The following is a 50188-nucleotide window of genomic DNA, read 5'->3' as shown; positions in this document are numbered from 1 at the left end:
TTGGAACGGGGCATTCGTTGCATGACGTCGTCAGCCTGCAGCTTTTTTCCTCGCATCTGAACCAATCTGAGCCCCATTCGAATCATGTAAATAGAAGAAAGACCAGAACGTCGGCGCCAAACTGTCTCCCTTCGGTCGTTGGCGCCGAATTGATTTTTCGATAACACGGTCCGTAAGCCGAATCGCTTCGACAGTGTCTTGCGATTAACGGTTTTGGCCCATCGAAAAATGTTCCTCGCTACCGCTCGTATGGAGACGTCGGACAAAAAACGCCCTCCTCATCCACCACCAAAAGGACTTGCCTTCTGCTTTGCAGAATCAAGTGGCTTTTGGTCCCCCGCCTTGGCAAGGCGGAACGGCTTTCGCCGTCTCTAAGGCAAAAGACCGTAACGTGAGCCCTGAACCGAACGTAGACACGAATTCGGTTCAGGGCTTTTTGAGCGTGGGAGGTATTGTATGCTCTTGGTAAATGAGCTGTTGTTTGCGTATTTCTCAATCGGGCCTAGCTCAAAATTCAATCTGTAGGATTATTGCTATGATGATATTCAGCAGCGCATTCCTTATTCTCACCACTACCTGCCTTCGTGTTTTGCCTCTGAGCTCGATTTCTCCGAAATCGATCCGCCCCGCCAGGGCGGGGGACCGAAAGCCGCATGTTGCCTCATTCTAATGAGGCAAGCGTGCCCTTTCGGTGGTGGATGAGGACGCGAAGCGGACGTTTCCTTGCGAGCGGCTAGCGAGGCATATTCGCCCGGAGTTTCGAAGGACGCTTTTGAAGCGGAGCGGAAGTCCGAGAAACATGTTTGAGGGCGAATTAAGTTCGGACCCGTTCCCCCGCAGGGGGCGGTTTGGGTCCGGCGTTACAGCTGCCTATGAAATCCTTAAAAGACCAAAGGGAAACCTCTGAACGCCGGCGCCAAACCGTCTCCTTATCGGTCGTGGGCGCCGAATTGATTTTTCGATAACACGGTCCTGCAACCGAATCGCTTCGACGGTGTCTTGCGATTAGCGGTTTTGGCCCATCGAAAAATGTTCCTCGCTACCGCTCGTATGGAGACGTCGGACAAAAAACGCCCTCCTCATCCACCACCAAAAGGACTTGCCTTCTGCTTTGCAGAATCAAGTGGCTTTTGGTCCCCCGCCTTGGTAAGGCGGAACGGCATTCGCCGTCTCTAAGGCGAAACACGAAGGCAAAAGACTGTACACCTGAAACACAAAATCCTTGGCAGCAGAAAATAGTTTTGTCCTTAAAAGCTAAAACAAGCAATCTGCGAGGAGAGGCGACGCGCCCGGTCTTTTATCTCTGAGCTCGATTTCTCCGAAATCGATCCGCCCCGCCAGGGCGGGGGACCGAAAGCCGCATGTTGCCTCATTCTAATGAGGCAAGCGTGCCCTTTCGGTGGTGGATGAGGACGCGAAGCGGACGTTTCCTTGTGAGCGGCTAGCGAGGCATATTCGCCCGGAGTTTCGAAGGACGCTTTTGAAGCGGAGCGGAAGTCCGAGAAACATGTTTGAGGGCGAATTAAGTTCGGACCCGTTCCCCCGCAGGGGGCGGTTTGGGTCCGGCGTTACAGCTGCCTATGAATTCCTTAAAAGACCAAAGGGAAACCTCTGAGAACGCACGGCGCCAAACCGTCTCCTTATCGGTCGTGGGCGCCGAATTGATTTTTCGATAACACGGTCCGTAAGCCGAATCGCTTCGACGGTGTCTTGCGATTAACGGTTTTGGCCCATCGAAAAATGTTCCTCGCTACCGCTCGTATGGAGACGTCGGACAAAAAACGCCCTCCTCATCCACCACCAAAAGGACTTGCCTTCTGCTTTGCAGAATCAAGTGGCTTTTGGTCCCCCGCCCCGCCTTGGCAAGGCGGAACGGCTTTCGCCGTCTCTAAGGCGAAACACGAAGGCAAAAGACTGTACACCTGAAGCACAAAATCCTTGGCAGCAGAAAATAGTTTTGTCCTTAAAAGTCGAAACGAGCAATCTTCGAGGAGAGGCACCCTGTCCGGTCTTTTATCTCTGAGCTCGATTTCTCCAAAATCGATCCGCCCCGCCAGGGCGGAACGGCTTTCGCCGTCTCTGAGGCGAAACACGAAGGCAAAGACCGTAAGGCAAAGACTCGACCTGTTAACGCCGTGCGTCACGTTCTTTTGCTTGACAGCCAGATCCGCAGGATCGAGACAGCCATTCGGCCCACAGGATGGATATAATAGCTCGACAACCTTCTCTCCGATCAAAAGAGCTGTAGAACAACCAACGCACTAGACCGAATAGACAGCTTGACAGCCCTTTCCCCTACCCTCAACCGTGAGGCTTTCCGTCCTACAATACGCTATGAGCCCATTGCTTCGGAGTTATCTTTCCGAAAGCAATGGGCTCACGTGTTACATCAAATCGAAGCAATGGCTGCTCCGACTAAAATATGAACTTAATCTCTCAGCATCCCGCCGAACTTATCCTGGACGTTGGCAACGATCTGTTTGATGACGTCGTCGACGTCTTTATCCTGGAGGGTGCGGGTAACATCCTGGAAGGTGAGGTTAAAGGCGACAGATTTATAGCCAGATTTAACCTGTTTGCCCGTATAGACATCGAAGATGCGGACGTCTACGAGGAGGGCACCGCCTTCTTTGCGGATTTCGGCTTCAAGGTCGCTTGCGGAGACACCCGCTTTTACAACGACGGCGATATCACGGGAAACGCTCGGGAATTGCGGGACGTGTTCGAACTGTGGAATCTGTTCAGCACTCTTGACGAAAGGTGCAATCTCCACTTCGAGAACGTAGGTTTCCGCACTGAGGCCAAAGCGGTCCTGAACGGTCGGATGGATGGCTCCCATGAAGCCGATGACTTTCCCTTCATAGCTGATGGCGCAGCTCTTTCCAGGATGGAGGAAAACTTCCTTCGTCGGTCCATAGGAGAGGCCTTTCACTTGGAGGCTGTCCATGACTTCTTCAAGGGCGCCTTTGATGTCATAGAAGTCGATGGCGTCTTTAGCCGTATTCCAAGAAAGGGGGTTGCGTTTGCCGCTCATGGCAATGGCAAGGACCATCTTTTCTTCTGGGAAGTCCGTAAGCGGCAGGGTTTTCGGAATGAAGACGCGGCCCACTTCAAAGATGGCTGTCCGTTCGCTCTGACGGGCCTGGTTATACGCAACGGTGGAAAGCAGGCACGGCGTCAGTGTGGTCCGGATGGTGCGGAAATCATCACTGATGGGGTTGATGATCTGTAGGGCCTTGCGGCGGCTGTCATCAGCCGGAAGTCCGAGATTATCAAAGACCTGGGCGTTATAGAAGCTGTAGGTCATGACTTCATCAAGGCCAATGCCGGTCAGGGTGTCGCGGATCATGTCCTTCACATCTTCAATGGGGGCCTGACCGCCACGGGCCATAATGAGTTCCGGCGTCTTCGATTCAATCTTGTCATAGCCATACATACGGGCCACTTCTTCACTGAGATCGGCACTGCAGTCGCAGTCCTTGCGCCAGGTCGGTACGGTGACAACCCAGCTGTCCTCGCCTTTTTCCTCGACAGTAAAGTCTAGGTTTTCGAGGATGGCTTTCATGGTTGCCGCGTCGATGTCGCAGCCAATGCGGGCGGCCAGTTTCGTCGGAGCCGCTTTGATTTCCACCGGTTTTTCCGGTACGGGGTAACATTCAGCCACACCGGGAACGGCTTTGCCGGCGCCAATTTCTTCAAGGAGATAGATGGCGCGGTTCAGGGCGTTATGGTTCAAGATGGTATCGACACCGCGTTCAAAGCGCTGGGACGCTTCGCTGCGAAGGCCCAGGGCTTTTGAGGTCCGGCGGATGGTCGGGCCGTTAAAGGTGGCCGCTTCGAGCATGACCGTCTTTGTGGCGCCCGTTACTTCCGTTTCAAAGCCGCCCATGATGCCGCCAAGGCCAATGCCTTTTTCATCATCACCAATGACGATCATTTCCGGCGAAAGGGCGCGGTCCTGACCATCAAGGGTCTTTAGGTGTTCGCCTTCATGAGCGCGGCGGACGACCCAATGATGGCCGGCCACTTTGTCATAGTCGTAAGCGTGCATAGGCTGGCCCAGTTCCATCATGACGTAGTTTGTGACGTCGACAACGTTATTGATGGGGCGGATATTGACAGCGCGGAGAAGCTTTTGCATCCATTCAGGCGATTCCTTGATTTCAAGGTTTTCAATCATGCGCAGGCCAAAGCGGCTGCATACGTCGGTGGCGACAATATCGACGGTGGCACGGTCACTCGCAGGGGTTCCTTCCCCACTTTCCGGTGCATAGTCCGGTAAATTCAGTTTCGTTCCGAGGACGGCGGCACATTCGCGGGCAAGACCCAGCATGTTGAAGCAGTCACCGCGGTTTGCCGTAAGGTCAATATCAAGGACGACATCATCAAGACCAAGGACGGCTTTGATATCGGCCCCAATAGGTGTATCAGCAGGGAGAATAAAGATGCCGTCGCGCTGCTCGGGAAGAAGCAGTTTGGCGTCGATGCCCAGTTCTCCCGCGCTGCAGAGCATGCCGTTGGAATCAAGGCCGCGCATCTTCACGGGTTTGAGTTCCATGCCGTTCGGCAAATGGGAACCGACCTGAGCTACAGGGACTACATCCCCTTGATGGACGTTCTGGGCACCTGTCAGGATCTGAACCGTATCTCCTTTTCCGAGGTCCATTTGGCAAACCCAAAGATGATCGGAATCAGGATGACGCTCAATAGTCACGACTTTGCCCGTAATGACGCCTTCGATGCCTTCACCCAGGTAAAGGACCTGCTCCACTTCGAGCCCGACGCGGGTAAGTTTATCAGCAAGAACTTCCGGCGTAACCGGAATCTCTACATATTTTTTCAGCCAATTGATTGAAGCTAACATAACAAGCGGCCCCCTTATTTAAACTGACGAATGAAACGCAGGTCATTTTCAAAGAACAGGCGCAGGTCATCGATACCATAACGGAGCATGGCAATTCGTTCGACGCCCATCCCGAAAGCAAACCCGCTGACCTTTTCAGGGTCATAGCCGCTCATGCGCAGGACGTTGGGATGCACCATACCGGCTCCGAGGATTTCGAGCCAGCCGGAGTTCTTGCAGACGCGGCAGCCTTTGCCGCCGCAGATGACGCAGCTGATGTCGACTTCGGCGGACGGTTCCGTAAAGGGGAAGAAGCTCGGACGGAGACGAATCTTGACGGAAGAGCCAAACATTTCTTTGCAGAAGAGTTCCAGCGTCCCTTTGAGGTCGGCCAGGCTGATATTTTTATCGACGACAAGGCCTTCGACCTGGTGGAACATGGGGGAATGGGTTGCGTCATAGTCATTGCGGTACACCGTGCCCGGGCAGATCATGCGGATGGGGCTGTTGGGCGTACGGGACTGCATGGTACGAGCCTGTACAGGAGAGGTCTGGGTCCGCATGAGGAATTCATCGGTCAGATAGAACGTGTCCTGCATGTCGCGGGCCGGATGATCCTTAGGCAGGTTCAGTGCCTCAAAGTTAAAATAGTCATTTTCAATTTCAGGACCTTCGGCGACTTCAAACCCCATGCGCATGAAGACCTTTTTGATCTCACGCAGGGTGAGCGTCACAGGATGCAGATGCCCTTCGGCTGCCTTGCGGCCCGGCAAGGTCACGTCAATCTTTTCAGACGCCATTTTTTCTTCAAGCTGGCGGGCTTCAAGCAGTTTCATTTGGTCAGCAATGCGGGCTTCTACCTTGCTGCGCACTTCATTCACCATTTTGCCCACTTTTGGACGTTCTTCGGCGGCTACACTGCCGAGACCGCGCAGGATTTCGGTCAGGGCGCCTTTTTTGCCCAAATACTGCACACGGATGTTCTTCAAGTCATCCACACATTTGACTTCGCCTAAGTCCTTGCGGATCTTTTCCCGCAGTTCCTCCAGTTTGTCGTACATACCAACGCCTCCTAAAAAAAATGACCTCCACCCCGGAAAAGGGGCGAAGGTTCGCGGTACCACCCTAATTTGTACTTCATTGCGGCCGTAACGCAGCCTGCGCCATCCCTACTCTGTTCAGGACGGATGCTCCCAAGTGAACTTCCCTCTCGCTTCTGTGCGCAGCTCCCACCTTGCCTGCGCTCTCTGGGACACCAGCCAAAAGGTACTCTCTTGTTCATCACATAAGTATGGAATTAATAGAAATATTATAGCATTATGGGAGGAGGAAGGCAAGGGGCGGCCAGCTATGAAGAACCTCGGTGCACAAATCGTGCCGATTATCCAGAGCAACGTGCCTCCATTGCTTGCTTCTTATGATTATGAATGCAATGGCAGCATGACGATTCATACGAAGCTGCGTACCACACTCTCATTTCACTGTCGCCAAAAAAATATCACCGTCTTTCTGAGTAAATTCGTGCAGCGAACTTACTCATAGGGCAGCGACGATAGGAGCAGTCAGAGTTTCCTCTGCCGGCAAAGCCGGTGCTCCAAGGTGAAACCGCAGAGTGCGAGTCGGATTATCCCTTACATCCGCCTAAGTTAGAATCTGGCGGATGCAAAAGTAACGGAACGGCTTTTGTGTACGATGATGTTGCAAACAGTCTTTCTTAGCAGGATTGTATCCAGCGAGCTTGCTTGCGGGAGTGGGTAGTGGATGAAAAGAGGCGTTTTTCCCCCGACGTCTCCGCATAAGCAGTAGCGGGGAACACTTTTCGCTAGTTCGAGGCTGCCTGTAAGCACAGTCTGCTGTGCTTAGCAGTCCGTAGAACCGTGTTATCGAAAAATTTATTCAGTCCCCGCCCGAAGGGCGGTTTGGGGCGCGCCTTATTATCGGTATTAAATGCGGATTTTATAATCTCACATCATCGTGTACCATTACAAATAAGGAATCATAACGAAAAAGACATGCCGCTATGCAGCATGTCTTTCAAAATTCTCTGGCAGGAGTACTAGGATTCGAACCCAGATCCACGGTTTTGGAGACCGTTGCTCTACCATTGAACTATACTCCTATGGAGCGGAAAACGAGATTCGAACTCGCGACCCCCACCTTGGCAAGGTGATGCTCTACCACTGAGCTACTTCCGCATTGGCGACCCAGGACGGACTCGAACCGACGATCTCCGCCGTGACAGGGCGGCATTCTAACCAACTGAACTACTGGGCCAATCAGTCACCTGACAGATATAGATGATACCATAGTTTTTAATACTTGGCAAGCACCTTTTTAAAAAACTTTTCGCATCAGGCATGGAAACCTTTCAGCCTTTCTCCTCTATTTCAAACGGAAATAATAGGTCTTTGCCGTCATGTTCTTCGGGTTGCTTGTTGAATGGATTTCAAAGATATTAAGGGAACGGATGAAGTCAAGGAATTTCTTATATCCATAAACACGCACGTCAAAGTCCGGATATTGGCGAATGACGAGATTACCCAAATAACTTGAACTGATCCAACCATTATCATTGGAATTCTCATCGGTAAGTTTGATCAGGGCACTGCGGATGGCCCGCACTTTTTTATTACCTTCCTGGACCGCTTTGCTGGGTTTTACATGATTTTTTTGCCCAGCAGGTTCTTCCTGGAGCGCTGTTTGTTCGGATTCAGGCATATCTTCCCGTTTTGATTCCGCATAAAGGACGTCAAGATACAGGAATCGATTGCAAGCGGAGATAAAGGAGCGCGGTGTCTTGCTCTCCCCCATCCCTAAGACGTACTTATCCGATTCACGCAGGCGGGATGCCAGGCGCGTAAAGTCGCTGTCTGATGAGACAATGCAGAATCCATCAAGTTGGGTCCGGTAAAGCAGATCCATCGTATCAATGATGAGGGCCGAATCACTTGAATTTTTGCCGCTTGTGTTGCTGTATTGCTGTACTGGCTGGATTGCGTTATCGAGAATGGTCGACTTCCAGCTCCCCATCTGCGGACTTGTCCAGTTACCATAAATGCGTTTATAGATGACATTCCCCAGATTGTTTGCTTCTGAAAGGATGATATCGATATATTGCGGAGAAATATTTTCTGCATCAATGAGCAGTGCAAATTTTTTATCTTGTTCCATAGTAAAAAGCTCCTTATGTGGATGGTTCGTTGTGGATAGTCTTATTATACAGGATTTATAGGAGATAAGAAAGGGAGAGGGAGTGTTTAGGTAGATGCTCAGCGCCCAAATCGTATCATAGACTAAATAAGTGGGAGACCACAGCTGAAAGGAGACAATCTAATCTGGCCTGGATGGAAGTTGAATTAAATTTCCAAAGTGCAGCCAATTTTTACTTTTTCTTCATTAAGTTTTCATACATTTCTCAAAAAGAACAACCCCGCAGCTGCGGGGAATACAGGAGTTCGCTGCTAAGTCTAGGTTTAGTACAAGGGACACCCCTGCATGCGCGGGGAATACGTTGATCCGGCTGCGATTGTTGCTCGGACGAAGGGGTCATCCCCGCATGCGCGGAGAATGCTTATGGAGTAGTTAGCTTGTAAGCAGCCTACCTTCGTAATTCACGCCAGCCGTTGACGTTTAGAACGATAAAAAAGAGTGTGGTAAAAAGAAGTGTTGCTTGTAAGAAGTATTCTGAACGGAAAATCACAAGACAAACGAGTGTGATGCCAATTCCAGATACGCCCGTCCAAAAAAGTGTGATGGGAAGTGCCATCAACAAACCAAGTAAAGCCGTAATTTTTGAATTAGACCCCATGATGATCACCTCTTTAGGTTCATCCCCGCATGCGCGTGGAATGCCCATACGCCGCCTGAAATTCGACGCTGGTGGCGGGTTCATCCCCGCGTGCGCGGGGAATACTCGCAACGCTGATAATACTTGCACGGAATTCCTTTGAATATAACGTCATTGGGTTTTGGGTCATCATACATATCAGTGTATATCTCGCAAGTACATTTTTGGTATTCCTCTATCGTCGTAAAAATACAGTCTTTGCATTGCTCGCAATTTTTGGAGTTGTCGCTCCATACTTCGCTATCATAACGGCTGAGATTCTCTTTCTTCATAGACGTCCTCCCTTATTTTTGGCTATCAGCAACTTCAAGGTCAATGTATATCTTGCTTGAATTTGTATCTTTTTCAACCTTCGTTATCAAAAACACCGTCCCGCTTTCAAGATAATATCAACCGTTCACATTACTTCAATCCACGCCCCACGTGCATGGGGCGACTTTTGGACTGACGGGATTATGCGGAGCAGGGGCGACTTCAATCCACGCCCCACATGCGTGGGGCGACCGTCAACTACCGAGTGCCAGTTGATTGTGGTTGGACTTCAATCCACGCCCCACATGCGTGGGGCGACCGCCGTCTGTTCCCGGTTAGCTTATATACAGACCCACTTCAATCCACGCCCCCCATGCGTGGGGCGACGCGAGCCAATGGAGACGACCGTTATCCCTGAGCAGACTTCAATCCACGCCCCATATGCGTGGGGCGACCTTTTGTTGTCTATATCATATCATAGAGTTTCTTCCTTCAATCCACGCCCCACATGCGTGGGGCGACGTCTGAGATTATCCGTCCGGCACTTGCTGACCGGCCTTCAATCCACGCCCCACATGCGTGGGGCGACAGTCTATACCACGGAGGTTGGCGGAGCATAGACAAACTTCAATCCACGCCCCACATGCGTGGGGCGACGGTACATTGCCTGATATACCGTCCGCTCCGCTGCGCCTTCAATCCACGCCCCACATGCGTGGGGCGACTGTGTGTTGTTCATGTTCAGTCCTCCATCGCTTTACTTCAATCCACGCCCCACATGCGTGGGGCGACCGTTTTTCTTCAGATAAGCAAAGAGAGGAATCTATTACTTCAATCCACGCCCCACATGCGTGGGGCGACGTGGCACTCAGGAGCGTAAGGCCAGGCGCAAAAAACTTCAATCCACGCCCCACATGCGTGGGGCGACTGTCTACACGGGAGACACTTTGTGGTCAGTCTGTACTTCAATCCACGCCCCACATGCGTGGGGCGACCGTTAAAGCCGCAATCAGCGACCGGAAACGTGCTACTTCAATCCACGTCCCACATGCGTGGGGCGACTGCAATCAGCCAGATGGCTTCCTGGCTTTTTGCACTTCAATCCACGCCCCACATGCGTGGGGCGACGCCATGAAAATTATTGATAACGCTTTAAAAAATTGACTTCAATCCACGCCCCACATGCGTGGGGCGACCAGTTTCTGGCGCGCCTACGCCGCTAAGCACTAAACTTCAATCCACGCCCCACATGCGTGGGGCGACACCCAGCCCGATATCACTTAGGGCCGGGCACGCTACTTCAATCCACGCCCCACATGCGTGGGGCGACCTTTGATATTTTCAGCCCGGCAAAGGCAACCGATACTTCAATCCACGCCCCACATGCGTGGGGCGACACTATTCCAATTCACCATCGCATCCGCCCTCTAATCACTTCAATCCACGCCCCACATGCGTGGGGCGACCGCAATGCAATATATCTTGAAAATGACGTTAAAACTTCAATCCACGCCCCACATGCGTGGGGCGACACCCAGCCCGATATCACTTAGGGCCGGGCACGCTACTTCAATCCACGCCCCACATGCGTGGGGCGACTAGCGTGCCAGCAAAATATCAACCGACCAGCAAAACTTCAATCCACGCCCCACATGCGTGGGGCGACTATGGATATTTAATTTCAGCCATCATATCATCCGACTTCAATCCACGCCCCACATGCGTGGGGCGACTATCTCCGTAAAAATATTGATTTTGATAGAGCGGCGACTTCAATCCACGCCCCACATGCGTGGGGCGACCTTTTGGGCGGTTTTATGGGAAAAAACTATACCGACTTCAATCCACGCCCCACATGCGTGGGGCGACTCGGGACTTTCATGGCAACGCCCATGACAGCTAACTTCAATCCACGCCCCACATGCGTGGGGCGACGAAAACTTAGTTCTCGGGAACGAGTCGTGAAAATACTTCAATCCACGCCCCACATGCGTGGGGCGACGACTATTGTTGCAACGAGGACGCCAACGTCGCAAACTTCAATCCACGCCCCACATGCGTGGGGCGACCTCAAGCTGTCTAAGTAGCTCAAGCGCATCCCCATACTTCAATCCACGCCCCACATGCGTGGGGCGACCAAGGCTCAGGCCGATATCGTAGTAGTCGACGTGACTTCAATCCACGCCCCACATGCGTGGGGCGACGCCACCATCACCATGATGGCCAAGGAACGAGGCTGACTTCAATCCACGCCCCACATGCGTGGGGCGACCGCAAACTGCGGCAATGTTCGCTTCCATTTGTAACTTCAATCCACGCCCCACATGCGTGGGGCGACGTGACCGGGAGGCGCTGCAGTACTTTGGCAGCCTGACTTCAATCCACGCCCCACATGCGTGGGGCGACATATAAACGATGACTGGACTATTTTGGGGGACGAACTTCAATCCACGCCCCACATGCGTGGGGCGACCCCGCTCAGCCCCCAGTCGTTCCACAGGCCTCAGCACTTCAATCCACGCCCCACATGCGTGGGGCGACGGGGCCGTCCTTGATGAGTATGGGCAAATGCGGACTTCAATCCACGCCCCACATGCGTGGGGCGACCTTTCTCTACAAACTTGCAGTCAAGGCCATCCTACTTCAATCCACGCCCCACATGCGTGGGGCGACAGCAGGTTGTCTTCACGGACTATCTCCCGGCTTTGACTTCAATCCACGCCCCACATGCGTGGGGCGACCAAAATGGGTACATTTGTTTTGGTTCGTTTTTTGACTTCAATCCACGCCCCACATGCGTGGGGCGACGGATAGCGCTTCAAGAGATTTTCGCACATCACGCACTTCAATCCACGCCCCACATGCGTGGGGCGACAGCTACATATTGTGTAATTTTCACAATATCCAGCACTTCTTATCATTTTACCTTATAAAATCGATTATTTCCATAAGCAATATTTTATATGATAAGAAATCTAAAGTGCGAAACCGTTAGTAGAATTCAAATTACCGGAGATTCGCATCATTTTACTGGTGCACATTAAATGATGATTGCACCGTCTATATCATACCCATTGTTGACACCCATCGTTTCTATTTTACTTTTATAATTCTTACTAAGTCTATAGAAACGAATGCTATCCTTCTCAGCATCCAGGATACTTCGTAGTTCATTTTTTAAAAGCACAAGCTCCGCTTCATCCAATTTGCATTCAAAGACTGAATTCTGCACTCTTTGGCCTTTATTGACACAAGCTTTTGCCACCCGCCTCAAGCGCCGTTTCCCCGCTTCTGTCTCTGTAGAGATATCGTAGGTAATTAAAACATACACAACACACGCTCCTTTTTATTTCCAAAAAAAGGGTGGATAAGCATCTAGGTCTCCCCGCAAATACCGAGCCAATAAATTAGCCTGCACATAAGGCACAAGTCCCCAGGCAATCTTCTCATTAAGGAAAGGATGCGTAATTACTTCATTTTTTCGCTCACGCCACTTTATCAAAGTCTTCTTTCTTCCCATTTCGGTCAGCACGACTGCACCACTGGATTCAATAACAAAATCTTTGGCATTGACTATCCGTTGGTTGATCAAGGACAAAACAAATCGATCTACAACACAGCCTCTGAACTCCTCCAGCATATCTAAAGCAAGGGAAATCCTTCCTGGTCGATCGACATGCATGAACCCTGCATAAGAATCAAGTCCGACAGTTTCTAGCGCACTGGCAAGATCATTTCCCATTACACTGTAATAAAATGACAGCAAAGCATTCACCCGTGTCATGGGAGGTCGTCTAGAACGAGTTCCAAAAATGAACTCCTTCTTTTGATTTAAAATCATTTCATCAAAACAAGAAAAATATCTTTCTTGGGCAATGCCTTCAATTCCTCGCAGTTCATCCAAGCTACGACATTCTTTAACTCTTGAAAGAAATACACCAAGCTGTTTTGATTCAATTTCCAGATGCTTCGTATCTATGCGTGATTCGTATTGCCGGATATACCGTTCCATTATCCACTTCTGATTATAAATCTTAGCAAGAATCATGTTTCTGGCGATATTGCACGATGCTTCTGGGTCATCAGAGATACGATACTGAACACGTCTCAGCAGTATATTGCCCTTACTCGATCCCTGAAAGCGACCAATTAGCCTACCATTTGGAGTGAGATAAGCAACACTCACCCCCATACCATGACATTCTTCGAGAAGTGCCGGGCTCATTCCAACATAGTTAAAAAGAACAACATTTTCAAGATTATGAAGCGGGACACGACCTAATATGGCCTTGTCTTTCTTTACAACAATTGTTTCACCCTGCTTTCCAACATATACATCAGGCGAAGTGACATACAATGTATTTTTGAGCACCTTCACTCTTCTATCACTTCCCGTATATAATCTATCGCTGACCGTGATACACCAATTTCTGGCATGCAGATATCATGAAGAGAACAAGCTTTACATTTGCTAGTTTTTCGCACCCGCGGGACATACGCCTGTTGATAATATCGGTTCATCTCTAAAACAATTTCTTTTACACGCATCTTTACTTCTTCAGTTATGGGAACAAGAAGTCTATGACGAGTCTCAAAATAGTAAACATACCCTTGGGTAATCTTCACACCCATCATTTCTTCCAAGCATATGCTCTGGGCTGCCAACTGCATGATATCGCTCTCATCTTCTTTTTCTTTACCCCTTTTATATTCAACGGGTTGAACGCGATAATTTGCATCATACTTACTGAAATAATCTCCTTCAGGATTTTCGATAAGTTCTACAACATCACATTTCCCTTGAATTCGAAGTTGATGAGAGACGATATGGAGCGATCTCAGCACTCGCTTTCTCCCAATTTTCTCATCAATTGGGCCACAATCTACCTTGTCATGTTTAACTTTTCCATCTGCCGTAAAGTAATTCTCAGACCACTGCTGTTCAAGATGAATAAGTCCCCATTGACGTCTGCAATAGATGAAGTGCTGAATACCTGCTAGTTGCAGGTATTCAGTTTCATTCACTATCTTTAATGAGGATTTCATTTTCCTTCAAGGATTTCCAACTGTAATCCTTTAGCCTTATACGATGCCATCCTATCTGCATCAACCGATACTATATAATCAGTGAAGCTCCTTGCTTCTCCTTCAACACGCTTCTTGGACTTAACTAAATCGTGTATTTTAGCCGAAGATGCGACACCAAGCTTGTCAGGATGGGTAAACCAATAAATCTTTTCAACATTCATACTGCCTTCAGGACGGGCACTTGAAAGATCATTTTCAAATAAGGAGAGGAGCGCTTCCTTAATGGCATTGGCATCTTCATCATTAAAACCTGTTTTCTCGGAGAAGTAGCAATTCATACTGCCGCACACTTTATATACGCCAAACTTGATGAGGTTTTTAGACCCCATTGTATCGCTGGATCTTCCGCCTTCTTTGGTTGCCCGCATTCCGTTGGTACTCCTCGTGATTTGCATTGTTACAGCTGTTACTGGATCCAGGCTCCGTCCCAAGCTAATAGATACAGGTCCCCGGATGCCAATAGACCGTTTTTGATAGGTAATCACCTGACCAAAGCTGCGAATGTCAATCCATTTTTGACAAGCTTGTTCCCTGATTTCTTCAGCCGTATTTTTAGTCGTAAACTGATGGTTGAATCGCTCTTCCAACGATTTAAATCCATCTTGGTTACGATCATTTGCCTGGACAAAAATTTCATATCCCGCATCTTGAAGTCTATTCCGAACTTTTCTCTTGATGCATACATCAGAAACCTCTCCGAATCCTTCATAGTCCGTTCTCGGCATATTTTCAAGAAGTGGATCCACATTCGGATTGGCATTTTTTACAGAGAAAAATAGAACGAAATCGATTTTTTTGCTTAAAGTTTCCATCATAATGACTCCTTTTCCATTAGTTTTCTTGATTCTCTACTTTATCATCTTCACTTTGCAAAACTTTTTTTGCAAAGAATTGTTGTTTTTGATAATAAAAACCTAAAATAAAATCTTCATTAACAGGCCGATTTAAATTATCTTTTTCATCTGTCAGCTCAGTAAGTTTACTAAACAGTTCTGAAAGAACTTGTTCCATGTGAATAACAAAGCCTTTGTGCGATTTCAAAAGGAATGCACGAGCATATTCAGTTCGCTTTTGTAGTTCCATCGATGTCTTTTGAGGACTTTGAATCATTGAAGTCCACAGTCTATTTGCGTTGGTAGGACGGGCAGAAGATTCTCCATTACCTCCTTTTTTCTTTACCGTCATGGCATAGCTTTCCAGCTGATCAAAAACAGCAAGAATTCGACCGTACGTAAAACTGCGATTATCCATTACAAAGATTTCTCCTTTCTTGTCAACAACAGGGATTTTTAAATCTGTCTTATATTTTTTTATTAAGCTACATGTCGTGCGATGAGCAATTGATTGATGAAATCTGAAAGTAGCTGTGTTTTTCACGCGCTTAAAACTCAATTGCATCAAGTCTCTCGGGAATATTTTTCCTTCGAGCATACACTCCATTAAACGCTCAATCAAATTGACCCGAACGCTCTCTTTTTTTACTGAAATACCCTTTTCAGAATCGTCCCCAATAAGGATATTCGTTATCGTATATAAGGAAGGAGCTGAAGATTTCATTCTTCCATCTTTCATGGAGTATACAGGCCACTCTAAACCATTGAACCAGTATTCAACGCGTTTTTTCAAATCTGAATTATGGAAACTCCTAAAATATTTTATTGCTATGCGCCCATTATTAACTTTTTCCACCATAAGTACGCAGAAATAACTATCAACCTCAGCGTTCACCATCGTTTTGAGACCCGAAAGAAATTCATTAATCGTTTTGCTGCGATTAGCGCCTAAGATAATTTCTGGGGAAGAAGTTTCAAGTTCCACATTTTCGTCTTCATCGTTTTCCTCATCTTCAGGCTCTACCTGACTCGCAGCAATTGGCATCCCACCCATTAGCAGGTCATGCGACATCCAGGAAATTACATAGGAGCTGCCCCCTATATATTGACTAAAGGATTTTGAGTCCATTAAAAACTTTAGCATGTTGTGAACCTTTTGAGATGTTCTATAGCCAACATGCACAATTTCTTCTCCCGTTTCAAATCGTCCACGATAAGCCTCAATATGATTGCTTATACCAATTACTTTAGCGTTTCCAATAATGCCCCTATGAGTAAAGACACAATACTGCTTCTCCCCAGAAATATCACAGAAATCAACGTTATCTGTTTTTGTTTCAATCTGATGCTCCACGTAATCGACATAATATTGATGAAGATTCGTTGCTAGTTGACTTCTAGTTATTATTCCCGGTATCTCCACATGAATGGTAACGAATATCTTGTCCAAAGCAAGATCAAAGCGCTTTATTTTTCCCTTCTCTTCTTTATCCCAATAGATTTTATCTTCATCGATAATACCATTTTCTTCCGAATGACCGATTGAATAATGCTCTCCATCTGTCGTTTTCTTAATAACATCAAGAACATCTTTTTTCACATCACCATTTTTTACATAAGTAAAGATGGCATGAAGAATGGGGTTAGGATGCTCCTTCTCATACTCAATAAATGGTTCCAAATTCTCTAAGTAATCTTCATGCTTATCTCTATCCTTATTTCGCTTCTTTGGAGATGTAACAAAAGTTCCCGCAACATACTCAAAATTGTCGAAAAGCGGATGAGGGCAAGAATTTGCAGTGCGAACAGCAGATTCTTCAGTTACAGGAAATACAATATATTCGTCCTTATCTAAAAATCTTCCGTCAACGTATTTCCCATCTTTAGATATTGTTAGTTCGACAATATCAAGCTTGCCTGCACTTTTGCGATTGGAGTGATATAAAGGCATAATGGTTGGAATCTTAGGGTCTATTAACCTATCAACTAAATTTTCCGATTCAGCATATTCATACGTCTTGAGAAGCATTTGGAATAGATTCATTATCTATATCACCTACCTTATTATATTCTTCCCATTCTTTTTCGACAGATTTGATGTCTTTTTTCATAAATTGCTTGACTTTGTATTCATTCAATCTATGCTGGATAGCACACTCTTCCGGTCTCTTAAAACGGATTGTTCCATCTTGCATAACAATCGAATCAAATTGGGAATAAAGCGTTCCTTCTCCCTTCTTATTCAGCGCATAATCTTGGTAGGAAAAGGAATGAAACATAATCCCTAAAGACACAGTGCCATGAATTGGCGATGATAATTTTTCATATTCACCTTTTCGGAGTCTTGAAACTGTACCAATACATTCCCTTGTTCCAAGAAAGATATCATGGCGTCCCCCTCTTGCCATAGAGCGAAGCAGAATTTGTTCATGCTTGATTTCATTTTGATCTTGCTGCAGTTCCGGTCGGTTTTCAGCCCATTCAAAATGGAATTTGATTGCATAAGACACGTCCCTCAAATAAGTAAAATGACTCAGGTCCTTGCTTCCATTATTCATAGGAAGAAGGATTCCTTTTGTCTCTGTTTGAATCGGTTTCAGTACTTTTACTTCGTCAATCAAGTAGTACAGTGTGGGTTTCCAATAAACGGCCTCCACGATACCCTTTAGGGCCTGCATGGTAGGCACTATATAGCTTACTTTTTCTCCTAGCCCTTTGTTCAAAGGATCAGTAAAAAGAGCATAAGGTCCATCAATTTTCATATAGAATGGATTTGATGCAAACAAGATAGTCACTCCTTTAAAATATTTCATCTCCAGAATTTGCTTTTATAAGGCCCAACTCATTGTCATAACACTCTTTATTGAGGATGCAAATCCCAAATTCATTCAGAATATTTTCTTCATCCAAAGCGTCTTGATATGCCTTCTTATTTCTGATATTCACGGTATACCTCTGTAATTTTTTTATGAGTCCCTTGAATTGCCCAAAATCTTTTTCTTCGACTGCCTCATATAAAGAATCTATAAGTGCCTTATTCTTATATTGAACAATGACTGTACTTCCGCTCTCATTAATCAATGCGTAATTCTTTGACGCAGTCTTAAAGTTCTGTCGCAACAAAAATTCTGTCATATTCTTTGTTTTAGCAGATAATAAGCGTTCGGGATGATGAACTTCATTGTATCCAACCACAGCATATTCATTTTTTCCCAATAAAGATACCAATGTGTCATGGTTGTTTTTTAATTCAAGCGGATAGGATAATGTGTATACTCCTGCATTGGCGTAAAGGTTCTCATAATAAGATGGTAAATAGGGTGCAAGATCAAATGTTTCATCTGAAGCAAAGCCTTCATTAAATTCACTACGCAGCATTTTGGACGCGGATTCTCTCTCATCCTCCATTTCTTTTAAATTCTGCAGCGATTCTTGAGCATAACGAATTAAATATAGGTTTCCCTTGTTTTTCATTAGCCCTTCTCGATTACAGCGGCCAGAAGCCTGCATTACGCCATCAATACTTGTCACCGAATCTATAACAACATCAAAATCTACATTGACTCCTGCAGAAATCAAATTAGTTGAGACGCAGATTAACGGTTTTTCTCTCTGTCCCTTTCTCAATGCTCTTAACGCACGTTTAAGGTTGTCAATCCGTTCCAATCGATGAGCAGCGCATAAATTTGTCGTGAGGTAATATAAATCCGCTGTGTCGCTATATTCTTCTTGTAATGCCTTGTATAAAGTCCCAACAGCACTTTTTGTATTTAAGATAATGAGAAAACTTTTGTAGAAACTCAGTTGATTACGCAAGAACAATAGAATTTCTGAAGTATCTACACTATCTGAAAAATGCTTGCCTAACAAAGAATGAAAATTGACTCGAGAAAATACCGAATGTTGACTCCATTCTTTACTGACCAGTTTAGCCTCCGCATGCTTCGTACCATATAAGCAAGGAAATAGAAGAACGTTTTTGTTATCAAGCGATGGCAAGGTTGCTGTACAATGGATAACAGTAACATTCATGAACCGCGTCAAGAAATTGGTCATTAAATTCATTAAATAGACTGTTTTTATCGGAAGAGACTGTATTTCATCAATAATGATGACACTGTTGGCAAATTTGCAAAAGCGCCGCAAATTAGATGACTTTCCCTTGAAAAGCGTATTTGTAAACTGTACAAGGGTTGTTAGGACGACAGGACTTTCCCAACTATCTCTCAGATAACTTTTCAAGGAATATTCTTCTTCTGACATTTCTTGCGTATCTTCCACTACATTGGAATGATGCTCCAGGACATGTTCTTCTCCTATGACATCCTGGATTTCACGCGCATTTTGCTCCAATACCGAAAGATAGGCTGTTACATAAAAAATTCTTTGATTTCCATGGATACGCGCATGTTCTACGGCATACCTCAGACTACTCATTGTCTTTCCAGCGCCTACTGGTAAATCAAGCACATAACATCCATAGGGAGTCCTCTTAGCGGATTGAAGGACTTCATTTGCCAGTTCAGAACGCACCTTGTTGATGGTTGAATCACCAGCATGAGAGGCATACCCTTCATACAACTTTTCTATACGAGAATGCATTTTCTCCCAAATCATGTCAACCTGGGATTTTTTCAAAATTGGATTAACATCATGACGATTCCAGTTCGATGAATTATAAATATCTGCTTCTTTAAGGATTGACAGAAGCAGCCGTACGGTTGCCCCCATAAAAAAATCCGTGCAACTTTTCTTACGTTGTGGAGAAGTTTCTGCAGCAATGTCTTTTATTCGTTGGTTCCAAACTTTATATTCATTGTAACCAAGCAAAAACAATTGACTTAGATTTTTCCCCCACGCTTTCTTGGATAGTTGATTTAATCCATCCAAACATTCTTCCAAATTAAGCCCATCAACTTGTTTTTCCAGCTGCAATTTTACATGCCTAATCCGGGATTCAGTCCTGTAACAATTATTGTCCAAAATATCATAAAGACCATGATGTGCAAGGATAGGATACGTCAACAAATCGCAATAATCTTCCAATCCTTTGACATCTTTAAACTGGGCTGACTGTACCAAACGATCCTTGATTGTCAATAAACAGTATCCGCCATAGGACGAATGATCCCCACCAGAATCTCTTTTTCCCTGTATATATTCCTGAAATTCACTCAGACTCTTCCCCGCGTCGTGAAGCAGTCCAATAAGGGCACAAATATTTCCCACACCTAATTCTTTTCCCCTACTTTCGGCATATAGGGCCGTATCAACAAGATGTTCCGCTAAATATTGTGATACCTCTCTATCTTCATCTTTGCTGATATGAGCAAGCAGAGAAAAAAAATCTCCAGTCAAAAAACCGCCTCCCTCCATATAAAAAGAATTGCATTTCTTGATTATAAATTTTAAAATCGCACTGACTTTTGCCCGTATTCATTTCTAATCACTATTATACGCCTCCAATTATTTTAATCAAGCTTTTTAAGTCCATTAAAACGGACACAAATTACCTTTAATTTCAGGAATAATTATTAATTATAAACCAAATCATGAAAAACGTCATTTTATTTCATTAACTTGTAAAGCACGTGTTAATTCAAGATGTTGGTTTTGTGTGACGATAAAGGATAATAAGAAGAAAGACCCGAACACGCCGCCCCAAACCTTCCTATCGGTCGTGGGCGCCGAATTGATTTTTCGATAACACGGTCCTTTGGACTGCCTAGCACAGCAAGCTGTGCTAGGCAGTCTTGAACCATCGAAAATGTTCCTCACTACCGTTCGTTTGGAGACGTCGGGACAAAAAACGTCCCTCCTCATCCGCCACCCACCAAGCCGGCTTGGTGGATACTCCCGCCTTGGTATGGCGGATTGATGCTACGCATCGAGTTCTGTGGCAAAAGATCCGATCAAAAGCGAATCATTTTAGCGCCCGGTCACGATTTTTTGCTTCTCTATTGCTAAGGCACAGGGAGCTCTCAAAATCGGTCGAAGATTGACGTGCTGCCTTTTTAGGGCAGATCGGCTCCGCGGGTCGAGGTTCTAAACCAATCACGACTGTTCGAGCCTTTGCATCAAACCTAAAGAAAAGCATATAAATCAAGCCTTACCCCGAATCATATCATGAATTCGAGGTAAGGCTTTTTCCTCTTTTTTCTTATTTCCTTATGGAAACGCTCTTATAAGATAGGAACACTAGTTAAATGAATGTAATCTCCGCAGAAACTGCTGTCGCATTTTACTAACAACTGCCTCAATGGGACTAATTTTTAAGTGTCAGAGCCAGCCAGCGAAGATGTCCCTAGCTAGCCGCTGTTAGTAAATTTAGTCAAGCATCCACGCCAAAGCCTCTTATTAGAACTTCCAATTCAGTCCGGCACGGATATTATACGTCCTTGCAAAATCATTTCCAAAGTAGCGATCCACATCAATGTAGAACTGCTGGTTCTTACCAATCTGTGAGGTGTATCCGACACCGAGGACGCCCCACGTGCCTTGGCTGTCGCCGGGGCTTCTAAGGTAGGTATCGTCGGCAGAGACGGCAAGGTCCATGCCATCAAGGAATTCGTGGAGGACGCTTGCTTTCAGGTAGAACTTTTGATCCTTTTCTTTATTGAGGTCCCGGACAAGGTCAACACCCAAGCGGCCAATGAGGCTCCAGCCGTGGTCCGCGTCAATCTTGATGCCCATCGAGTCGGTGAAGTCATAGCTATCAAGATAGGAGCCTTGGACCTGCACCTGCGGTACAATACTCCACTTTTCGCTGAGCTTATCGACTTGACCAAACTCTGTGGAAAGGCTGACAATATTTTGATCATACTCGCCTTTGTAGATGTTTCCTGTCTGGCCATCCGTCGATTCATAATCCGTATGGAAACGATGGAACTTGATATACGAATCAAGGTAGCTGTGGGAGCCTTTTTTCCAGGCAGGTTTTTGGTCCATTTCCACCTCGGACGGGATAAATTTCCACGTGTCATAGAGTGCAAGGCCGGTATTTTTTACGGTAAGATGGCTCGCATAGCCTTCCAGATGGCCCTTTGTCTTGCCATAGAACCCAGAAAGGCTCAAGCGATGCTTTTCCGTTTCTTCGTCCTGGAGGACCTTACTATAGCCCATCTCATAGGTATTGCCGTCAAGTTCGCCCATGTCGTCGATACCAAGGTTCTGATAACGAAGGCGGGCCCAAGCCCCGTCATTGGCACCGGGCGTGAAGTACTGTGACTCACCGGACCGGTTTGTAAAGGTATCGAGATCTGATACATGACGCCAGACCATCTTAAGGGACTTATCAGGAGAAGCACCGCCGGCATTGGGTTTTGTCCCCAGCTTCTTTTCCAGATAGACGTTCTTGCCGCCATAGGTTTCTGCCACCGTGTCCGTCGATGGTTTTTTCGTATGGGTATCGCCGTTATACTGAGTCGTATCGTTCAGAGCGTCACTGTCATAATCCGCGTATCGGACAGTCAAGGCATCATTGGTGACACCATGGGCCACATAGTAGGGGCGGCCTTCCACAAATTCATTCCGCGAATCCTTCACCGTCGCAAAACGTACACGGTCCCCATCGGACATCTGTTTGTCCAGGGCTTCGATGTTCTTGATGAAAAGGGTCTGGGCATCGCTCGTTCCCTTCTCAATATAGAGCATGTCACTCTGGGTGTTGTCGTTAAAGTCAAGGTCCATGGCAAAGGTGTGGCTGCCCGCAAGGGTCCCAATTTCAAGGGCGTCACCGCCGTCTTTGAAATAAACTGTACTGCCCTTTCCCGAAAGGCTCGTCACAGCCGATGAGCCCGTCATTTTCCAGAGGGCACCTTCGCCCAAGGTAACATCAATGGTGCCGGTGGCGACATCATATCCATTTCGGCTCGTCACAAGACCCGTATCGGCCGTACCTTCAAAATAGCTGGCATTTTGAAGGTCCATGGTCACTGCACCGCCTTTTGTGGCGCCACTTTCACCAAAAGCAGTGACATTTCCCACCACATTCATGGTGGCCTCGTCACCTGATGCCTTGATGCTGACCGTGCCCGCACCGCTGGCCTTGATGTCGCCTGCAATATGGCTCTGTTCCTCATAGGTCAGTTCAACCGATGTTTTTGCCGTTTCGCTGTCTTTTCCATCACTTCTGATGGCGGTGCCGCCTGCATTGACCGCAAGTTCAGTCTGGCCTGCAACGAGGATGGCCGCATCATTCTTGGCGCCATTAGTTTCAGCAACAAGACCCTGGTCTCCGCCTTTAAGGATGTTCTGGGTGCCCTTTATGGTTAGGTTTCCTTCCGAGACATGGGCTGCAGCAGAAGACCCCAAGACTTGATTGCGCTCACTGGCCTCAAGCAGGACTGTACTGTTTCCATCCACACGGATTCCAGTTCCCGTCGCTCCCTTGATTTCAGACGCATCCGCAATGACTTCATTATTTTGACCTGTAACCTGCACAGAGCCGCCATAATAGTCATAACGTTCATTTTTGAATCCTGTCGATTTAATGCCATAATAACGCGCATTTTTAGGGAGCTCTCGTCCAACTTCCTGGGCTGTTTTTGCTGCCTTCTCCCCATCAGGTCGGACTCCTATGAAATTGTTGCCATTTGGAGCTGAAAGGGTAACGTCCCCCGCTACGTTCCCAATCCCAGCAGCATAAGACCTATCTCGAGCCACCGATTCAGCCGCAAGAGAGATAATATTATTGCCCTTTTCCGCTGTGAGCAGTAGGATTCCATGATCTCCGCCATAAAGACCGCTTAGGATTCCTTCCCCCTTAGAGCCGACGGTAATGCAATTGTTGCCCTCCGTCGCCGTAATCGTAATCTTGCCAAAATTGCTCGGGATGACGCCAGCTGTTTCTTGGGCCGCCTTTCCGCTATATACTGCGATTTCGTTTTCCTTGGCTGAGAGCACAACTTGAGAGCGGTAGCGGTCCCCGTCGTACCATTCAATGGGATATTTATAGGGTCGATAACCATCTCCTAACATCGACGTAGATTGCGCCCCAATTCCATACGTAATGGGACTGAATGCGGAATGGACCGGTTCAACATAGATTCGATTGGTGCCTAACGGAGCATTCAACACGACTTTTCCGCGAAGCTGCCACTCAGGACTATACATCATCCAATCTCCGACTGTCCAATCCAAAAAATAACTGTCGACCCCTACTGTAATATCTTGAGCTCCTTTTCCGGTATAAATGGTATTATCTCCCTGCCGAGCTGTCACTTCGATCAGTCCGGAACCATAGGCCGAAAGGACGGTATGGTTTTGAGGGATGATCCGCTCATCATAGCCGGTTTCTTTCCACTCTTGATTCTTCACATATCCGATGAAGTTGCTCTTTCCCTTGATTTTTATATATGACGGAACAGACGATGAGCGGATGGGACCAGGTTTTTCATTGCCGACTATCTGGGTATCATCAGAGACTGTATAGCCAGCGTCAGTGATTACATAGGTATCTGGAGAAAACCCGATGGAATCAGTGGATGCCGCATCAGGGCTGTAAGCATCCTGAAGGACAACCCTCACGTCACCTTTTTGCGCTTCCATCTCAAGAAGACCGAGTTTTGGCATCGCATATATGGCTGCATTGACAGGGGGGGATTCCCGCCAATCAGAATCGGTATCATCTACAGGAATATAGTTTGTGTTGGGGGTCATTAAAATCTTGATGTCTTGTTGAGCCGTAATCCAATGCGTTGCATACTGCAGCCAAGTAGAAAAACGGACTTTATCCTTAAGTTCATCTGGATCGTAGCCTGGGACAAACCACCATGTATCAGCTAAAAAGCCAATGAGCTGAGGCGTCTTGGACCCATTAAACCGAGGATCATAAACAGGCGCACGAAGTGATGCCTCAAAAGAATCTGCATCAACCCCCCACCTCAGGTCATAAGCTGAAGAAAGAAGATTCGTTCCATTGTTGACTGCCAGATCTTCTTTGGTCAGTGTTTTATCCAGTACGATGGAAGCGGTCATTCCCATTTGACTGGATGAAATCGTGCCACCCAAGATAAGCAAAGTGCCTAGTACAATTTTTGATTTGATTTTCTTTGTTTGATGGATGTGTTTCATTTCCCTTCTCCCCCATAATAGATTTCTATGGATTTTTATCTTTTTAATAAAAATAGTCTGTTTATAGAGGGTATCTTATTTATATTTATTTGTCAATATCAATTATTTTTCTTAACTAAACTCCTTATTGTATAATCTCGATGAATAAAAAGCTCCCGCAAAAATAGCGGGAGCCAATAGAAATAATAGGGGAATATGTGTCAAATGCGAAATTCGAGTCTGACAAAATCTGGTACTTCGACACTGCCACCGGTAACACGGCTCACAAGGTCACGGGAATCAAAAAACGCCAGCCATCACTAATGTCTTCAGATCATCGAGGGTCGTACCAAGTTCCAAAAATCTTGATAATCCCTCAACTGCCATTCTTCCATTCATCATGATGACTCGCTCCTTTTCACTCGTAATCAAAGAAACCCATGGGGTTCCACACAAGGAAATGGGTTATGCTGCTGGACGGATCAAGACCAAACAGGTTTCAAAAGGCATCTCCCAATTCCTTTCACACTCACCGTCTGCCCTTATGGGCACTGTTTTGCTTCATATCCATCCCGCCTTATTTGTTCGCTATATCTGAACACTTATTATACTCATTTTAATGGGTAGATAAATCAGTTTGAAAATCGTCACAACATGAAAGTTAAAATCAACTAAATTGTAAAGAATTTACGGTTAGATAAAAGAATTATCCAGCAAATTTCCCTGTAAAGTCTTTAAATTACATAGTGTAATCGGAGGATCTTGATTTGTCCTATTTCATCATCCTGCATATAGGTCAAGGAAAACCCGTGCGGAGACCGTATTGCGTGTACCGCGGTCACCACTTTTTTCCCGAACATTATCGGTTTTTAGGGTTCTCCTCGTGTCGCCTTTTTACAAAAAAAATCCCAGACTAAGTGAAGAAATCACTTAATCCGGGAGGTCAGGATAGGGCCCGATTTACTTATGGAGCTCTTTTCTAAACTGCAGCGGTGTGCGCATGGTCTGAAGTTTGAAACATTTGATGAAATAACTGGTCGAACTGAATCCTGTTCGTTGTGCGACAGCACTTACAGGAAGTTCTGTATTTCGCAGGAGGACTGCAGCTTTTTCAAGGCGATATTTATTGAGGAACTGGTAAATTGTTTCGTGGACCGTTTCCTTAAAAATCCGGCAGCACTCGCTGCCGCTGTAACTTGTAAAGGCTGCAAGGTCCGTTATGGCAAAGTTTTCATGGTAATGGGCCTTGATAAAGCCCATAAGGGTCTTTGTGATGGACTGGTGACGAGCGGATGTGGATTTCTTGGCCTTTGTAAAGGTCACGTTCTTGATGAACAGGGACCAAATGCGATACATGACGCTCATGAGGTCCACTTCGTAGGCCGTCTCCCCTCCCCGTTTGATGAGATACGCGCCCTGCACCTCATCCATCAGTTTGTTGCACCAGGGAATGAGGGGATGAAGATGGACGGCCGTAAATTCCGGATTTTTTGTATAGGGCTCAACAAAATTTCGATCCATATACGACCCACTGCGAAGACCGAGGGCACTGGGACTCAGGTTCAGGCAGACAAGGATACCCGATTTTTGCTGCCGGGGAATCACGCGGTGAAGCTGCCCGGCATTCATGATGAGTCCTTCCCCTGGATGGAGTTCAAATTTCTGGTCCGTCAGCATGACAGCCATATCCCCTTGGATGGCAAGCAGGATCTGGATTTTTTCATGCCAGTGCCAGTTACTGAAGCCGAGCCGTTTTTTCCAAATGATTTCGTAATAAACGTCAAGGGGCAATCCATGCTCCTCCGTGACCATCCCATCGTAGTAGGGATGGATCCGCTGGTCTTCTTGATTGTGGCTGACAATGAGACGATCTAAGGGGACTCTCTGCATAAGACACCTCACCTCTTCCCCCAAAAGGGAAGTTCATTCTACTTTTATCTTACCATAGGCGATCACAGATAGAAAGCCGCAGCCTTAAGGCAAGATGCCCGTACCATCAAAGGCCGGGATAAACTTGTCATCAGCGGCGGGACTTTCCTGAATGAAACCGTCTTCGATGCGGCTTTCCAGAAAATGCAGTTCCACTTCTTCATATTCGTCATCTGTGAGCTTGCGATTGATTTCCGGATACTGGGCCGCCGTGCCGCAGGGGACATATTGACGCATGAGGCTTACCATGACGTCGCCGGGGGAAAAGGTATCGGCAATCCAGTCGATGAGGCGCATACTGTCCTTACCGTGACCAGGAAGGATCAAATGGCGGATGATGACGCCTTTTTGCATAATGCCCCGTTCGTCAAGCTCATAAGGACCCACTTGGCGGAACATCTCAAGGATGGCCTTGGACGCTGTAGTAAAATAATTGTTGCAGCGGCTGTAACGCTGGGCCAGGGCATCATCATGGTATTTAAGGTCGGGAAGATAGATTTGGACCTTTCCTTCAAGCAGCCGCAAGGTCTCCACCCGTTCATAACCGCTTGTATTATAGACGACGGGGACCGGAAGGGCTGGCGTGAGCGATGGCAGGATGATAGGCAGATACTGCGTAGCTGTCACAAGGTCAATATTATAGGCGCCTTGGTCGATGAGCGCCTGATAAATGGCCCGGAGGCGGTCCGCCGTCACTTCCCAGCCATGGTTTTCTGTGCTGATTTCACTGTTTTGACAGTAGACGCAGTGCAGCGTGCAGCCAGAAAAGAAAACCGCGCCGCTGCCGCCTTTTTGAGGGTCTTCCCCACTTAGGCAAGGCTCTTCCCAGTGATGAAGGGCCGCACGCGCCGCCTTAGGCGTCATGGCGCAGCGACAAACACCGTAGTGGCCAGGTCCGCCTTCATGAAGCGGACGCACAACGCCGCAGGTAAAAGGACAAAGGGTACAAGGTTCCATAACGTTCCTTTCTTTCGCATAGCTTTTCTAGAGCAGGCATAAAAAAACTCAACCCTGAAAAACAGGATTGAGTTTACCGCTTATCACTTAGAGAACCCGAGCGGCCCCAATATAGCGGGCACCCCAATAACCGCCGAACACATCGGAAACGGTCACGCCCGTACTGGAACCAGCCTGAAGCATCTTGCCGTCGCCAATATAGATCCCGACATGGGAGGGACCCGGTTCATACGTTTCAAAAAAGACCAAGTCACCGGGCTGAAGGTTCCGGGAAGAAACCTTTGGATAACTGTAATACTGGGTATCCGCTGTTCTGGGGATGCTGATGCCAATCTGACGGAAGACATACTGCGTATAGCCGGAGCAGTCAAACCCCCACGGCGTCGTTCCCCCAAAGACATAAGGCACACCTACGTACTCAAAGGCTCGGGAGATCAACCTTCTCGCTGCCCCGCTGCCATGATAGGAACGCCCGCGGCTTACTCCATATCCTGCATACTGGGGCATCCGTTTTCCCATGAGCTTCATGTACGTGGAATCACCAATGATGCCATCCACTTCAAGGCCCATGCTGGCTTGATATTTTTTGATGGCGTCGACGGTTCTTTCGCCGTACACACCGTCAGGAATCCCGATATCATAGCCTTCCATAAGCAGTTTTTCCTGAATGGCGGCCACTTCCGGCCCCGATTCGCCTTGATGAAATGCCGCTGCATCCGCACTCTGGAAAGGGACAGCAGCAAAACTCAACACAAAGGCGGCAACAGCCCCAAGCATCATCCGTTTTAAAATAATAAACACACCCTCTCGATTCACCTACGAAGTTAGCTGCCGGGTTCGGGTCGAGACACCCTATTCCTAAAAGAAAGGAAATTCACCCCAACATTGGGTCCTCCGTTCGTATCCCTACGATTCGGTTTTATTAAATTTACGTTTTCTGCACTTCACATTATAGCAATGGAAGGAAAAAAAGTCCAATATGTCACATTTTGTTCAAGAAATGGGTACGAAAAAAGACGCTTTCAAGCTGTCAATTCGGTTAATGCCCAAATGGTGGTTCCGCACCTGCAGTGCTGGCGGTGGAGTAAAAAGCGTTCTTTCCCTGTATTTTAACTCAGTCCAAAAATCGGACTGAGTTAAAATATAGGAAGCTTTTTGCAATCTTCGGTCCTCCCTTTTTATTTTTACTTGGAGTAAAAATCGCGGCGATTTTCTGCACGAGTTGCCTTCTTTTCTCATTTTAAGATTTACGAGATGGCCATGAAATCATGGTGCTACGTAAATTGTTGCAGTACACAAACTCATGGTAAAGTCGCCCCAAAAAATGCCTTTGGCGGGCGAGCCACTTTTGGGAAATTTTTCGTTTTTTAGAGCAAACAGGATTTGCCTAAGGCCCATATTCGAAAAAGGATAAAATTCGAAAGGGAAGACAAAAGACGCTGTCTCTAGCCTGCGTCTTCGGCTGTTAAGCTAAAGGATTCAAAATGTAAAAAACCGATAACGCAGAGCGTCAACCTGGTGGTCGCAGGTCCATTTCCTGTCCATCCTAAGGCAATGGGCAAAAAGCATGCCTACCTTTGCTCCGCTCTCATTGGGCTGCAGCGTACGCTTTCAATCATGCCCTCGTCGCCGCCCCTTACCTTTCCCTATCAAAAAACTGCGGAGAAATTTCTTGTTTCTTCGCAGTTCTGGCTCTTATTTTTTAACTATATGTGCGATTGCGTCCGCCACCTTATATTCGTGTTTGATATGTTCCCGCACGATATAAAGAGGCCGATGCTTGACTTCCTCAAAGATACGGCCTACGTATTCACCAACGATCCCGATGCCCATCAGTTCCACACCGCCGAGAAAGAACTCGGCCGCTGCAAGGGTCGTCCATCCGGGCACGGCTTCATCCATAATCCAGGCATAGAGGACATGGAGAAGCAGCAGCAGGCTGCCGATGCCAAAAATGAGTCCTGCATAAAAAGCAAGGCGCAGGGGAACCCGGGAAAAGCCCGTAATCCCGTCCAGGGCAAAACGCAGCATTTTTCTTAGGTTAAATTTGGAATGACCAGCAAAACGCGGCGGCGCCACAAAAGGCAGGGTCGTCGTCCGAAATCCTAGGTTATTCACCATTCCACGAATAAAACGGGCCCGTTCGTGGTAAGAATTCAGCGCATCCACCGCTTTCCGGTCCATGAGCCGAAAATCAGAACCTCCCGGTGTAATCCGGACTTCACTCATAGTATTGATGAGCTTATAATAAAGACTTGACGTGATATTTTTGAAGAAAGTGGCGTCTTCCGTCGCTTTACGGACGGTCTGCACGATCTCATACCCCGATTCCCAAAGGGAAATCAGTTCCGGAATCATTTCCGGCGGATGCTGCAGGTCCCCGTCCATGGAGATGACGGCATCCCCCTTGGCGTGTTCCAGTCCGCACGTAAGAGCCAGTTGATGGCCATAGTTACGGGAAAATAGATAGCCTTCCACATGAGGATCTTTATCCGCCAGTTCACGGATCATGGCCGCGCTTTGGTCACGGGAACCATCATCGATGAACAGCAGCTCATAGTCATAAGATAAAGGCGCCATTACTTCCGTAACGCGCCTGTAAAATTCGTGGATATTTTCTTGTTCATTAAAGACGGGGACTACAATAGATAGTTTCTTCATCATGCAAATCACAGGCTTTGAAGAGGATCCAAATAAGCGGCTTTTGACTGGACGCCGACAAAGCGATGGGCTTCCTTGCCATCCTTGAAATAAACGACCGTCGGAATGGCGGCAATGCCAAATTTGCTGGCTACATCAGGGACTTGGTCCACATCAACTTTAGCCACCTGCACATCATCCCGTTCTGCCGCAATCTGTGCAATCATAGGAGCGACCATCTTACAGGGACCACACCAGGTCGCCCAAAAGTCAACCATGACCGGTTTCGTGCTTTCCTTGACGAGTTGATCAAAGGCTGCTTTATCAGAGATATTGATGATTTCCATAAAGATTCCTCCTGTACAATTCAAAAATGGATATGAGTGATCAGTAAGCCGAGTTCTGTTACGATAATCATTTATCTAGTTCCATAGTTGCCTATGGACTCAAGCGACACAACCCGGAAGGATCAGCGGGCCGCTTCATCCCTTCCCTATTTGGTCTTGCTCCGGATGGGGTTTACCAAGCCGACCAATCACTTGGCCGCTGGTGCGCTCTTACCGCACCGTTTCATCCTTACCGGCGAGCCGGCGGTTTGTTTTCTGTGGCACTTTCCTTAAGGTCACCCTCACTGGACGTTATCCAGCATCCTGCCCTGTGGAGCTCGGACTTTCCTCATCAGCTTGCGCTGCCGCGATTATCTTTCACACTCATATAAAGTAAATATACTATACGGCCGAAGTGTTGTCAACGACACAAAATAAGCAGATTGCAATGACGCCTCCTTCCTTGCCGAATCAGGCAGCGGCGAGTATAATGTCCCTTGAACCACCAAGGAAAGAAGGCCCATCATGATTGAAAAGAAAATACAGATCAACGAGGAAGGCTGCAGTATCCGCTGCCGCTATTTCTGCCATGACAGCCGCAAGAACGAACGCAGGTTTAAGCATGTCGCCATTGTGACTCACGGTTTTGGCAGCAGCAAGGACACGGCAGGCGTCACAAATTTTGCGCAGCACCTGACCAGCAAATATAAGGATGATGCCGTCATTGCCTTTGATTTTCCCTGTCATGGCGAGGACGCGCGCAAAAAGCTCCTCATGGACGAATGCCTGAAATACCTTGCCATCGTTACGGACTACGCCAAAAAGACCTTGGGTGCGGAAAAGGTCTATAACTATTCCACTAGTTTTGGGGCCTATGTAACGCTGCGGTTTCTCCTTGAAAAAGGCAATCCCTTTACCCGCATTGCCCTACGTGCGCCAGCTGTCACGATTGATGAAAGCATGAACCGCTACCTTACGGAAGCGGACCGATCGGCTCTCAAAAAAGGCAAGGAAATCCAGGTTGGATTTGACCGCAAGATGAAAATTGATCAGGCTTTTCTGGATGATCTTAGGACCCATGATGTACGGAAAAGCGAATTCTTTGACTTTGCCGATGATCTCATCATTCTCCATGGCACAAAGGATGAAATGATTCCTTTTGAAGAAGCAAAGGCCTTTGCCGAAAATAATGTCATTACCTTTATCCCTATCGAAGGAGCCAACCACCCGTTCCAGAACCCCAAGCAGATGGCCCTTGCCATCCACGAAATTGTGGAATTTTTTGGTGAATAAGTGCGAAAAAAGGACGGAAACCTCGCATTCGTGCGATGAGTCTCCGTCCTTATTCTTTAGTTCAGCGGAACATGGCGCCAATGGCTTCTTCCACGGTCCGGCATTCGACCACACCAGCGGGTGCTTTTTTGCCGTTCATAAAGCTGCCCCGCGGCACGATGAAGCGCTTGAAGCCCAGCTGCGCTGCTTCCTTGATGCGCCGGTCCGTGAGTCCCACACGGCGCAGCTCGCCGGTAAGCCCCACTTCCCCCAAGCAGAGGATGCCCGCCCCAACGGGCACATTGCGGTAGCTTGAAACAAGGGCGCCTACAATGGCAAGGTCCACTGCAGGTTCCGTAATCTTCATGCCCCCAACGGCACTTACATAAGCATCTTGGTCCCCAAAGTTCATTCCCATTCGTTTTTCAAGAATGGCAATGAGCATGTTGACCCGATTATAATCAACGCCTACTGCGGTCCGTCGCGGCATACCAAAGGGAGTATGGGCGGCCAAGGCCTGGATTTCAGCCAGAATGGGCCGATTCCCTTCGATTGTGGCGGTGATAACAGATCCCGGGACGGGCTTTTCCTTTGTCTCAAGGAAAAGTCCCGACGGATTGCTCACTTCCTGGAGGCCTTCTGCTTCCATGGAAAAGATGCCGCATTCACTTGTCGAGCCAAAGCGATTCTTGAGGGCACGCAGGACGCGGTATGTATAGGAACGATCCCCTTCAAATTGAAGGACGACGTCGACCATATGTTCCAAAAGACGGGGACCGGCAATGTTCCCTTCTTTTGTCACGTGTCCGATAATGATGATGGCGATATTTGATTCCTTGGCAAAATTAAGGAGCTTAGCCGTACACTCCCGCACCTGCCCCACACTTCCCGCAGCCGTTTCAAGCTCGCTGTTGTACATGGTCTGGATGGAGTCGATGACCAACAGCTTCGGCGCATCTTTTCTCGCTTCGACCAAAATGGTACCAAGCTCCGTTGCGGTCATGACCTTTAAGGCATCGGACGCCGTGCCCAGGCGTTCAGCCCGCATCGCCGTCTGGGCCTCCGATTCCTCTCCAGATACATAAAGGACGGGAATCCCGCGATTGGCCGCTTTCATCGATACATCAAGGGTAATGGTTGATTTCCCGATGCCTGGTGCGCCCCCTAATAAGATGAGGGATCCTGGGACAATGCCACCGCCAAGGACACGGTCGAATTCGGTGATGCCCGTCGGTATGCGGTTGACCTTGACCTTATCCACTTCACGAAGCGTCTTGGGCGCCACGTGTTCAGCTGTTTTTAGATAGCTTGGGCGATGGCGATCTACGGGGGCATCCACTTCTTCCACAAGAGAATCCCAGGCCCCGCATTCTGGACATTTTCCCAGCCATTTGACGGATGCGTAGCCGCATTTTTGACAGACGTACTTGGTTACGGATTTAGCCACGGTCAGGCTCCTTTAGTCAGGGACTGGTATGCAGAGACGATCATCTTTTCCTTATCCTTTTCCGTCACGTGATCTCCGAGGAAAGAAAGAAAATAAGATAGCAGGCGGCCTTCCCGCATCGTAATCATGCGATGTTCCACCAGGGCGTCCACCATACCTTCGGCTGACTCAATTTGAGGCGGCAAGGAGAGTTTTTTAGGAGTCCGTTCCTGAGGCAGACGGACAATACGGATGAATCCCCCGTTGCCCCGCTTGGATTCCACTTCAAAGCCCTTATCCGGAGTAAATCTCGTTGTTAGGGTATAAGTAATCTGACTGGGCGCGCAGGAAAGCTTTTCCGCAAGCTGGCTTCTTTTGACATTGATGGAATCTTCGTCGTTGGCAAAAAGCTCACTGATAATAAATTGTTCTATGACATCGGCAATATTTCTCATGCTCAAAACCTCCTCGATAAAGGTTGCTAAAAGGAAAAGGTCCCAAGGAGCCCTCCCCTCTAATAATCTTCTCTTATTATATTTGACTTTTTGACATTTTTCAAGAGGGGGAAAGAAGAGAAAGCTGGAATGCAGTGAAGGGAAGGCCAAGGCTATCTTTGGCAGCTAGTAGAAAAACCACGAAAAAAACGCTGAAGATACGGCGCCTTCAACTCACAACCCTGTCATACGTCATGAGCCCACTGCGTTAGGTAAGTCTACCTAACGCAGTGGGCTCGTGTAAGTTCATCAAATCAAAGCATATTATCCAACTAGGTTACTGCAAATCAATGGGCCGCTTGATGTTGTGGTTCTTTTCCCGGGTAAAGCCCCTCCCCATTACGTCCCGTGCATCTTGAACAATCATAAAGGCATCCGGATCGAGCTGGGAGACCAGATCTTTGAGGCGTGCCACCTGAGTAAGTTTCACAACGCAGAAAATGACCTTCCGCGTTTCGTGGGTATAAGCCCCTTCCCCATCGATATAAGTCGCGCCGCGGCCCAGCCGATTGATGATGGCTTCCGCAATTTCCTTGCTCCGATTGCTGATGATAAAAACATTTTTCTTGTGATTGAATCCATCATTGACGACATTGCTCATCTTGGCCACGCCAAAATAGGCCACAATGGTGTACATGGCCGGTGCCAGTCCAAAGCAATAGGCACCAATGGATAGAAGTATGAGATTGATGACAAATCCCGTTGTACCGATGCTGATGGAATAGAACTTCTGCATGATGCCGCCAATGATATCCGTTCCCCCCGTGCTGCCGCCAACGCGGTAGAGGGTGCCAAGACCGATGCCGTGAAGGACACCGGCAGCAATGCTGCAGAGCATCGGGTCAGTGACAGGTACGGCCCCATTCAGGAAAGAAAAGACACGGATCCAGAAAGAAAGGGCGAAGGTTCCGTAGATGCCGCTAATGAAATATTCACGGCTCATCAGTTTATAAGCAAGGATAAAAAGCGGAATGTTAAAGACGATGTTCGTCACATCGACGGTCCAACCAAAAAGATAATACAAGATCATGCCAAGCCCTGTAATACCGCCGCTCAGAAGATGGTTCGGCAGGAAAAACGCGTTCATGGCAATACCGGAAACGCAAGTACCGGCTGTAATCGTAAGATAGCGCTTGAGATGTCTATTCAAGGGAAAAGCCTCCATCATTTTCGCAGAGAATTCAGTTTATAGTGTACCATGGATACGGAATTTTAGGAAGGGGGGAAAGGCTTAGATGCTTAGATGCTTGGATGCTTGTAGTGCTAAAACTCGAAGGGAACAGATTGGCAGGCAAAAGAACATGAGCGTACGACCCTAAGATAATTCCTAAATCGGACGTAGACGCAGGTTCGGTTGAGGAATCTTTGGTTTTATTTGAGTTCTGAAAGAAACTGATTATATAAAGATCATGACAGCACCTGATATGGTCCGCATTCGGTCTTTTCCCTTTGAACTTGAGGCAACACATCGATCCGCCTTTGCAAAGCGGGGGAACCGAAATTTTGAAATTTCCATAAATCGTTTCATGCCATTTCCCGGTTTTAGTGGTGGATGAGAAACTGCATGCCGTTTCTCTACGAATGGCAGTGAGGACCTTTCGCCCGGGTTTCTTAGGCTGCTTTGGAGCGCGAGCGGAAAGTCAAAGAACACGTGTAAGGGCGAATCATTTTGGACCCATCCCCCCTGCAGGAGCGGTTTGGATCCAGCGTTACACTCTTTTACCGTTTGGTCTTTCCCTCCCTCACAAAAAAATCGGAGCCAAGGCTCCGATTTTTAAATCGTATGATCTGTTTCGCTGACCCACTTGAGGATCGGTTCCAGATTCTTTTTGAGTTTGTCTTCCAGTTCCTTCACGTTCCTTCCATCAAAACTCGTTGTTGTACGGAAAACGCTGTTCACCTTGAGCTCACCAAAAAACTCGTCACGCAGTCGGTTATACATGATGATGAGTTGATCCCGGCGTGCAAAGTCAGAATAGTCGATAAGAATAATGGAACCGTTGATATGTTCAATGGCGTGGCTGGGATCGATGTAAAGCTCAAAGGACCCGATTCTTTTGGGCAAGGTTTTGCCAAATTCCCAGTCCTCGACTTTTTTTGCTTCATACAGTTCGCCCAGGTTCATCTGTTCCGGATGCTCCATATTGCTAATGACCAGAGGCAGGTATTTCTTGGTCTTTTCTTCAAAGACGTCCCTTTCCTTATAGATCAGTCGGACATCACGGAAGGAATTGAGCCCCATGGTTCTCACCAAGATATAATCAAAGGTTTCTGCCGAATACGTTAAATCGACGCTCGCCCTCAGCTCCGGGGCTTCATAACGGCAGATAAAAAGGACCTGGCCTTCTATGTAATCCGTTATTTTCTTCTTGAAAACGCCTATAGTTTCCGGAAGTTCCTTGATAAAGTCCCATTCATGGGTCTGCTTCTGGATTTCTTCGATTGAATCGTATCCCATCTCATTGCTCCTTCAAAAAAGAACCGCGAAGTTATTCACGGTTCCTTCTTTTTCATGATCAAAAAAGCGATACATTTCCTTATTTATTCTGGCCCCTCTGACGATCCATTGCGAAAAGTTTTTCAAGACGGCCGCAGCTCATCTTGCCTTCATGGCATATGCGTTGAGTCACGCAGGTCGGTCCCGCATTTCCAAAGAGAATGGGTGCCACTTTTTTCACTTCTTCAAGCATCATGTTCGCCAAAGCCCGGATTTCCCATTGGGCACGATTGCAGCAGCGCAGCTCGAAAAAGTGCAGCAGGCTGCGGGCATTCATGGTGACGACGATCTTGGTTTCCGTCGCGTTAGGCAGGATATAACGGGCATCCTCGGCGGGAATGCCCGCTTCTGTCATCTCATTGTAAAGGGCTTGGATTTTACCGCAGAGACCATCGAATTTTTCTTTCAGGGCAGGATCTTTGGCAATGGTCGGTGGAACGATGGTTTCAAAGTCATGTTCCTTCACGTAGCGCTGACTCTGCTGGGAATAGGACGCAATCCGGTGACGGACAAGCTGATGGGTCAGCACCCGGGATACGCCTTCAATGGCAAAGGTAAATGTCACGTGTTCAAAAGTGGATGTATGTCCCATGCGGGCGAGCTGGCGCACAAGACGGCGTACCTGGTCATCTGTCATGTCTTCCTCGATCTGGGCGGCCCCAATGGGGGAATAGCACAGATGGGCACTCATGGCAACGGTACGGTCCGGATCCGGCGTATAGCGGATCAATTTACAGCTGATCATAAGGTTATCCTCTCTTTTCATTCATCATGGCCTGCTGAATGAGGGTAAAAGACGCCTTCATCAGTATTTCAAGGCGCGCCGTTTCCCCTGTAAGGTAGAGCCATCCCATGAGGGCTTCAAAAGCCGTCCCTTGCCGGTACTCGCGGACAGTCGCGCTTTTGGGGACTGTCGACTTCGTATTACGTCCACGACGCACGACCACAGCTTCTGCTTCTGTAAGCTGGGGTTCAATACCGTCCATGGCTTTGGCCTGCATGACCGCAGAAACCATACGGGCCGCCAGATCATGAAGGACTTGGACGTGACCGGACACGGGCAAGAGACGCTTTCTCACATATAGGGAAAAAACGGCGTCGCCAATATAGGCCAGCTCAATAGGGTTAATCAGATGAGGATCCACGTCCGGCAACGGTCCGTCACAGACGGCAAGGGCGTGGTCCCGCATCTTTTTGTACGTTTCAAATCTCACTGTCTTTTCCACCGCACGCCTTGAGGCGTATCTTCCAGAAGAATGCCTTTTTGGGCAAGTTCGTCACGGATGGCATCTGCTTTCTTGAAATCCTTGGCTTTCCGTGCTTCCTGACGCTCCGCGATAAGGGATTCAATGGCCGCTGCGTCTTCATCTGCGTCTTTTACGGCTTCGGTCTTGGCGCCAGGGTCTTCTTCGAGGATACCGATGATGGAGGTCATTTCCTTCCAGGCCTTATCCATCATATCGACAAGCTTACCATCCGGCTTTTGGCCGCCGGTCATGACGGATTGATGAAGAATGTTGATTTCCTTGCCGAGGGCAAAGAGATAGCTGATGGCAAGGGAAGTATTGAAGTCGTCCCGCATAGCTTCGAGGAAGCTTTCCACAAAGCCCGACACCTTTTCCCGCAGGGCAAGACTATCCTCATCAGGACCAACGCTGATAACGCCCTTTAGTTCAGTAAGGTTCTGCGCCGCCGTGCGGAGCCGTTCCAAGCTGCGGCTGGCTTCTTTGAGGCGCACATCGGAAAAATCCAAGGGGCTGCGGTAATGGGTCTGAAGGATAAAATAACGGAGCACTTCCGGTTCGTATTCCTTCAGGATATCAAGAACGGTGAAGAAGTTGCCCAGAGATTTTGACATCTTTTCTTCATTGATGGTAATGAAGCCGTTATGGACCCAGTAACGCACGAAAGGATGGCAGCACGTAGCACCTTCAGATTGGGCAATTTCGTTTTCATGGTGTGGGAAGATCAGGTCACTGCCGCCGCCGTGGAAATCAAAGGAGCTCCCCAAGTATTTCGTGCTCATGGTCGAGCATTCAATGTGCCAGCCCGGGCGGCCTTTGCCCCAAGGGCTGTCCCAGGACGGTTCGCCCGGTTTGGCCGATTTCCAAAGGGCAAAGTCCATAGGGTTTTCCTTGCGTTCATCCACGTCAACGCGGGCACCGGCCATCATGTCGTCCAGCGTGCGGCCGGACAGTTCGCCGTAATGTTCAAACTTTTCCACACGGTAGTAGACATCGCCGTCAACGACGTAGCCGTACCCATGATCGATGAGCTGCTGGACCGTATGGATAATGTCCGGAATATGGTCGGAGACGCGGGGATAGACGTGGGCGCGGCGTACATGAAGCTTATCCATGACTTCAAAATAAGCCTTGATATAGCGGTTAGCAATCACGTCCCACGTCACGCCTTCTTTATTGGCTTCACGGATGATCTTGTCATCTACATCGGTGAAGTTCTGTACATGGGTCACATCATAGCCTTCATGTTCAAGGAAGCGATGGATAACGTCCCACACAACGAAAGGACGGGCATTGCCAATATGGGGATGGTTGTAAGGCGTGACGCCGCAGACGTAGATGCCCACCTTCCCCGGATGAAGAGGAACGAATTCCTCTTTTTTGCGGGTCATTGTATTATATACACGGATGGTACTCATATCATGCTCCTTTCTTAGAGGCTCACATGGGCCTTTTCAAGGCTCTTCATGATGCGTTTTTCCACACGGTCAGCACCAAGGAGAGGAATCATTTCAGCAAGTTCCGGTCCATGCTGATTTCCCGTGAGGGCTACGCGGAACGGCATGTAGACCTGCTGGCCTTTGAGTTTGTTGCCTTTCTGGACAGCTTTGAAGACCCCTTTGACGCTGTCGTGGTTCAGTTCATCCAGGCTATGGAAGCCTTCGATGAGGGCTTTCATGACAAGGGGCACTGTTTCTTCTTTGAGGACGGAGACGGCTTCTTCGTTTTCGAAGTCGAAATCATCCGTGAAGTAAAGGGCAACCTTTTCCGGCACCTGGGCACCGTAGTCGACCTGAGTCTGGGCCGTTGCGACAACGCGTTTCAGCCAGTCAAGCTTTTCCCCTGTTTCGTCGCCCGTCATGTAGCCGGCTTTCACCATAAAGGGTTTGGCCAGTTCAAAGAAGGCGTCCGGCGTCAGTTTCCGGATATGCTGACTGTTGATCCAGTTGAGTTTCTTGATGTCAAAGACTGCAGGGTTTTTGGCCACGCGGTCCATGGAAAAGACCTTGCAGGCTTCTTCCATGCTGAAGATTTCTTCTTCACCCTGAGGGGCCCAACCAAGGAGGGCCAGGAAGTTATCGATACCTTCCGGCAGATATCCCTGCTGCCGATAGGCGTCAACACTCGTCGCACCGTGACGCTTGCTCATCTTCGTGTGATCTGTGCCAAGGATCAGGGAAATATGGGCAAAGACCGGTTTTTCAAAGCCAAGGGCTTCGTAGACAAGGAGCTGACGCGGCGTGTTGGACAGGTGTTCTTCCGCACGGATAACATGGGTGATATGCATCAGATAGTCGTCAATGACCACGGCGTAGTTATAGGTAGGAATCCCATCACTTTTTACAATGACGAAGTCGCCAATGCCATTTGAATCAAATTCAACATCGCCGCGGACCATATCATGGACGACGATGGTTTCATTTTCAGGAACCTTGAGCCGGATGGAAGGCTTGCGGCCCTCTTTTTCATACTGGGCCTTTTGTTCTTCCGTCAGGTGGCGGCATTTGCCCATATAGCGGGGCATCTTGCCGTCCTTGAGGAGAGCCTGCCGTTCTTCCTCCAACTCTTCCGGCGTACAGTAACAATAGTAGGCCTTCCCTTCCTTGAGCAGCTGGTCAGTATATTTCTTATAGATATCGAGCCGCTCCATTTGATGGTAGGGGCCATAAGGGCCGCCCACGTCCGCCCCTTCATCCCAAGTGATACCAAGCCATTTCAAAGCGGCCTTAATGTTTTCTTCAGATTCCGGCGTAGAACGTTTCCGGTCCGTATCTTCAATGCGCAGTACGAATTTACCGCCCATGCGTTTAGCCAGAAGCCAGTTGAAAAGTGCGGAACGGGCGCCGCCGATGTGGAACGGGCCAGTCGGGCTCGGTGCAAAACGTACTCTCATTTCTTTTTCCATTGATATACGCCTCCAAATTGATTAACAAAAATCATGATTGATTTCATTTCTTGAGGAGGACAACCGCTTCCGCGGCAATCCCCTCGCCTCTTCCTGTAAAGCCTAGTTTTTCCGTTGTCGTGGCTTTGACGTTCAGCGCGTCACCGGAAAGACCTAAATCTTCTTGGAGATTTTCCAGCATGGCCCTTTCGTAGGAAATCAGTTTAGGCCGCTGACAGATGATGGTCACATCGGCATTATGGATATGCCAGCCTTTTTCTTCAACGCGGCCGATCACCTCCCGCAGCAGCTTCCTGCTGTCGGCTCCCAGATAAGCATCATCGGAATCTGGGAAGAGGCGGCCAATATCCCCCATGCCAGCGGCGCCTAAGATTGCATCCATCAAGGCATGAAGGGCAACATCGGCATCGGAATGACCTTCAAGGCCCAATTCGTACGGAATGGTGACCCCGCAGAGGATGAGCGGCCGATGAGGGACAAGACGATGGACATCATAGCCTGATCCTACATGAAAATCCATGGCAATCTGCTCCTTTTTGAGAACGCCTTCGGCGCGGATAAAGTCCTCCGGCGTTGTAATCTTAAAATTTTCCTCCAGACCCTCAACAAGGGATACAGGATGCCCTAAGGCCTCCACCATACTGGCGTCATCGGTTACGACAAGGTTATGGGCCGTCACATAGGAAAAAGCCCTCCGCAAGAGTGCCACGTCAAAAATCTGCGGCGTCTGGACGCGGTAAAGTTCATTGCGTTTCAAGGTCTGCAGGGTTTCTTTCCCATTGGTGGAAACCTTGATGGTGTCCTTGACGGGAAGCGCGGCAACGGCAGCCCCGCTTCGCTTAGCCGCCAAAAAAACACGTTCAAATAAGGCGGCATCCGCAAAAGGCCTTGCTCCGTCATGGACGGCCACCCAAGAAGCGGTTTTGGGCAAGGTCTGTAAGGCACAGGCTACGGAATCCTGCCGTTCTCTGCCGCCTGGTACAAGGGACCAAGATAAGGTAGGGAAAAAAGCCGCTTCATATTTCTGAAGCAGGGCCCGAGCTTCTGTCAATTCCTTTGGGGCAACGGCTATGATAACATGGGTAAGAAAGGCAATGCCGCTCAACGCATGAAGGTTGCGAACCAAGATTGGCACATGCCCAAGGGGTGCATAGTTCTTATTATACCCCAACTGAGCCCGTTTTCCCATGCCGGCCGCGGCAATGATTCCATAAAGCTGTTCTTCCATCCGTCTCTCCCATCATTTCATTTTCGCAAAGATCATCCGTCCCGCCGATGTCTGCAGCACGCTCGTCACAGTAACGGGCACGGTCTGGTTGACAGAACGTTTGCCATTTTCGACAACGACCATGGTGCCATCATCAAGATAGCCGATGGCTTGGCCTTGTTCCTTACCTTCCTTAGCAAGGAAAATCCTTAGTTCTTCCCCAGGCAGCACAGCCTGTTTGAGGGCATTGGCAAGGTCGTTGACATTCAAGACCGGCACGCCCTGGATCTTGGCCACTTTGCTGAGGTTGAAGTCATTTGTCGCAAGGACACCTTTCATCTGGGCCGCAAGGCGGACCAACTTTGCATCAACTTCCGTCAAGTCATCGAAATCCTTATCGACGATTTCGATGGAAACATTTTTAAGATCCTTGATTTCCTGCACAATATCCAGACCCCTGCGGCCTCTATTGCGTTTCAAGGTATCAGCCGAATCGGCAATCTTCTGCAGCTCCTCCAGGACGAATTTGGGAATGATGATGGTCCCTTCAAGAAATCCCAAACGAATGATTTCAAGGATCCGGCCATCAATAAGCACACTGGTATCAAGAAGTTTATGAGTGCGGGAAACATGGGATGCGGTCTTTTTCGAACTTTCCTTTACGCGCGAAGAAAACCAGATCCGGTTAAAAAAGGAAACGATATCAGTCCGCTTGTTCAGTGCCACTTTAGCCCCTACAATAGCGCCAAGGATGCTGAAGATGAGGGAAATATACGGTCCAATGATGGGCAGACGGGAAAAACTCGTTCCCAGCAGAGCCGCTACAATGAGGCCCAAAATCACGCCAATGGCAAGGACAAAAATATCACTGGTAGGAAGATCAGCAAGGTACATGGCCATCCGTTCGGAAAAACGCATGATGAGGTTCATGAGAAACGGAGCGGCCCATTTTCCCAAGGAGCCAAAGACAACAAGACCCAATAGACCTAGGACAAGACGCAGCGGCGTAACACCGAGGAAGCCGACTTTTAGATACTCATTGCTCACAAACTGGGATAAAAATGGTGATGCAACTTCCATAATGAGCAGACCCGAAATGGCAAAGACAAGAATAATGAGAAACCGGGAAATCTTTTCAAGCATAAAATCACCTCCTTTTGTAAATTTCATCCCCTTATTGTACTATACTCTACTCTGAATGAAAAGATAAAAAATGAAGTCAAAACCGACTGAACAATCAGGGCCATAAAGGAAAAACACCCTTTTCGCACAAAACGAAAGGGTGCTTACAAGAAAGCAGTGTCAAATGAATTTTTCAAGCCAAGCTTCACTTTTTTCTTCGTCAACGGATTCAACAAGCATGACCTCGCTCAACAAGATTTGCTTTGCCGTTGAAAGAAGACGCCGTTCCCCCGTGGAAAGCTTCTTATCCTCTTCCTGGACGGCCAGCGTACGAACCACATCGGCCACTTCAAAGATGCTGCCCGTTTTCATCTTATCGATGTACATATTGTATCTACGGTTCCAAGTAATCCGCTTCATCCTATTTTCAGGACGAGCCTTGAGGACCTCTTCAACCTTGGGCATAACGGACTTATCCACAATAGGACGAATGCCCACCTTTTCAACATTACCGGCAGGAACCATGACTTTCATGTTGCTTAGGAGCATATCAAATACGAAATAATCAATCTGACGGCCATCAATCACCTTTTGTTCAACGTCTCGAATCACGGCCGCACCGTGCATCGGATAGAGCACCTTGTCCCCTACGGTAAACATGTAAGCCACCTCCTCCTGACAAAAATCAACCCATTTGACCGCATGGTCAAATACCCATGATGTTAGTTTAACATAATCTTGGAATAAAGTCAAATTTTAAATTATAGCATTATTAGAAGATGGATGTCAAGGAAGATTTTGTTTAGAGCAAAGATAAAGGCCAGTAGGAAAAATAATGGCGGCTGTCAAGCTGTCTAGTTGAGGCATGGGCCCTGAAAGGCCAGGCAGCATAGCACCTTCGGTGCTGGGAAAAGACTTAAGTGCGGCGATGCCAAAACACGAAGGGAAATGACCGGAAGGCCAGTGTCAAACCGCCCTTTGGGAGAGCGCCGAAGTGATCATTTGATAACACGATTCTGCGGTCTTGCTAGTACAGCAAGCTGTGCTTACAGGCAGCCTTGAACCATCGAAAAATGTTCCTCACTACCGTTCGTATGGAGACGAAGGAAAAAACACCTCTCTTCATCTGCCACCCACTCCCGCAACTAAGCTTGGTGGTTACAATCCTGCAGGGAAAGTCTGTTTGAAACTTCGTCGGTCACGAAAACGGTTCCGTTACTTTTAGCATCTGCCTGATACTCTGTTAGGTGGGATGTAAGGGATAAAAGGGCTCTGTACTCCGCCTTCTTATATTGGAGCACCGACTTTTCCGGCAGAGAAAACTCCGACCGGGCCTATCGTCGCTGTCTGTCTGTGAAAGCTTTCTGCACGAATTTTTCAACATAAAGCTCAGCAAATAATTTGAAGACTCGCTTAACTTTCCTCCACGATTTCTCCCTTTGCCGTTTTAATGCAGTTTACTGTTTGCGAATCTTTCGGCGATGGACGTTTCGCCTTGATAAGCGCAATCCCTCAATCTTGCCTATTGGCAGGCAGCTTTTTTCCCCACCAAAAAAGCCGCAAAGAACTCGTTTTTCATGTCTTTGCAGCTTTTCAGTTTATCTCATTCCAAAGGGTTTACGGCAAGGAAACGCTGGAGCATCTTGTTAAAGGCCCAGGTTTCTTTTCCATCTGTCTGGAACTGGTTCAGGACGGCATCCGTTTCATCGGCGTAATGAACAATAAAGGCCTCTTTCGTCGCACAAAAGACGGGGGAACCTTTTTCGTGATCCCCATGATGGGAAAGGATGATATGAAGAAGCTCGTCAAGACGGATGCGGGAAAGATCCGGGATATTTTCCGCAATGCGGCTGATTAGCATGGCCCCCATGGAAATATGGCCCATGAGCCGGCCTTCCGTCGTATAAGGGAAGCCAAGGCCGGCGGAAATTTCCCGAAGCTTACCGATATCGTGCAGAAGGGCTCCAGCAAGGATGAGGTCAAGGTCCACCCCACCGATGGTCTTGCCCATGCTAAGAGCCAGGCGGGCCACACAAACCGTATGATGCAGCAGACCGCCGACGTACGCATGATGAAGCCGCATTCCTGCCGGATTCCTAAGAAACCGTTCATACCGCTTCCCAGAAAACACCTGCTTGACCAGACGCTGAAGCGGTTCATCCTGGATGCGCCCGATGAGGGTCTGAAATTCCACTTCCAAGGACTCAAGGTCGATGGGTCCTGTAGGCAGCAGCATGGATAAATCGGTTTCCCCATCGGGAGGAACAACTTTCTGCACAATGACCTGCAGGTTTTGACCGCCCATGGGTGATGCATACTTATTGGCATCGACACGGCCGCCAATGATAAATGGCGTCGGTCCCTCCATGGTGCGCAGGCGATTGATAGGGCCTGCTTCAAAGCAAATGAAAGGAAGGGTTCCGCTGTTATCTTCCAAAAGGCCCCGGGCGTATGCCTTGCCATTGGAGCTTGTACCTACCTTCTGCAGACGGACAAGGCAGGGCTGCTCCAGATCATTACCGAGTCTTACATCTTTGATCATGAAAGCACCTTCTTTAGATGCTTTGGAGGACAAGGTCCTCATGGGCACGAATTACTTCAAAATGGCGGCCCGACTCCTGGCACCATGCAGTAAGAACGTCTTCCAGATGCGCGATAACAGGCAGTTCCGTCAGCTGATGGGTACCATCGACAAGGTTAAGTCCCATATTGAGGGCCTTCTGGGCGACATGATATTTTACATCGCCTGTAACGAGCGTATCCGCTCCGGCGGCCATGGCATCATCCATGAAGTCAGCTCCGCTTCCGCCAACGACGGCAACCTTAAAGACCGGCTCCTCACCGCCGGCAAAGGTGACATGGGCGGCGCCCAACTGATCCCGCACGTAAGCTGCAAAATCCTTCAGTTCCATCGGCTCACCAAGGACACCAATACGGGCAAGTCCCTGCTCCGGACAGTCCTTACGGGGAATTTCCGTTACATCGTTAAGCCCCAGCCTGTCTGCAAGGACATCGTTGACGCCGCCACGGGCAGCATCAAGGTTGGTATGGGCGGCATAGACAGCAATGTCATGTTTGATCAGTTCATACATGACTTCCATCTTTGTATCCGTCACAGCAAGGGAGCTCGGCAAATGGAAATAGTAGGGATGATGGGTGATGATAAGGTCCACCTCTTCTTCAATGGCCTGTTCCGCCACTTCTGGCATCAGGTCAAGGGCCACCATGATCTTATGGACCGGGGCTTCCACATGACCCAGGAGCAGGCCCGGATTATCCCATTTTTCCGCATAGGTAAGGGATGCATATTCGTTCATAAAGACGCAGATGTCACTGACAGTCGTTTCCATGTAATATTTCCTCCAATCGTTTTTTCGTCTCTACGGATGTTTGGTAATGCTCACTTTGGCGTGCTTTGGAACTTTTTTCCATACTGGAAAGAAGCCGGTCGTACTTGGCGATGAGACGGCGGACAAACATTCCAAGAAGCGGATGATGGCGCCGCACAAGGTCATCACCAACAAGGTCGGTCAGTCCTTCATAATGAAAGGACGGATCTTTGTGAAGAAGCAGCACTTCATAGATGCGATTCCCTTCCTGGACCAGTTCTTCCCGCAAAATTCCCCAGCCGGATCGTTCACACCAATGACGCAGTTTTTCGCTGTCATTCATAGGCTGCAGAATGAGTGTTGTGAGCGTGGGCGACGCCAGGACTTCCGGTGCCGCGTCAAGGATTTCCACCATCGTGCCGGCTCCCATGCCCGCAATGACAACCGTGTTTGCTTCACCAGGACGGGTAACCGTCAGTCCGCTGCCAAGGCACACAGAAATTACATCTTCCAGGTGATGGCTGTGAACTGTTTTCCATGCCGCTTCGCAGGGACCTTCCCCAATATCGCCGGCAATAGCTTTTTTCACCCGTCCTTGACTGATGGCCATAACGGGCAGGTAGGCATGATCGGTTCCCACGTCACACAAGGTGCCACAGGAGGGAACAAGAGAGACGAGAAAATCAAGGCGCGGACCGGCGGTTATCATAAAAGCACTCCTTTCAGGTACCGTACCATTATATCATAAAAAGAAAGAAACTCGGCATTTTTAGAGGGCTGAAATTGACACGCCAAAAAATGAAGCAGTGGCTTATCCTTTCTAAGATGTAAAAAGACGCCCCATCGTGTTTCTTTTCTTGAAGGCCCAAGGACTGATGACAGAAAAAGAAGCCGATGAGCTTTTTACCTTTTTACTCTACGGCTCCTTCTATGTAAATAAAATGATGGGGTTTACAAAAGACCACGACTGGTACAGACTGCAGGGACGGATCATATCCTTCATCCTTGCAGGGCTTTCTTCCTAATTTGCAAAAGCTGGCCGCAGCAGGAAGGATAAAAGAGTGCCGTTTCCTATTCCAGCAGGACGCACTAGCTCCAACTCCCCTCAGCAAAAGAAAACACAAAGAAAAGCGCTGTGAAGAAATGAAGGCATTTTTCATGATTCACAGCGCTTTATTCATCTCATAAGGCATCAGGATCGAGCTGAAACAGATAATTTTTTGCGTCATCGAGACTTGTTACATCCGTCCAGCCGAAGATGCGAAGGTGATGGGCAAGGGTAAAAGCCGCTTGAAAACGTTTTGTAACAGCAAGGGCCTTTTCTAGGATGGGGCGGGATTCAGGCCCCGTAAAATAGCCTTTCATCGCTTCCCGAATGAGCTCATCATTTTTGAGCGCCCACTTTTCTCGAAAACAGCTGTGAACAAACAAAAAGAGATCGATCACCCGAGGGTCAGCATCAATGAAACGCTTTTCATTTTCCCAATCAAGGAGGGTTACACTGTCTTTTTCCCGGTCGTAAGCAATGTCCCGCAGGGCCGGGCGACCGTGATGAAGGCCAAACCCATGAAGTTTACCCAGAGCTTCTCCCGCCTTATAGAAAGCTTTTCTGCGCACATCCTGCCAGGGAGCTTCTTTGGCTACGCCTTGAAGGGTCTTGCCCACGGCCTTCATAACAAAGTAATCATCATGAAGAAGGACGATTTCCGGTGCCATCGGACCATATTGATTGACTGTCAGGATTTTATAGACTTCACACCAAAAGGCCGCGTCAACGCTTTGTTTGGCAAAGCGGTTGCGATGGTTGGAAAGACGCCGTTTGATAAAATAAGGCTCGTTTTCGTACAAAAAAGGCATGACACGCCGGTCAGGCTGTTTCTTGATAGCGTCCGTCACCGCTTTTTTAAATGCTAACTGCATAAAAACACGCTTTCTTAGGACAGGCTGCGGATGAGTTTTCTTGTTGGCAGGATCCTTGCTGCAGACATGCTGAGCTCATCCACTCCCATTTCGATGAAGATCGGGATCAGTTCCGGATCGGCCGCGGCTTCTCCGCAGATGCCCACCCAGATACCCGCGTCATGACCAGCTCGGATGGTCTTATGGATAAGCCGCAGTACAGCAGGATGGCTGGCTTTTCCCAATTCTTCAAGCTGGGCGTTCTGACGGTCCACGGCTAAGGTGTACTGGACCAAGTCGTTCGTGCCGATGCTGAAGAAATCCACTTCCTGGGCCAGTTCATCACTGATAACCGCCGAAGCCGGGGTTTCAATCATAATGCCAACTTCAAGATTAGAATCAAAGGGAATTCCTTCTTCATGAAGTTTTACTTCAGCAAGATGAAGGAGCTCTTTTGCCGCCCTTACCTCTTCAACAGAAGTGATCATGGGGAACATGACCGCCACATTTCCGTAGTGGGATGCCCGCAGGATGGCTCGCAGCTGGGTATAGAAGATTTCCGGACGGGCAAGGCAGATACGGATGGCACGGAAGCCTAAAGCAGGGTTTTCCTCTTCCGGCAAGTTGAAATACCCCACCCGTTTATCGGCCCCAATATCAAGGGTGCGAATGATGAGTTTTCGCTGTCCCATTGCCTGGGCTCCCTCTTTGTAAGCCTCAAAGAGATCTTCTTCCGTTGGATAATCGTTTTTCCGGAGATAAAGGAACTCACTGCGGAAAAGGCCGATACCTTCGGCATCATTTTCAAGGACACCTGGCAGGTCCCCTTCCTGTCCGATATTGGCGTAAAGGGCAATGGAGCGGCCTGTCTTGGTTTGTGTCGGGAGGCCTTTTAAGGCATCCATATCTTCTTTGCCCTTTTCCTCGGCTTCCAATTTTTTCTTCATGGATGCAAGGGTTTCCGGTTCGGGGTCAAGGTATACCGTGCCCGTCGCACCGTCAAGGGCCGCAAGCTTACCGTTCCAGTCCTCCCCAATTACCTTTTCCGTATGTACAATGGCAGGAATGCCCATGGTACGGGCCAGGATGGCGGTATGGGAGTTGGCACTGCCGCCGCTCGTCACAAAGCCCATGATGAAATCCTTATTGAGCTGAACCGTTTCACTTGGCGTCAAGTCGTCGGCACAGATGATTACAGGGTGGTCAATCTTGGCTGCCCAATCGAAATCGCGCTTCATGAGGGTGCGCAGGACCTGTCCCATAATATCGTGGACGTCGGCAGCACGGGCTTTCATGTATTCATCGTCCATGGATTCCAGCATGGCAGCAAACTGCTCCCCTGCCCGTTCCACTGCGCCTTCTGCCGTCAAATGGTTATCCGTCATGAGCCCTTCGATCATGTCCACAAGATCAGGGTCCTGGAGCATCATTTGATGGGTTTCAAAGATGCCAGCTTCCTCTTCACCGATTTCCTGTCGAGCTTTCTCGGCAAGTTCGCCCAATTGGGCAATCACTTTTTCCTGGGCCGCATGGAAGCGGCGCAGTTCCGCCTCGGGATTAAGGCTCGTAAGAAGGGTCACACGATCTTCATCGGAAGCGTCTGGTTTGGCCGCAATCGGAGCCACAGCCACACCGCTGGAAGCGGACTTTCCTTTGATGATAATCATAGGCACCTCTTAGAGATTTTCCTTAAGGAAGGATTTCAAGGTGCTGGCGGCTTCCTTTTCGTCTTCCCCTTCAACCGTAACGGTAATCGTCATACCAGCTTTGATGCCAAGGCCCATGACGGTAAAGATGCGTTTAAGGTCGCCGGTCTTTCCATTGCCTTCCACCTTGCAGGTCGACTTGAAGCCAGCGGCGGTCTTGACCAAAAGTCCCGCAGGACGAGCATGGATACCCGCAGGATCCGTAATTGTATAGGTAAACTTTTCCATTGTGATTCCTCCTCAGATTCCATAAGCAAAAACACATATTCCTTTTATTTTATAGTGAATGGGATTGTATTGCAAGTGCTTCCCTCAAGGA

The 50188-nt window shown here is 48.2% G+C and carries 37 protein-coding genes, 3 tRNA genes, 1 other RNA gene, 1 CRISPR repeat array, 1 riboswitch and 1 other annotated feature; of the genes, 2 read left to right on the top strand and 39 right to left on the bottom strand.

Annotated elements, in window-relative coordinates; all coding sequences use genetic code 11:
- The 22 genes from HMPREF1246_RS10895 to rnpB form a co-directional block, all read right to left on the bottom strand.
- On the bottom strand, nucleotides 1–266 hold a 266-nt coding region (locus HMPREF1246_RS10895; protein WP_231368259.1), incomplete at its 3' end, for a hypothetical protein.
- Nucleotides 267–2428: 2162 nt separating this feature from the next.
- Entirely contained in the window at nucleotides 2429–4864 is a 2436-nt protein-coding gene (gene pheT / locus HMPREF1246_RS07230; RefSeq protein WP_021737073.1) for a phenylalanine--tRNA ligase subunit beta, read from the bottom strand.
- 14 nt (nucleotides 4865–4878) lie between these two features.
- Nucleotides 4879–5904: a phenylalanine--tRNA ligase subunit alpha gene (pheS, locus tag HMPREF1246_RS07225; protein WP_021737090.1), complete on the bottom strand. Its 1026-nt coding sequence runs from the start codon at nucleotides 5902–5904 to the stop codon at nucleotides 4879–4881.
- A 36-nt stretch (nucleotides 5905–5940) separates the two neighbouring features.
- Nucleotides 5941–6134, bottom strand: a binding site (T-box leader).
- A 754-nt stretch (nucleotides 6135–6888) separates the two neighbouring features.
- Nucleotides 6889–6962, bottom strand: a tRNA-Trp gene (locus HMPREF1246_RS07220).
- A 1-nt stretch (nucleotide 6963) separates the two neighbouring features.
- Nucleotides 6964–7038 (bottom strand) — tRNA-Gly (locus HMPREF1246_RS07215).
- A 2-nt stretch (nucleotides 7039–7040) separates the two neighbouring features.
- Nucleotides 7041–7117, bottom strand: a tRNA-Asp gene (locus HMPREF1246_RS07210).
- Between the two features lie 108 nt (nucleotides 7118–7225).
- Entirely contained in the window at nucleotides 7226–8014 is a 789-nt protein-coding gene (locus HMPREF1246_RS07205) for an NYN domain-containing protein (RefSeq protein ID WP_021737077.1), read from the bottom strand.
- Nucleotides 8015–8441: 427 nt separating this feature from the next.
- Nucleotides 8442–8699, bottom strand: coding sequence for a hypothetical protein (locus HMPREF1246_RS10510; RefSeq protein WP_133300528.1), 258 nt, complete (start codon nucleotides 8697–8699; stop codon nucleotides 8442–8444).
- A 395-nt stretch (nucleotides 8700–9094) separates the two neighbouring features.
- Nucleotides 9095–11817: a CRISPR direct-repeat array (repeat unit 33 nt; unit sequence ACTTCAATCCACGCCCCACATGCGTGGGGCGAC).
- A gap of 165 nt (nucleotides 11818–11982) precedes the next feature.
- On the bottom strand, nucleotides 11983–12273 hold the full coding sequence (gene cas2 / locus HMPREF1246_RS07195) for a CRISPR-associated endonuclease Cas2 (RefSeq protein ID WP_021737124.1): 291 nt from the start codon (nucleotides 12271–12273) through the stop codon (nucleotides 11983–11985).
- Nucleotides 12274–12288: 15 nt separating this feature from the next.
- Entirely contained in the window at nucleotides 12289–13320 is a 1032-nt protein-coding gene (gene cas1c, locus HMPREF1246_RS07190; RefSeq protein ID WP_021737117.1) for a type I-C CRISPR-associated endonuclease Cas1c, read from the bottom strand.
- Nucleotides 13317–13967, bottom strand: coding sequence for a CRISPR-associated protein Cas4 (gene cas4, locus HMPREF1246_RS07185; RefSeq protein WP_196800429.1), 651 nt, complete (start codon nucleotides 13965–13967; stop codon nucleotides 13317–13319). Before cas4 ends, cas1c begins: the two co-directional genes overlap by 4 nt.
- Nucleotides 13968–13984: 17 nt before the next feature.
- The gene (cas7c, locus tag HMPREF1246_RS07180; RefSeq protein WP_035224523.1) at nucleotides 13985–14842 is read right to left on the bottom strand and encodes a type I-C CRISPR-associated protein Cas7/Csd2; all 858 of its coding nucleotides are present in this window, start codon (nucleotides 14840–14842) and stop codon (nucleotides 13985–13987) included.
- Between the two features lie 19 nt (nucleotides 14843–14861).
- Nucleotides 14862–16907 (bottom strand): type I-C CRISPR-associated protein Cas8c/Csd1, encoded by a 2046-nt coding sequence (gene cas8c, locus HMPREF1246_RS07175; RefSeq protein ID WP_021737096.1) that lies wholly within the window; start codon nucleotides 16905–16907, stop codon nucleotides 14862–14864.
- Nucleotides 16873–17649 (bottom strand): type I-C CRISPR-associated protein Cas5c, encoded by a 777-nt coding sequence (cas5c, locus tag HMPREF1246_RS07170; RefSeq protein WP_021737113.1) that lies wholly within the window; start codon nucleotides 17647–17649, stop codon nucleotides 16873–16875. The genes cas8c and cas5c overlap by 35 nt, the downstream gene beginning before the upstream one ends.
- Before the next feature lie 13 nt (nucleotides 17650–17662).
- A complete protein-coding gene (locus HMPREF1246_RS07165; RefSeq protein ID WP_021737115.1) occupies nucleotides 17663–20221 on the bottom strand; it encodes a CRISPR-associated endonuclease Cas3'' in 2559 nt (852 codons plus the stop codon).
- Between the two features lie 999 nt (nucleotides 20222–21220).
- Nucleotides 21221–24937: an autotransporter outer membrane beta-barrel domain-containing protein gene (locus tag HMPREF1246_RS10500; RefSeq protein ID WP_021737107.1), complete on the bottom strand. Its 3717-nt coding sequence runs from the start codon at nucleotides 24935–24937 to the stop codon at nucleotides 21221–21223.
- Between the two features lie 939 nt (nucleotides 24938–25876).
- Complete coding sequence (locus tag HMPREF1246_RS07155) at nucleotides 25877–26806, bottom strand: AraC family transcriptional regulator (RefSeq protein WP_021737093.1); 930 nt, start codon at nucleotides 26804–26806, stop codon at nucleotides 25877–25879.
- A gap of 84 nt (nucleotides 26807–26890) precedes the next feature.
- Complete coding sequence (locus HMPREF1246_RS07150) at nucleotides 26891–27802, bottom strand: 4Fe-4S cluster-binding domain-containing protein (RefSeq protein WP_009016190.1); 912 nt, start codon at nucleotides 27800–27802, stop codon at nucleotides 26891–26893.
- A gap of 87 nt (nucleotides 27803–27889) precedes the next feature.
- Entirely contained in the window at nucleotides 27890–28579 is a 690-nt protein-coding gene (locus HMPREF1246_RS07145) for an NlpC/P60 family protein (RefSeq protein ID WP_369794680.1), read from the bottom strand.
- 22 nt (nucleotides 28580–28601) lie between these two features.
- Nucleotides 28602–28731, bottom strand: a riboswitch (cyclic di-AMP (ydaO/yuaA leader).
- Between the two features lie 766 nt (nucleotides 28732–29497).
- A complete protein-coding gene (locus HMPREF1246_RS07140; protein ID WP_014128384.1) occupies nucleotides 29498–30466 on the bottom strand; it encodes a glycosyltransferase family 2 protein in 969 nt (322 codons plus the stop codon).
- A 5-nt stretch (nucleotides 30467–30471) separates the two neighbouring features.
- Entirely contained in the window at nucleotides 30472–30789 is a 318-nt protein-coding gene (trxA, locus tag HMPREF1246_RS07135; protein WP_021737097.1) for a thioredoxin, read from the bottom strand.
- Nucleotides 30790–30818: 29 nt separating this feature from the next.
- An RNA gene (gene rnpB / locus HMPREF1246_RS10150) (RNase P RNA component class A) lies at nucleotides 30819–31155 on the bottom strand.
- A 138-nt stretch (nucleotides 31156–31293) separates the two neighbouring features.
- Between rnpB and HMPREF1246_RS07130 the strand changes: the two genes are divergently transcribed.
- The gene (locus HMPREF1246_RS07130) at nucleotides 31294–32061 is read left to right on the top strand and encodes an alpha/beta hydrolase (protein WP_021737094.1); all 768 of its coding nucleotides are present in this window, start codon (nucleotides 31294–31296) and stop codon (nucleotides 32059–32061) included.
- Between the two features lie 61 nt (nucleotides 32062–32122).
- Here the strand turns inward: HMPREF1246_RS07130 and radA are convergent, their stop codons facing one another.
- From radA to HMPREF1246_RS07060, 14 genes are all read right to left on the bottom strand, one after another.
- Nucleotides 32123–33487: a DNA repair protein RadA gene (gene radA / locus HMPREF1246_RS07125; RefSeq protein ID WP_014128382.1), complete on the bottom strand. Its 1365-nt coding sequence runs from the start codon at nucleotides 33485–33487 to the stop codon at nucleotides 32123–32125.
- Between the two features lie 2 nt (nucleotides 33488–33489).
- Entirely contained in the window at nucleotides 33490–33921 is a 432-nt protein-coding gene (locus tag HMPREF1246_RS07120) for a CtsR family transcriptional regulator (protein ID WP_009016184.1), read from the bottom strand.
- Nucleotides 33922–34237: 316 nt separating this feature from the next.
- Entirely contained in the window at nucleotides 34238–35110 is an 873-nt protein-coding gene (locus HMPREF1246_RS07115) for a YitT family protein (RefSeq protein WP_016459570.1), read from the bottom strand.
- 624 nt (nucleotides 35111–35734) lie between these two features.
- Nucleotides 35735–36418 carry a hypothetical protein gene (locus HMPREF1246_RS07110; protein ID WP_021737109.1) on the bottom strand — a complete coding sequence of 228 codons (684 nt, stop codon included), beginning with the start codon at nucleotides 36416–36418 and terminating at the stop codon, nucleotides 35735–35737.
- 79 nt (nucleotides 36419–36497) lie between these two features.
- A complete protein-coding gene (gene thyX, locus HMPREF1246_RS07105) occupies nucleotides 36498–37202 on the bottom strand; it encodes an FAD-dependent thymidylate synthase (protein ID WP_009016181.1) in 705 nt (234 codons plus the stop codon).
- A gap of 4 nt (nucleotides 37203–37206) precedes the next feature.
- On the bottom strand, nucleotides 37207–37671 hold the full coding sequence (locus HMPREF1246_RS07100) for a Mini-ribonuclease 3 (protein ID WP_009016180.1): 465 nt from the start codon (nucleotides 37669–37671) through the stop codon (nucleotides 37207–37209).
- A complete protein-coding gene (gene cysS / locus HMPREF1246_RS07095) occupies nucleotides 37668–39119 on the bottom strand; it encodes a cysteine--tRNA ligase (protein ID WP_021737085.1) in 1452 nt (483 codons plus the stop codon). The genes HMPREF1246_RS07100 and cysS overlap by 4 nt, the downstream gene beginning before the upstream one ends.
- A gap of 14 nt (nucleotides 39120–39133) precedes the next feature.
- A complete protein-coding gene (gene gltX / locus HMPREF1246_RS07090; protein WP_016459572.1) occupies nucleotides 39134–40606 on the bottom strand; it encodes a glutamate--tRNA ligase in 1473 nt (490 codons plus the stop codon).
- 43 nt (nucleotides 40607–40649) lie between these two features.
- Nucleotides 40650–41834 (bottom strand): 2-C-methyl-D-erythritol 4-phosphate cytidylyltransferase, encoded by a 1185-nt coding sequence (ispD, locus tag HMPREF1246_RS11005; RefSeq protein ID WP_009016177.1) that lies wholly within the window; start codon nucleotides 41832–41834, stop codon nucleotides 40650–40652.
- A gap of 12 nt (nucleotides 41835–41846) precedes the next feature.
- Nucleotides 41847–42956, bottom strand: a complete 1110-nt coding sequence (locus tag HMPREF1246_RS07080; protein WP_021737122.1) for a PIN/TRAM domain-containing protein — start codon at nucleotides 42954–42956, stop codon at nucleotides 41847–41849.
- Nucleotides 42957–43115: 159 nt separating this feature from the next.
- Nucleotides 43116–43595: a CarD family transcriptional regulator gene (locus HMPREF1246_RS07075; protein ID WP_014128377.1), complete on the bottom strand. Its 480-nt coding sequence runs from the start codon at nucleotides 43593–43595 to the stop codon at nucleotides 43116–43118.
- 943 nt (nucleotides 43596–44538) lie between these two features.
- Nucleotides 44539–45477, bottom strand: coding sequence for a 3'-5' exoribonuclease YhaM family protein (locus HMPREF1246_RS07070; RefSeq protein ID WP_014128374.1), 939 nt, complete (start codon nucleotides 45475–45477; stop codon nucleotides 44539–44541).
- Nucleotides 45478–45490: 13 nt separating this feature from the next.
- Nucleotides 45491–46285 carry a Nif3-like dinuclear metal center hexameric protein gene (locus tag HMPREF1246_RS07065; protein WP_009015645.1) on the bottom strand — a complete coding sequence of 265 codons (795 nt, stop codon included), beginning with the start codon at nucleotides 46283–46285 and terminating at the stop codon, nucleotides 45491–45493.
- On the bottom strand, nucleotides 46266–46973 hold the full coding sequence (locus HMPREF1246_RS07060) for a class I SAM-dependent methyltransferase (protein WP_021737114.1): 708 nt from the start codon (nucleotides 46971–46973) through the stop codon (nucleotides 46266–46268). The genes HMPREF1246_RS07065 and HMPREF1246_RS07060 overlap by 20 nt, the downstream gene beginning before the upstream one ends.
- Nucleotides 46974–47109: 136 nt before the next feature.
- Between HMPREF1246_RS07060 and HMPREF1246_RS07055 the strand changes: the two genes are divergently transcribed.
- The gene (locus HMPREF1246_RS07055) at nucleotides 47110–47289 is read left to right on the top strand and encodes a hypothetical protein (protein WP_021737091.1); all 180 of its coding nucleotides are present in this window, start codon (nucleotides 47110–47112) and stop codon (nucleotides 47287–47289) included.
- A gap of 157 nt (nucleotides 47290–47446) precedes the next feature.
- Here the strand turns inward: HMPREF1246_RS07055 and HMPREF1246_RS07050 are convergent, their stop codons facing one another.
- The 3 genes from HMPREF1246_RS07050 to HMPREF1246_RS07040 are packed head-to-tail and all read right to left on the bottom strand — an operon-like array spanning nucleotide 47447 to nucleotide 50097.
- Nucleotides 47447–48184, bottom strand: a complete 738-nt coding sequence (locus HMPREF1246_RS07050; RefSeq protein WP_009015647.1) for a hypothetical protein — start codon at nucleotides 48182–48184, stop codon at nucleotides 47447–47449.
- 14 nt (nucleotides 48185–48198) lie between these two features.
- A complete protein-coding gene (gene ptsP, locus HMPREF1246_RS07045; protein ID WP_021737104.1) occupies nucleotides 48199–49830 on the bottom strand; it encodes a phosphoenolpyruvate--protein phosphotransferase in 1632 nt (543 codons plus the stop codon).
- Nucleotides 49831–49839: 9 nt separating this feature from the next.
- Entirely contained in the window at nucleotides 49840–50097 is a 258-nt protein-coding gene (locus HMPREF1246_RS07040) for an HPr family phosphocarrier protein (RefSeq protein ID WP_009015649.1), read from the bottom strand.
- Nucleotides 50098–50188: the final 91 nt, after the last annotated feature.

It is taken from the genome of Acidaminococcus sp. BV3L6 (assembly GCF_000468835.1).
In the GTDB taxonomy this organism is placed as follows: Bacteria; Bacillota; Negativicutes; order Acidaminococcales; family Acidaminococcaceae; genus Acidaminococcus; species Acidaminococcus intestini.
Note: the sequence above shows the minus strand (reverse complement) of the source record. Positions and strands in the feature narration are given on the sequence as shown.

Bases quoted from the DNA above. Each gene is read 5' to 3' on its own strand.
- pheT (WP_021737073.1), bottom strand. From the start codon at position 4,864: ATGTTAGCTTCAATCAATTGGCTGAAAAAATATGTAGAGATTCCGGTT.
- pheS (WP_021737090.1), bottom strand. From the start codon at position 5,904: ATGTACGACAAACTGGAGGAACTGCGGGAAAAGATCCGCAAGGACTTA.
- HMPREF1246_RS07205 (WP_021737077.1), bottom strand. From the start codon at position 8,014: ATGGAACAAGATAAAAAATTTGCACTGCTCATTGATGCAGAAAATATT.
- HMPREF1246_RS10510 (WP_133300528.1), bottom strand. From the start codon at position 8,699: ATGGGCATTCCACGCGCATGCGGGGATGAACCTAAAGAGGTGATCATC.
- cas7c (WP_035224523.1), bottom strand. From the start codon at position 14,842: ATGGAAACTTTAAGCAAAAAAATCGATTTCGTTCTATTTTTCTCTGTA.
- cas8c (WP_021737096.1), bottom strand. From the start codon at position 16,907: ATGAATCTATTCCAAATGCTTCTCAAGACGTATGAATATGCTGAATCG.
- HMPREF1246_RS10500 (WP_021737107.1), bottom strand. From the start codon at position 24,937: ATGAAACACATCCATCAAACAAAGAAAATCAAATCAAAAATTGTACTA.
- HMPREF1246_RS07155 (WP_021737093.1), bottom strand. From the start codon at position 26,806: ATGCAGAGAGTCCCCTTAGATCGTCTCATTGTCAGCCACAATCAAGAA.
- HMPREF1246_RS07150 (WP_009016190.1), bottom strand. From the start codon at position 27,802: ATGGAACCTTGTACCCTTTGTCCTTTTACCTGCGGCGTTGTGCGTCCG.
- HMPREF1246_RS07145 (WP_369794680.1), bottom strand. From the start codon at position 28,579: ATGCTTGGGGCTGTTGCCGCCTTTGTGTTGAGTTTTGCTGCTGTCCCT.
- HMPREF1246_RS07140 (WP_014128384.1), bottom strand. From the start codon at position 30,466: ATGATGAAGAAACTATCTATTGTAGTCCCCGTCTTTAATGAACAAGAA.
- trxA (WP_021737097.1), bottom strand. From the start codon at position 30,789: ATGGAAATCATCAATATCTCTGATAAAGCAGCCTTTGATCAACTCGTC.
- HMPREF1246_RS07130 (WP_021737094.1), top strand. From the start codon at position 31,294: ATGATTGAAAAGAAAATACAGATCAACGAGGAAGGCTGCAGTATCCGC.
- HMPREF1246_RS07120 (WP_009016184.1), bottom strand. From the start codon at position 33,921: ATGAGAAATATTGCCGATGTCATAGAACAATTTATTATCAGTGAGCTT.
- HMPREF1246_RS07110 (WP_021737109.1), bottom strand. From the start codon at position 36,418: ATGGGATACGATTCAATCGAAGAAATCCAGAAGCAGACCCATGAATGG.
- thyX (WP_009016181.1), bottom strand. From the start codon at position 37,202: ATGATCAGCTGTAAATTGATCCGCTATACGCCGGATCCGGACCGTACC.
- cysS (WP_021737085.1), bottom strand. From the start codon at position 39,119: ATGAGTACCATCCGTGTATATAATACAATGACCCGCAAAAAAGAGGAA.
- gltX (WP_016459572.1), bottom strand. From the start codon at position 40,606: ATGGAAAAAGAAATGAGAGTACGTTTTGCACCGAGCCCGACTGGCCCG.
- ispD (WP_009016177.1), bottom strand. From the start codon at position 41,834: ATGGAAGAACAGCTTTATGGAATCATTGCCGCGGCCGGCATGGGAAAA.
- HMPREF1246_RS07080 (WP_021737122.1), bottom strand. From the start codon at position 42,956: ATGCTTGAAAAGATTTCCCGGTTTCTCATTATTCTTGTCTTTGCCATT.
- HMPREF1246_RS07075 (WP_014128377.1), bottom strand. From the start codon at position 43,595: ATGTTTACCGTAGGGGACAAGGTGCTCTATCCGATGCACGGTGCGGCC.
- HMPREF1246_RS07070 (WP_014128374.1), bottom strand. From the start codon at position 45,477: ATGATCAAAGATGTAAGACTCGGTAATGATCTGGAGCAGCCCTGCCTT.
- HMPREF1246_RS07065 (WP_009015645.1), bottom strand. From the start codon at position 46,285: ATGGAAACGACTGTCAGTGACATCTGCGTCTTTATGAACGAATATGCA.
- HMPREF1246_RS07060 (WP_021737114.1), bottom strand. From the start codon at position 46,973: ATGATAACCGCCGGTCCGCGCCTTGATTTTCTCGTCTCTCTTGTTCCC.
- HMPREF1246_RS07050 (WP_009015647.1), bottom strand. From the start codon at position 48,184: ATGCAGTTAGCATTTAAAAAAGCGGTGACGGACGCTATCAAGAAACAG.
- ptsP (WP_021737104.1), bottom strand. From the start codon at position 49,830: ATGATTATCATCAAAGGAAAGTCCGCTTCCAGCGGTGTGGCTGTGGCT.
- HMPREF1246_RS07040 (WP_009015649.1), bottom strand. From the start codon at position 50,097: ATGGAAAAGTTTACCTATACAATTACGGATCCTGCGGGTATCCATGCT.